A 55,034-nucleotide genomic window follows, 5' to 3' on the forward strand; every position below is an offset into this window, starting at 1 on the left:
CCCCCCCCCCCCCCCCCCCCCCCCCCCCCCCCCCCCCCCCCCCCCCCCCCCCCCCCCCCCCCCCCCCCCCCCCCCCCCCCCCCCCCCCCCCGCCGGGTGTCCGGTCAGCCGCGGGAGCGCGGCAGGCAGCACTTCTTGTACTTGTTTCCCGAACCGCACCAGCACGTCTCGTTGCGTTCCGGCGGCCACGGGATCTGGCTGGACCCGGTGCTCAGCTCCTGGGCGTACGCCGCCCGGATCTTCGGGTCGGTCGGGTCCCCGCCGCGCTGCGGGGCGAACCCGACCAGCCCGTCGATCGAGCCCCGGAGCACGGTCAGCCCGGTACGGCCACCACCGGCGAGCCGGGTCAGCTCCCGCTCCAGGCGGGCCCGGTGCTCGTCCCAGTCCCGGCCGTACGTCTCGCCCAGCACGGGCCAGTCCGACCGCAGCCGCTCGAAGTCGTCGCGGGGCCAGAACAGCAGGTCCGTCGCGGTGGGTTCGGTGACCGTCCGGCCGGCGTTGCTGGTCAACCCGCTCTCCAGCCGGTCGGCCAGGTTGTCGTTCTGGTCGTGCGGCAGCGCGAGGTCCCGGCGTACCCGGTGGCGCTGGTGCAGCAGGAAGAAGAGCACCCCGGCGGAGTCGGCGTCCTTCGGCTCCCTCGGCTGGTCGGCGGAGGCGGCCCGATCGGCCATGATCGTCTCCACCGCCGTGGTCAGCCACTGCTCGGCGGTGCTGGTGCGGCCGCCGGCGTCCAGCGCGGCACTGACGTACGCCGCGGCGTCACCCTCCTCGGTGAGCAGCGGGCGCAGGGCGGTGAGTTCGGCGATCGCCTCGTCGTCGCGGCCGACGCGGAACAGGATCCGGGCGCGCAGGGCTCGGGCGAAAGCGCCCGCGTTGTCCTCCTGCGTCCGGTACGCCTCGACGGCCCGGTCCGCGTACCGCAGCGCGGCGTCGAGCTTCGCCTTGCTCTCGGCGATCTCGGCGGCCAGGGTGAGCGCGTAGCCGCTGTCGGTCGGGTCGGCCAGCCGGCCCTGGTCGGCTGCCTCGGCCAGTTCGGCGGCGATGCCGAGCGGGTTCGCCGCGCCGAGCGCGGACTGGCGCAGCTCGGTCAGATCGGCGCTGGAGAGCACGTTTGTCGTTGACACGGTCTCACGTTACTGCGCGAGCCGGGGTGAACGTCGCCGCTGCGCTGTTGCACCCGTCTCACCCCGGCGGACCGGACCGGTTCCCCCGGCGGCCACCCGGCTTTCCCGGCCACAGATCGGCGGCACCCGGCTTTCCCGGCCACAGCACCGCGTCTGCCGGTCGGACCCGCCGACCTTCGGCTGGCGGGCGATTGGCGGGCGATGCGCCCCGGTTCAGCCGACCGGGAAGAGGATCACCGAGCGGGCGCCCTCGCCCCGGGCCATTCGGTCCAGCGCCGCCGGGGCGCCGTCGAGGGTGCCCCGATCGGTGATGAGCGGGCCGAGGTCGAGCGACCCGTCGAGCGCCGCGCCGGCCAGTTCGGGCAGGTCCCGGTCCGGGTCCGAGGAGCCGTAGACCGAGGACCGCAGCACCCGGGCGGAGTGGAAGATGTCCAGCGCGCCGAACTGCACCATGTCGTCCCGGCCGCCCATGCCGACCACGGTGACCTGTCCGCCCCGGCGGGTGGCCCGCCAGGCGAGCCGGATCGTCGTCGCCCGCCCGACGCACTCGAACGCGTGGTCGACGCCCCGGCCGCCGGTCCGCGCCCGTACGCCTGCGTTGGGGGTGTCGTCGGAGCGCAGGAAGTCGGTGGCCCCGGCGGCGAGGGCCAGGTCGCGTTTCGCCTCCGACAGGTCGACGGCGATCACCGGGTCGGTGCCGGCCGGGACGGTGCCGAGGACCTGCTCGGTGGTGGGGTTCTCGACCGGGATGGTGTCGGTGGCGGCGGGGCGGACCCACTGCCCGTCGAGATAGAGGTCGGTGCGGGTCAGGTCCATCGTGGGCCCCTCGGGTCGATGGAAACTAGCGCTGCAAGTTTTGACTCTAGTACGCGCCCGCCCCGGACGGGAGGGGTGGCAGCGGCCCGACCAACCGCTCGTAGGTGTGGGTGAGCCCCTCGATCAGGACATCCAGGCCCAGGGTGAACGCGCCCTCGTCGACACTGCGCTGATGCTCGGCGAGCCGGTGCGCCTGGGTCAGGTGGGGGTACTGCTCGGCGTAGAAGCCGGGGTCCTCGACGAATCCACGGGCGAACGAACCCAGCGCGGAGCCGGTGACGAAGTAGCGCATCAACGCGCCGATGTGGGTGGCCCGCGCCGGTGGCCAGCCCGCGTCGACCAGGCCGCCGTAGACCGCGTCGGCCATGGCGAGCGCGGCCGGCCGCCGCCCCGGTCCCCTCGCCAGGTGCGGCACGATGTGCGGGTGGGCGGCGAGGGCGGCCCGGTAGGACAGTCCCCACCGGCGCAGCGCCTCCCGCCAGTCGGCGCTGCCGAAGGACGAGACGTCGACCTGGGCGGTGATGCTGTCCGCCACCGCGTCCAGGATCTCGTCCTTGGTGGCGAAGTGGTTGTACAGCGAGGGTCCGCGTACGCCCAGTTCGGCGGCGAGCCGCCGGGTGGAGAAGGCGGCGAGCCCGTCGGCGTCGATCAGGGCGGCGGCGGTGTCGATGATCCGCTGCCGGCTCAGCAGCGCCTGTCGCGGCCGGGGCATGGCGTACCTCCCTTTTGTCCTCCCGGTGTCACCGGAGCTGCCCGTACTCCGGGCTCCGTTCGTCGAAACTCTGCCACACGAGGTATGGACGGGGGAAAACTTGCAGCGCTAGTTTAGAGCCATGGACCTCCAGCTATCCGTGGAGCAGACGGCGGTCCGCCGGCTCGCGGCGGAGTTCGTCGACCGCGAGGTACGGCCGCACGCCGCCGACTGGGACCGGCACGAGGCGGTCGCCCCGTCGATCGTGGGGCGACTCGGCGAGCTCGGCTTCCTCGGCCGGACCATCGCCGAGCAGGACGGCGGCTCCGCCGGTGACCATCTCTCCTACTGCCTGGTGCTGGAGGAACTGGGGCGCGGCGACTCCTCCGTACGCGGCATCGTCAGCGTCTCGCTCGGACTCGTGGCGAAGGCGATCGCCGCCCACGGCACCCCGACCCAGCGGGCGCAGTGGCTGCCCCGGCTCTGCGCCGGCGAGGCCCTGGGCTGCTTCGCGCTGACCGAGCCGGGCAGCGGCTCCGACGCGGGATCGCTGCGCACCCGGGCGGACCGTGACGGGGACGACTGGCTCATCACCGGAGCCAAGGTCTTCATCACCAACGGCACCACCGCCGACATCGCGCTGGTCTTCGCCCGTACCGGCGAACCCGGTCCACACGGCATCACCGCCTTCCTCGTCCCGACCGGTACCGCCGGCCTGGTCCGCCGTGAGATCCACGGCAAGCTCGGGCTGCGCGGGCAGGCGACGGCGGAGCTGACGTTCGACGCCGTACGGGTGCCGGCGCGGGCGATGCTCGGCGTCGAGGGCGCCGGTCTGCGCCTCGCCCTGTCCACCCTGGCCAAGGGGCGGATGTCGGTGGCCGCCGGTTGCGTCGGCATCGCCCGGGCCTGTCTGGAGGCCGCCATCGGGTACGCGACCGGCCGGGAACAGTTCGGTAAGCCGATCGCCGGGCACCAACTCGTGCAGCACCTGCTCGCCGAGATCGCGGTGGACACCGCCGCCGCCCGGCTGCTGGTCTGGCAGGTCGCCGACCTGATCGACCGCGACCGGCCGTACGCGACGGAGTCCTCCATGGCCAAGCTCTTCGCCAGCGAGGCGGCGGTACGCGCTGCCAACAACGCCGTCCAGGTCTTCGGCGGGTACGGCTACATCGACGAGTACCCGGTCGGCAAGTACCTGCGCGACGCCCGCGTCGCCACCCTCTACGAGGGCACCAGCCAGATCCAGCAACTGCTCATCGGACGTGCCCTCACCGGCGTCAGCGCCTTCTGACGAACGCCGATCCACCCGCTCGGAGGACACCATGGATTTCTCACTCAGCGACGAAGAGCGTGCGATACGCGACACCGCGCGGGACTTCATCACCCGCGAGGTCGTCCCGCTGGAGGCCGAGGTGCTGCGCCGGGAGCGGGCGCACCGGCCCGGTCTCGACCGTGGTGAGCTGCGCGAGTTGCAGCTCAGGGCGAAGAAGTTCGGCTTCTGGGGGCTGGCCACCCCCGAGGAGTACGGCGGCATGGACCTGCCCGCGGTCACCCAGTCGCTGATCTGGACCGAGATCGGACGCTCCTTCGTGCCGTTCCGGTTCGGCGGCGAGGCCGACAACATCCTCTTCCAGGCCGACGACGAGCAGAAGCGCGAGTATCTGGTGCCGACGATCGAGGGCGAGCGGCTCTCCTGCTTCGCCATCACCGAACCGGGCGCCGGCTCCGACGCGGCGAACATCAGGCTCAGTGCCCGCCGCGACGGCGACGACTGGATCCTCAACGGCGAGAAGACCTTCATCACCGGTGGCAACGAGGCGGACTTCGCCATCGTGGTCGCGGTGACCGATCCCGACCGGGGTGTACGCGACGGCGGCAGCACGGCGTTCCTGGTGGACCGGGCGATGGGGTGGCGTTCGGAGTTCATCCAGACGATGGGGGAGGGCGGCCCGGCCGCGCTGGTCTTCGACGACGTCCGGGTCCCCGCCCGCAACATCCTCGGCGCACCGGGCCAGGGCTTCGCCCTCGCCATGCAGTGGATCGTCAAGGGTCGCTACACCATCCCGTCGCACGCCGTCGGGATCGCCGAACGGGCACTGCGGATGGCGATCGAGTACGCCAACACCCGCCAGACCTTCGGCGCGCCGATCGGCGACAACCAGGCGATCCAGTGGATGATCGCCGACTCCGAGACCGAGCTGGAGGCGGCCCGCTGGCTGATCCTGCGCGCCGCGTGGACGGTTGACCGGGGGCTCGACCCCCGGCACGCGTCGTCGATGGCGAAGCTCTACGGCGCCGGCATGGTCAACCGGGTGGTCGACCGGGTCATGCAGATCCACGGCGGCATGGGTTACACCCGGGAGCTGCCGATCGAGCGCTGGTACCGGCAGGTGCGGCTCTACCGCATCTTCGAGGGCACCGACGAGATGCAGCGCCTGATCATCGCCCGCGACCTGCTGCGCGGCTACACCAGGTTGGGAGGGCACCTCGGATGAGGACGTTCACCTCGCCCGCCGAACTGGCCGGTGCGGTCGGCGAACCGATCGGTCCGGGCCGGTGGCACCGGGTCGACCAGGACCGGGTGGACCTGTTCGCCGACGCCACCGACGACCACCAGTGGATCCACGTGGACCCGCAGCGGGCCGCCGCCGGGCCGTTCGGTGGGACCGTCGCGCACGGCTACCTCACCCTGTCCCTGCTGCCCGCGCTGGTGAGCGGTCTGTACCGGGTCGACGGGGTGCGGATGGGCGTCAACTACGGCCTCAACCGGGTCCGGTTCCCCGCCCCGCTGCGGGTCGGTACGCCGATTCGGGCCACCGCGCTGATCGCCGGGGTGGAGTCCGTGGCGGGTGGGTTGCAGGTTGTCACCTCGGTAACCGTGGAGGGTGCCGGTGGTGGGAAGCCGGTCTGTGTCGCCGAGACGGTGTCCCGGCTCTACCCGGAGGAGGAGAGATGACCGCGCTGTCGTTGGCGATGGTGCTCGCCGAGGCGGCCCGCCGGCACCCGGACACGGTCGCCGTGGTCGACGGTGAGGTCCGGGTGACCTACGCCGAACTGTGGCTGGAGGCCCGGTCGGTCGCGGCTGGCCTGCGTGCGCTCGGCATCGGGGCGGGCGACACGGTGGCCCTGCTGGCGCCGAACGTGGTGGACTTTCCCCGGGCCTACTACGGGGCGCTGGCCGCCGGTGCCGTGCTGGTGCCGGTGCACCTGCTGCTCACCGCCGAGGAGATGGCCTACGTGCTCCGGGACAGCCGGGCCGACCTGCTCGTCTGCCACACCAGCCAACTGGCGATCGGTGCGGAGGCGGCCGAGCGGGCGGGTGTTCCGTTGGTCACCGTCGGCCCGGTGCCCGCCGGGATCGAGGTCCGTCGGCTGGAACAGGTCGGTGACCTGGTCGCGCCACTGCCGTCGTACGTCACCCGCGAGGCCGAGCAGACCGCCGTGGTCCTCTACACCAGCGGTACGACGGGTCAGCCCAAGGGCGCCCTGCTCACCCACCTGAACCTGGTCATGAACGCCACCGTGAACGTGTTCGACGCCAACGACGCGCGCAGCGCGGACGTGGTGCTCGGCTGCCTGCCGCTGTTCCACACCTTCGGGCAGACGGTGGCCATGAACGGGACCTTCCGGGTGGGCGGGACGCTGGTCCTGCTGGGCCGGTTCACCGGTGCCGCCGCGATCGAGGTGATGCTGCGTGAGGGGGTGAACGTCTTCCACGGCGTACCGACCATGTACATCGGACTGCTGGCCGCCGCGGCCGACGCGCCGAACCTGCCCCGGTTGCGGCTCTGCGTCTGCGGTGGCGCCTCGTTGCCGGTGGCGGTGCTGGAGCGGTTCAACACCACCTTCGCCACCACGGTCTTCGAGGGGTACGGCCTCTCCGAGACCTCCCCGACCGCGACCACCAACCAGCCGCACTTCGGCACCCGCGCCGGTACGGTCGGCCACCCGGTCCGGGGAGTCGAGGTGGAGATCGCCCGACCGGAGCCGGCGGACCGGATCGAGCTGCTGCCCACGGGTGAGATCGGCGAGATCGTCGTACGCGGACACAACGTCTTCGCCGGTTACCTGGGCCGGCCGGCGGCGACCGCCGAGGCGCTGGTCGACGGCTGGTTCCGCACCGGAGACCTCGGTACGAAGGACGACGCCGGTTTCGTCAGCATCGTGGACCGGAAGAAGGACCTGGTCATCCGGGGTGGGTTCAACGTGTACCCGCGCGAGGTCGAGGAGGTGATCGCGCGCCACCCGGCGGTGGCCCAGGTGGCCGTCATCGGGGTGCCGGATCGGGTGCACGGCGAGGAGATCTGCGCGATGGTGGTGTTGGATCCGACCGGGCCGGTCGCCCCGACCGAGTCGGAGCTGGTCGACTGGGCGCGGGAGCGGCTCGGCCGGCACAAGTATCCCCGTCTGGTCCGCATTCTCGGCGAGCTGCCGTTGGGGCCGAGCCACAAGGTGCTCAAGCGGGAGCTACGCCGGATGATGATCCCGGAGAGCGCCCCGGACTGACCACCGCGCCCCGGCCGGCGTCAGCCCCGGCTGGAGACCGGTGGGGTGTGTCAATCCCGGCGGGACCGAATCGGCGTGGCCGGCGCCGTTACGGGTAGTCGCCCGGCATGGCGACCACGATGAGCCTGGAAGAGAAGAAGCGGTTCGTGCGGCGGTTGGCCGGCAGTGGGCGGGGCTTCGCCGACCAGCTCGGTTTCCGGGTCACCAACAACCCGGCCGCGCTGTTCCAGTTGCTCTACCTCTCCGTCCTGCTCCGCCGGCCGGGCGATCCGCGTCGGGCGGCACGGGCGGCCTCGGCGTTGCGGGACCGGGGTGGGGACAGTGCGGCCCGGATGACCCGGTCGTCGCACCAGGACCGGGCCGCGGTGCTGCGTTCCTGCGGCCGCCGCGACGCGGAGGAACTCGCCGCCGGGCTCGGCGAGCTGGCCGCGACGGTGACCGAGCGGTATCGCGGTGACCTGCGGCGGCTGCGTGCGATGGTCGGGTACGACGCCGCCCGGGAACGCGATCAGCTCCGGCGGCTGCCCGCAGTGGACGACCAGGTGGTCGACCTGTTCTTCCGCGAGGTGCAGGCGTTGTGGCGGGAGGTTCCACCGTCGGCGGACCGCCGGGCGCTCACCGCGGCGCGCAGACTCGGTCTCGGCCGGTCCGCCGAGGATCTGGCCACTCTCGCCGGTACTCGGGAGGCGGAGCGGCTCGCCTGGTTGGTTGGCGCGCTGGCGCTGGTGGACGTCGATGACAAGTACCGGCAAATTACCTTTTAGTCCCCAATCGTCTGTTGCCTCGCCCACAATTATGGTGTTCCCCGTCGTTCGGTCGACCCCACCTCATAGGATGGGGCTGGCGGGGTTGTCCGACCGGTTCGGCTGGACCTCCGCCATCCGGTGGCCGCGTCCGGTTCGGACGCCGCTCGTCGCCGGAGTTTCGTCGGACGTGGTGCCCCGGTCATGCCTGTCGTGGCCGGCACCTCGTCCGGTGTCCGTTTAGACATGTTCTGTCGTGATCCATCCATGCTCCGTGTCGAATCCGACACCTCACCGCACCAGGCCGGCGATCAGGTTCACCGTGGACGCGATGATGACGGCGCCGAACAGGTACGACAGCAGTGCGTGCCGCAGCGCCGTACGCCTGATCTCCGGGCTGCTCAGCGGAGTGTCGGAAACCTGGAAGGTCATCCCGATGGTGAAGGCCAGGTAGGCGAAGTCGGTGTACCGGGGCGGCGACTGCTGGTTGAACCGGACGCCGCCGTCGGTTCCGGTGTAGTACAGCCGGGCGTAGCGGCTACCGAAGACGGTGTGGATGACCGCCCAGGAGAAGATCACGCTGACGATGCCGAGGGCGATGTGCAACTGCTCCGAGAAACCGTCCAGCGGCTGGGCCCGGATCAGCACCACCCCGATCGCCAGCAGGCTGGCCAGGCAGGCGAACAGGAGCAGCGAGTCACGCAGTCCCCGGTTGGTGTCCTCCCGCAGCGCGAAGCGGGCGGTCTCGGTCGGATCCAGCGGCCAGAGCCGGAAGCGCGCCCAGATCAGGTAGAACAACGAGGCCAGGTCCCAGCCGACGAGCGGCCCGAGCACCGCCGCGTCGTACAGTCCGACCGGGACGCCACCGATCGCCCCCACCACCGCCATGGTCAGCAGCAGCTTCGCGGACCGGATCGGTTCCTTCCGGGATCGGGAGCCGGTCAACGCCGGTACTCCACCGGGCCGGCGGGACGCACCGGTCAGCTCTGGCGCAGGTGCCGGGCGACCTGCTGGTGCTTGCGGTCCCGGGCCCGCGCCGCCAGGTCGGCGGGGGTCACCTCCGGGTTCGAATTGGTGCGCGCCGAGCGGGCCACCTCGTCGATGTTGCCGTAGTCCACCGGCGGCATCGCCCGCAGCGCGCGGAGCACGTCGTTCGGCGCCCCGGCCCGTTCGGCCTCGGCGACGATGGCGTCCCTGCTGGCGGGAAAGTCCTGTGCGGTGAGGTAGCGCAGCACCTCGGCGTTGGTCACCATGTCAATCCCGCTCCTCGCCGGTCGTCTGGTTCTCGCCGGAGCGGGTACCCGTCTTTTCCCGTTTCACGCACCCGACCTGACCACGGCCGGCATCCGTTTCACCGGCACCGGCCGGGGTACGCGCCCGGCACGCGTCGCCGGACCGCGGCGACGCCAGGGAGGAGTCGCGATGAACTACGACACGTTCGTCGACATGGTTGCGCAACGCGCGGGGGTGGACTCGGACACCGCCGTCGACCTGAGCCGGGGAACCCTGGAGATCCTGGCCGACCGGTTGACCGGCGGGGAGGCGATGGACCTGGCCGCCCAGTTGCCGCAGCCGTTGCAGGCGATGATGAGCGATCCGGCGGACTCGGCGGAACCGTTCGGGGCGCAGGAGTTCATCCGCCGGGCGGCGCAGCGCGCGGACGTCGACGAGACGACGGCGCGCACCGGGGTGCGGGCCGTCCTGACCACGGTGCGGGAGGCGGTCACCGGCGGCGAGTTCGACGACGTGATGAGTCAACTACCGCGCGAGTTCCGCGATCTGGTCGAGCCGGTGCTGATGCCGGGCGGTCGGGCGCGACGGCGATAGATCGGGGGAGCGGGAACATCGACTTTTGTCGAGATCGACAAAAGTTCGGCCGATTTCTACCGGGCAATAGACTGCCTCGCAGCAAAGCCGTAACCTCTACGCAACGTGCGTGCGGTGGTCGATGCCACGGGAGGAACGGACATGTCCCGCAAGACCGGCAAGCCTTCCTACACAAAGGCCCCGACGAGCAAGCGACCGAGTGTCGGCACCATGGTCTTCGCCATGCTGCTCCCGGTCGTGCTGGCCGGCTTCATCGGCGCCGGCATCGGCTACGCCGTGGCCAAGCCGAGCGGCACCGAGGCCACCGAGGCGGCGGTCAACAAGCTGCGTCAGGAGGAGGCGAAGCGGGACACCGAGCAGATCGCCAGCCTGACCGCGACCGCCCGGACCTCCCGCGACGAACTCGGGCCGCTGCTGTCCGAACTGGACGCGGCGGTCAAGACCGGCCAGCCGGCGCCCGCCGACAAGCTGGCGGCCTGGAAGCAGACCATGCAACGGGCGGTCGAGCGGCACGCCGAGAGCCCCTCCGGCAGCACCGCCACCAACGTGGCGCGCGGCGGTCTCCGGGCCGCCGTCGACGGCCTGGCCACCGCCCTGGACACCTACGCCCTGGTCGGTACGCTGCCCGCCACCGCCCAGCGGTCGGTGCTCGACCTGGCGGCACGCCAGCGTACGGCGGCCGGCACGGCCTGGTCGATCGCGGCGGCCCAACTGGACCAGATCAACATCGACGCCGGCCACGGGCACCAGCACGTCTACCTGACCACGGAACCCGGCACCGGCGCCTTCACCTCCGACGGGTCACCGGAGGGCACCACCAAGTAGCCTGCCGGGCACCGCCTGGCCGGCGGCCGGACGCAGCTTTATGATCACCTGCCGGGATCATGATCCGGAACGCCTGGAAAGGTGGTAGGAGTAGCTGATGGGTATTGTCTCGCCGGGTTTTCAGGGCCGGCCCAGGTCGTCGCAGCCGGCGTTGCCGCCGGGGCAGTACCTGACCGAGGATTTTCCGGTGTTGTCGGCGGGGCCGACGCCGAGGGTGGCGTTGGACTCGTGGGAGTTCGCGGTGACGACGGAGGGTGGTGTCGAGCATCGGTGGTCGTGGGCGGAGTTGTTGGCGTTGCCGCAGGAGACGCCGACGGTGGATATCCACTGTGTGACGCGGTGGTCGAAGTTGGGGACGAGTTGGCGGGGTGTTTCGGTGGACACCCTGTTGGCGGGGGTGGAGACGGCGGCGGACTACGCGTTGGTGCGTTCGTACGGGGGTTATACGACGAATCTGCCGTTGGAGGATCTGCTTGATGGTCGGGCGTGGGTGGTGCACGAGTTCGAGGGTGGTGGGTTGCCGGCGGAGCATGGTGGTCCGGCTCGGTTGTTGGTGCCGCACCTGTATTTCTGGAAGTCGGCGAAGTGGGTGCGGGGGATCCAGTTGTTGTTGACCGACGAGCCGGGGTTCTGGGAGACGGCCGGCTACCACGACTACGGTGACCCGTGGCGCGAGCAGCGGTACCAGGGCGACTGAACCGGGCGGCCAGCTGGCGGATCGCCGAGCTGGTCGACACCCGGAACGAGACCGACACGTCGCGCACGCTGGTGCTGGAGGTGCCGGACTGGCCCGGCCACCTGCCCGGTCAACACGTCGACGTACGCCTCACCGCCCCGGACGGCTACCGGGCCGAACGGTCGTACTCGATCGCCTCGGCCGTCGACGGGAACCGGGTGGAGCTGACCGTGCAGCGGGTGCCCGACGGGGAGGTGTCGCCGTACCTGGTCGATGTCCTGTCGGTCGGCGACCCGGTGGAGATCCGCGGACCGGTCGGCGGCTGGTTCGTCTGGCGTGCCACCCAGACCGAACCCGTGCTGCTGGTCGCCGGTGGCTCCGGGATCGTGCCGCTGATGGCGATGGTCCGGGCCCGGCGTGCCGCCGGCAGCCGGGTGCCGTTTCGCCTGATCTACTCGGTCCGCACCGACCGAGACGTCTACTTCGCCGAGGAACTGCGCCGTCGGGTCCGCGACGACGGTGGTCTGGACGTGTCGTACGTCTACACCAGACGGACACCGGACGGCTGGCCGGCACCGGCCGGCCGGATCGGGGTGGCCGACGTGAACAGCCATGGTTGGCCGCCGGAGCTGGAACCCGCCTGTTTCGTCTGCGGCCCGACCGGTTTCGTGGAGACGGTCGCCGACATCCTCGTTGCCCTGGGCCATGACCCTCGCCGGGTCAAGACCGAGCGCTTCGGCCCCACCGGAGGTTGAGATGGTCGATCCGCAGTACGCCGACGGCAACATGCTCGCCGGTCCGATGCGCGAACTCTTCGCGGTGGACCTCACCGCGGCGACCGGCCGGTGCGCGAACTGCGGGCTGACCGGACCACTCGCCGAGATGCGGGTGTACCGGCACGCGCCCGGCCTGGTTGCCCGATGTCCGGGCTGCGAGGAGGTCATCATGCGCCTGGTACGCACACCGACCAGCGCCTGGCTCGACCTGCGCGGCGCGGTCTTCGTCCAGGTTCCGATGCCACCGGAGTCGCCGGCGAGTTGGTGATCCGGCCGGTCGGCCGGTTCTCCGGTCCGCCGCTGTGCCACACCGGCCGGGCGGCGCGGATTCCGGGTGTCGTGCCTGTCCGGATTCCGCGCCGCCCGGCTGCGCTCAGCGCGCGGCGGCAGCCGTCGCGGGCTCGGCGGTGGTCGAGTCGTAGTAGGCGAGCACGCCCTGCGCACCGGCCAGCGCGGTGGACGCCGCCGGTGTGGTCGGTACGCCGAGCCGCACGACCGTACGCAGTTGGACGTCGACCGTCTCGGCCAGGTGCCGCCAGCGCAGCGGTCGCCCGGTGCGCGGGTCGACCACCGAACCGGAGTCCAGGTCCCGCCGGATTCTCGCCAGCGCCTCCCGCAGCGCCGGCACCGCCCGGTCGAGCGCGTCGGTTTCGCCCTCGGCGGCCGTGAGATCGCCGCTGCGCGCGAGCACCTGTTCGATCACCGTGACCAGGTCCGGGTGGTGGCCGGCGACCCAGCGTCGGGTCCGGTAGACGAGACCGAGGTCGGGCCAGCGCTTGCGGGCCGCCTGCCGGCTGTTGCCGGTGGAGTCGCCGAGGTCGGCCAGGCTGGCGCCGAGCCAGACCGCATCCGCCGCGTCCTCGGCGGCGCACTCGGTGATCAGGTCGTTGACCAGGGCCTCGGTCACCCGACCCGCGCGGATCCGGCGCAGGTACGCCGTCCGGTGGGACTGCTCGTCGTCGACGTCGCCCGGCTTGGGCCCGGATTCCGGCCCGCCCAGCGCCGGCTGGTCGGCGATGCGGTCGGTGATCCGGCGGACCAGATTCCGGGCCAGGTCACGTAGCTCGTGGTACTCCGACGCAGGCAGACGGTCGAGGGGGTCGAACGGTCGGGGGTCCGGGCTCATGGGGCCACCTCCGTGGGTCGGCTGTCCGGTGTGTCGCGGCTACGACCATAGCACTGTGAACCTGTGGTTTACAGGCGCCCACCGGGTCCGGCGCCGACCGCCGGGCGCCCGGCAACACGAACGCAAAATGCACGTCATCTTGCACGGTAGCCGTCCTGGATCTCCAGGGATTGACACCCGTCAGCGAAGACGTGAGAATTCCTGTGCGCTTCACCAATCCGCCGATGGCCGCCAAATGGCAGGGGAACTTGCCGGGACGCTGCCGGTGCGGTGCTACTCGACCGGGCTGGGCTGCCAGAAGGGCGATACGTCTGTGCCTGAAGGTTTCTTGCGTCTACCGTACCCGGCGCTGCTTCCTCGTCGTCGATCCGAGATACAGGAAGCGGCGAACCGTGCGCTGGGCGGTACGTTGTCCCACGCATTCGACCTCGATTCCGTACCGGAACCGCTCGTTGCGGAGAACGGCTCGGCCGAATGGGCCCCCCAGGATAGCGATCCGACGGCCGACCCCAATTCGGAGTTCGCCGAGCATGACCGCTATTTCCAGGTACGTCGGGTCCGGCGACAACCCGTGGAGACCTTCCTTCGCGGTCTCGTCCGTTCCTATTCACTGGTCCGACACAATGCGGTCCAGATGGGGGTGACGAATCTCGATTCCACCCAGTGGCGGAACCTCTTCGCCGGCCTGCACGGCATCCTGCGGTACGCTCGCGTGCCACTGGCCGGTGGCCCGCCGCCGATGCCGACCCGACCGGTGGTCGAGGAGTACCTGCCGCACCACCGCTGGCTGGTCGGGCACCAACTGTTCTTCGCCGTCGTGCAGGGCACGATCGTCGGGCTCAACTGCTTCGTGCACGCCGCCGAACGGGGCGACGAGCCGGACGCGCGGGCGGCGGTCGGGGTGGCCAGCGACTTCATGCGCAGCTCGGCGGCCGCGATCAGGTTCACCGCCGACTTCGGCCCGGTCGACTACGACAAGCTGGTCCGCCCGGCGATGGCGCCGCCCGCCGTACGGGCCGGATTCAGTGGCTTGCAAACACGCGACCACGCCTTCCTGATCGGCCTGTTCACCGAACTCCGGACCCTGCTCGCCCGGTTGGGGCCGGGTCGCACCGGCGAGGACTTCGAGGAGTTCGTGGACGCGACCATCGACGCGTACGACGCGCACCAGTTCATCTGCGCCCGGTTCGGCGGCGACGTGCTGCCCAGCCTGCGGATGGCGGCCAACTCGCAGGGCCGGACCACCCAGTCCGGAGCCGAGGCGTTGCGGCAGATCATGCGGGCCCGGCTGTTCACCCTCACCGGGGCCGACGGCCGGGGTGCGACCGCATGAGCGGACGTACCCGGGTGGGCATCGTCGGCGCGGGTCCGGCCGGCATGCTGGTCGCGGTCCTGCTGCAACAGGCCGGGATCGACTGCGTGGTGGTGGAGCGGCGGGACCGGGCCTACGTCGAACAGCGCGCCCGTGGCGCCACGGTCGAGCATCGCGTGGTCGAACTGCTGCGCCGGCACGACCTCGCCGCCGGGCTGCTGGCCACCGGCGCGGTCGAGGACCGGATCGAGTTCCGGATGGGCGGTCGGCCCTACCCGCTGGCCTACGACCCGGTGGCCGGTGGTCGGACACACTACATCTACCCGCAGCAGTTCCTGGTCCGGGACCTGATCGACGCCTTCCTGGCCGCCGGTGGCGACCTGCGGTTCGAGACGTCCGCGATCGCCATCGCCGACCTCGACGGCGACCGGCCCCGGATCCTGCTCGAACCCGACGGCGCCGAGCCGACCGAGCTGCGGTGCGAGGTCGTGGTCGGCAGCGACGGGGAGTACGGCGTCGCCCGCCGCGCCATCCCCCGGGCCGCGCTCACCGCCCACGAGTACCAGTACGACTACGCCTGGCTCGCCGTGCTCGCCGAGGCGGCCCCGTCCAGCGACTGTGTGATCAACGCGATCCACGAGTCGGGCTCCTGCGTGCACGTGCGGCGCACCCCGACGGTGAGTCGGTTCTACCTCCAGTGCCCGCGCGAGGACAGCCGGGCGGACTGGCCGGACGAGCGGATCTGGAAGGAGATCCGACTCCGGTTGACGCTGGACGGACCGTGGACCCTGAACGAGGGACCGATCCTCTCCACCAGCAGCGTACGGATGCGCAGCCTGGTCTGCGCCCCGCTGCGGTACGGCCCGCTCTTCCTGGCCGGCGACGCGGCCCACATCGTCCCGCCGGTCGGCGGCAAGGGCTTCAACATCGCCCTCGCCGACGCCGAGGAACTCGCGCTCGCCCTGGTGGAGCGGTTCACCGGCGGCACCGCCGCCCGGCTGGACGCCTACTCCGACACCCGGCTGGCCCGGATCTGGCGGGCGCAGGAGTTCGTCCACTGGATGATGGACCTGGTCAACACCCCCGGTCTGGGCACCAGGGAGGCGCCGTTCCTGCACCGGGTGCAACGGGCCCGGCTGGAACGGATCTTCGCCTCCCCGGCGTACGCCGCAGCCTTTCTTGAGGACTACATCGGGTGGGAGTGAGCCTCCGTGGCCGCCCCGGTCGGCCGGACCCGCACGATGTTCGTCGCCCGCCACTCGTCACCGGTGGCGACCGTCACCTCCTCGCCGGCATCCACCGCGATCGGGGTCGCCAACGGGCTGTAGGACTCCGTCGTCCACATCGGCACCCCGGCGTAGAGCAGCTCCTGGGTCCAGATCACCCCGGTGAGCCGGCCGGCGGTGGTGGCCCGCAGCAGTACCTGCGGGGGAAACCCGGTGAACGCGGGTGCGCCGTAGTCGAACGTGGCGAAGTCGTGGGCCCCGGTGAGCAGCCGCACGTCGGTGCGGGGGAACCGGATGGCGGCCATCGTGGTGGGGGAGCGCCAGGTGTGCGCCACCGCGTCGACCGGACGCATCCGGCGCAGCGCCAGCGCCTGCCGTACCGCGTCCGTCACCGGCTGGAAGTCCAGGCCGTAGGCGCCGCGCAGCACCCCGGCCGTCTCGTCCAGGTCGGCGAGCTCGGTGTGCAGGTCCCAGTCCCGCCGGTCACATCCGGTCGCCCGGTAGCGGACCGCGCCCGGCACCACCGTGGCGCCGTCGGCGCAGAGCCGGTCCCGCAGCTCGAACACCAACCGTGACCGGCCCTCGTCGATCAGCGGGTTGTTGGTGTGGATGAAGGCCAACAGCAGGTCGAAGCCTTTCGGCGGGTCGAACGACGACAGCTCCAGGTCCGCCAGGTCGGCCTCCATAAACGAAAGCCGCTCACCCAGTCCGTTGTGCTCCGCTATTGCCCGGGCCAGGTCCACGTGGTGCCGGTCGACCCCGACCACGGTGCCCGCACCGGCCGCCAACGCGATGAAGGAGAGAAGTCCGCTGCCGGTCCCGGCATCGAGTACGCGCATTCCCGGGCGGACCGCGTCGGTGACCGCCCGCTGCACGTTCTGGCCCCGGTCGAGGCTCAGCAGCAGGCGCAGGTGCAGGTCCGGCGTAAAGGGGATGTCAACCGGTTCGGGCACGCCGATGCTCCATTTCATCGAGAGTGGCAATCGTCCCGGTGCGAAGGGGGGAAATTGCCGGGGTAATGGTTGAGAAATTAGCAATCATGGATTCCGGTGTCAACCATTGATAGCGCCCCCGGGTATCCCGGTCGGGTGCTGATTCCGGCTATCGGAAATGCGTCGGTCGGCCAGTAGGAGGAAATTCGGATGCGCGTTCTGTTCACCGTTTCGCCGGGGCTCGGTCATCTGTTCCCGACCATCTCGCTGGCCTGGGCGCTGCGCGCGGCCGGCCACGAGGTGCTGGTCGCCACCGCGGCCGACGGGGTCGGTGCCGCGATCCGGGCCGGTCTGGCGGCCGTGTCGACCGCGCCGGCCACGGCGATCGACGCGATCTTCACCGGTACGGTCGGCGAACCGGACGGGCGGGCGCGTCGGATGCGGGAGCGGGGCCGGCAGATCGCCCGCTCCGGAGGGCGTACCAGCGATCTGCTGCTGCGGACCTTCGGGCAGGTGTCGGCGGCGATGGCGGACCGGACCGTACGGCTGGCCCGGTGGTGGCGACCCGACCTGGTGGTGCACTCCCGGCTGGAGGGAACCGGGCTGCTGGTGGCGCGGATGCTCGACGTGCCGGCGGTGGAGCACGGGTTCAACCTGCTGCGCGAGGACGACTTCGGCACCCGTTTCCTGCCGTACCTGGCGGAGGCGTTCGAGCGCCACCGGGTGCCGCTGGAACTGCCCCGGCGCGCGGTGATCCACGTCGCCCCGCCGGAGCTGATGTCGGGCACCGGCACCGGCTGGTCGATGCGGTACGTGCCGTACAACGCCGGAGGGCTGCTGCCGGACTGGCTGTGGGAGCCGCCGACCCGGCCCCGGGTGCTGGTCACGCTCGGCACGGTGGTGCCCCGGCTGGCCGGGGTCGGCGGGTTGAGCGGGCTGCTGGCGTCGGCCGCCGGGGTGGACGCCGAGTTCGTGCTGGCGCTGGGGGAGGACGCCGACCTGGACAGCCTGGGGCGGCTGCCGGCGAACGTACGACCGGTGGGCTGGACCCCGCTGCACCCGCTGCTGGCCAGTTGCGCCGCGGTGGTGCACCACGGCGGCTCGGGCACCACCATGACCGCGCTCAGCGCCGGGGTGCCGCAGCTGGTCCTGCCGCACGGTGCCGACCAGTTCGTCAACGCCGACCTGGTGGCCCGGCACGGCGTCGGCCGCCAGTCCGAGCCGGAGGACGTCGACTCCGAGGTGCTCGGCGCGGTGCTGCGGGACCGGTCGGTACGCGACGCGGCCGAGGCGACGGCGCGGCGGATGAGCGAGCTTCCCGCCCCGGTCGACCTGGTGGACCGGCTGGTGGGTCTGGCGCGCTGAGAGGTGACCCTACCGCCGCCGAACCGGACCGGGTACGCGGTCCGGTCGAGTGTGTCCTGCGGAACTTTCGGGCATCGGACCGGCCGCCTGCGGTGTTACTGGATGTAGCTTGGCTAGCTGAAGCATAGGAGCTTGCCTTTTCGAAGCTACTAACTGGCAGGAAGCGACCAAGGACAACAGTCACATGCCCGTACCCCTCGCAGAACTCGGCCCGGCGCCCGCGCGGCACGTCGTCGACGTCGCGCACCCACAGACCGACGCCGGCCCCGGCGTCGCGGTACGGCAACCCCGAACCGCCGCCGCCCCGGCGCGCCGGCCGATCGGCCGCTCCCGCGCCCTCGGGGCACTGCGGGAACTGCTCCTCGTCGCCGCGCTCTGGGCCGCGTACAGCCTGGGCCGACTGGTCGCCGACGGCCACGTACCCACCGCGATGGCCAACGCCCACCGGGTCTGGGACCTGGAACGGGCCCTGCACCTGCCGAACGAGGCGAGCCTGCAACACCTGCTGGCGCAGAGCGAGACGCTGTTGCGCACGGCGAACAGCTACTACGCGTACGTGCACTTCCCGGCCACCGTGGCCTTCCTGGTCTGGCTGTACCTGCGCCGCCCCGACCACTACCGCCGGGCCCGCAACACCCTCGCCGTCCTCACCGGCGCGGCCCTGGTCGTCCACCTGATCTTCCCGCTCGCCCCACCGAGGATGCTCGCCGACACCGGCCTGATCGACACCGCCGCCCGGTACGGCCCGTCGGTCTACGGCTCGCCCACCGCCGACGACCTCACCAACCAGTACGCCGCCATGCCCTCGCTGCACGTCGGCTGGGCGCTGCTGGTCGCCGCCGGAATCGTCGCCGCGACCCGCAGCCGCTGGCGGTGGCTCTGGCTGATCCATCCGGCGCTCACCCTCACCGTGGTGGTCGCCACCGCCAACCACTACTGGCTCGACGGCATCGTCGCCGCCACGATCCTGGCCCTCATCCCGTTCCTGCTGCCCGCACTGCGCCCCACCCCGGTCAGCCGGGACACCGGGGACCGGGGCGGCGGCAACCACCGTGGTCCCGCCGGCCGGCTCGGGTCGGGCGCGGTCGGCCGGCGGGGCCGCGACCGGCTCCGGCGTCGAGGCGCGGCCGGGCCGCACCCCGTACGGCACCGGGCCCGGATCGGTCGACCGACCGCCCGCCACCGGGGCCACCCCGGCGGCAACCGGACCCTGCGGCGGATCGGTGTCGCCCTGGCCGGCGGCGCGGTGATCCTGGCCGGACTCGCGATGCTGGTGCTGCCCGGCCCCGGCTGGCTGACCATCTTCGCCGGCCTGTCGCTGCTCGGCCGGGAGTTCCCCTGGGCCCGAAGACTGGCCGACCGGCCCCGGCGCGGCCTGGTCCGGCTGCGCGACCGGATCCGCCGGTCACGGCGGGCAGGCGGCGAAACCGGTGCGCTCGCCGTGACAACCGCCCAGACGAAGGAACCGTAGACCATGCCCAGCATCAGCAGCCGCCTCCTGACCGTCTCGCTGACCCTGGCCGGCGTGAAGCGCTGGCAGTTCGCCCCGAAACGCTTCATCGGCGCCTCGGCCCCACCCAGGGACCCGAACGGACACCGGCCACCGATCCTGCGCCACGCCACCGTGCACCGCCACGACATCGAGGACTGGCCGACGTACGTGGTCACCCCGGCCTCCGGCGGATCCGCCGGGCAGATCCTCTACCTGCACGGCGGCGCGTACGCGACCGAGATCACCGTCGGGCACTGGAACCTCGTCGCCCGCCTGGCCGAGCGGACCGACCGCACCGTGACCGTGCCGATCTACCCCCTGACCCCGGAGTACGGCCACCGGGACGTGTTCCCGACCCTGCACCGCCTCTACCGGCGGGTCGCCGCGCCCGGTAGCGCGGACCGGCTCGCGGTGATCGGCGACTCGGCCGGTGCCGGAATGGCGCTGGCCCTGGTCCAGTCGTTGCCGGCGGACGATCCCCGTCCCGGTGACCTGGTCCTGCTCTCACCCTGGCTCGACGCGACCATGACCAACCCGGACATCTCCGCGATCGCGCCGCGCGACCCGCTGCTCAAGCCCGCCCACCTGCGATCCCTGGGGCACCTGTACGCCCTGCCGGACCTGCCCTCGGTGGCCGAGGTCAGCCCGATCAACGGCCCGCTGCGCGACCTCGGTCGGGTGACCCTGTTCACCGGCACCCGCGACGTGCTCAACCCCGACGCCCGTCGGCTGCGACAACTCGCCGCCGACCAGGGCACCGAGATCGTCCTGCACGAGTACCCGGGCATGCTGCACGACTGGGTGCTCACCCCGATACCCGAGGCCAGACGGGCCATCGCCCAGATCGCCGAGACACTCGGGCCGGTCCGGCCGGTCGACTCCCCGCCGCCCCGGCTCGAACTGCGGCCGTGACCGGCGGGGGCGGCCGGGCTACTGGTCGCGGCTGCCCTCGCGGTCCCGGCGTACGGTCGCCTTGCGGCCCTTGATGGTGGTGCCGCGCAGCCGGCTGATCACCTCGTCGGCCGCCGCCTGCGGCACCTCGACCAGCGAGAACCGGTCGGCGATCTCGATCGACCCGATCTCCCGGCCGTTCACCCCGGTCTCCCCGGTGATCGCCCCGACCAGGTCCTGCGGCCGGATCCCGGACCGCCGCCCCACCCCGATGAACAGGCAGGTCATGTTGCCCTGGCGGGCCCGGCCGGCCCGGTGACCGTCCCGGCCGCCGCGGCCGTCCCGACTGTCCCGGGGACCCCGACCGTCCCGGTCGCCCCTGAGCGTGACCTGCGGGATCTCCTCGTCGTCGACCGGCACCCCGGACGCCTCGTGGGCCAGCTTCACCGCCGCCAGCGCCACCTCCATCACGTCGAACTCGTCGGTCAGCGTCTCCACGATCACCCGGAACTGCTCCAGGTCGTCCTCCAGCAGGCTCTCCTGTAGCGCCGCCCGGGTCAGCTCCAACCGTCGGGTACGCATGTCCGCGACCGTCGGCACCCGGTCGATCGAGATCCGCTGGCCGGTGACCCGCTCGATGGTCTTGAGCATCCGGTGCTCGCGCGGCTCCGCGAGAGTGATCGCCACCCCCTGCCGGCCGGCCCGGCCGACCCGCCCGATCCGGTGCACGTACGACTCCGGCGCCGACGGCACGTCGTAGTTGAACACGTGGGTCAGCTGCTCGATGTCCAGGCCCCGGGCGGCGACGTCGGTGGCGACCAGCAGGTCGGCGGTGCCGGTGCGCAGCCGCCCCATCACCCGGTCGCGCTGCTCCTGACTCATCCCGCCGTGCAGCGCCTCGGCCCGGTAACCGCGCCCGTTCATCGTCTCGGTGAGCCGGTCGACCTCCTCCCGGCTGCGGCAGAAGACGATCGCGGCGGTCGGCGACTCGGCGTCCAGCACCCGTCCCAGGGCTGCCGGCTTGTGCGCCCGCGCCACCACGTACGCGGTCTGCCGGACCAGCGGTGCGGTGCCGGTCGGGGTCGCCGCCCGGCCGATCTCGATCCGTACCGGGGTGCGCAGGTGCTGGCGGGCCATGCCGTCGATCCGGGACGGCATGGTGGCCGAGAAGAGCACCGTCTGCCGCTGCTCCGGGGTCTGCGCCAGGATCGCCTCGATGTCCTCGGCGAAGCCCATGTCGAGCATCTCGTCGGCCTCGTCGAGCACCACGGTGGCGAGCTGTCCGAGCCGCAGCGTGCCCCGCGCGATGTGGTCCAGCGCCCGGCCCGGCGTGGCGACGACCACGTCCACCCCGCCGTCGAGCACCCGCAACTGCCGGCCGATCGGCTGCCCGCCGTAGATCGGCAGCACCCGTACGCCGAGGTCCCGGCCGTAGCGGTGGACCGCCTCGGAGACCTGTACGGCCAGCTCTCGGGTGGGTACCAGGACCAGCGCCACCGGGTCGCCGGAGCGGCGGTCGGTCGGCATCCGGTTCAGCAGCGGAAGCGCGAACGCCGCCGTCTTCCCGGTCCCGGTGGCCGCCTGCCCGAGCAGGTCGCGCCCGGCCAGCAGGGGCGGGATCGTCTCCCGCTGGATCGCGGTCGGTTCCTCGTAGCCGAGGGCGCTCAGCGCGCCGAGCAGCTCGGCCCGCAACCCGAGGTCGGCGAAGGTGCCGGCCCCGTCGTCGTCGCCGAAACTGTCGACGGGGTTTGCCGGGTCGGGCTGTACGCTTTCGGAACTCATACCCACAAGCTTTTCATTACCCCTCTCGGCGTGTTTCGAGTACCGGTGTACCTGGCCGGCGCGGGGCTGTGCTTACCGCTGCCGGGTGGGCCCGGCGAACCGGGTGGCGGGGGTGTGATCCCGGCCCTCGCCGAGGCCGGGGTGCCCGGATCGCCGTCGGAGCCGGGCACACCGCGCTGATTGTCAGCTACCGGGCTGGGGGAAGGCGACCGGACTGCGGTGACCGTCCCGGTCCACCGCCCGGATACCGAAGAAGACGTTGTCCTTGGACAGGTCGATGGTCACCGTGGTCACGTCGCCGACCGCGATCACGTGGGTCCATTCCGGTTCGGTCGTCTCCCGCCAGAGCACCTCGTAGCCGGCCAGGTCCGGCTCGGTGCCGCGCTCCCAGCGCAGCTCGGTGTCGTTGGTCAGGTTCGTGGTCACGATGGTGGCCCGCTTCGGCGTACCGGGCGCCTGGGCCAGGGACCAGAGCACCGCGCCGTTCACCCGCGCCACCCGGGTGATGTAACCGAAGTCGCAGAACTCCGGCAGGTCACCGAACTGCTTGCCGTCCACCACTCGGACGTCCTGGTGCTGGTGGGCGAAGTCCTCGTTCGGCTCGGTGAACCGGCCCGCCGGCCAGCCCTCGCGGAGGAACGCGATGTGGTCGCTGCCGCGTAGGTAGCGGTCCCGGCGGTAGATCACCCGGATGCTCATCCCGGTGGTGCCGTTGTCCGCCACGTCGCTGACGAACCGGGCGAGCTGCCGCGACGGCGAGTCGTTCTCCCCACCCACCGACTGGCGGGTGCTCGCCTGTCCCGGTGTCTCCGAGGTCGGCACCCCCTCGGCGAACAGGCGTACCGACTTCGGGTCGCGGGTGCCGTCGTCGGCCCGGCTGCTGCCGACGATGTCGTTGCTGAACATGCCCTGGATGTCGGTCCCGGCCGCCTTGTACTGCTGGGCCAGGTAGGTCGACCCGTACAGGTTCTGTTCCTCACCGGCGACGGCGGCGAACACCACGGTCGCCTCGATCGGCCGGGTCGACATCACCCGGGCCAGTTCCATCAGCACCGCCACCCCGGAGGCGTCGTCGTCCGCGCCGGGGGAGTCGCTGGTGAAGTCCATGACGTCGGAGCACCGCGAGTCGTAGTGACCGGTGATCACGTACACCCGGTTCGGGGAGGTGGTGCCGCGCAGGGTGGCGACCACGTTGGTGATCCGGGTCGGCACCGGGATCCGGGACGCCGGCTGCTGGATGTACGACTGCATCTCGACCGTCAGGCGGCCACCGGAGCCGGCGACGTAGCTCTGCAACTGCTGGTGGATCCAGTCCCGGGCGGCGCCGATGCCCCGCTCCGGATCATCCTGGCTGGACAGCGTGTGCCGGGTGCCGAAGGCGGCCAGCCGTCGCACGGTCGCCTCGATCCGCCGCTGGTCGATCTCGTCCAGCAGCCGGCGCAGTTCCCGGTCGGGAGCCTGCGGGCGGGTCGGCCGGCCGGGGCCGTCGGTGCCGTGACCGGTGGCCGAGGCGGGCTCCGCGACCAGCGGCACCGCGACCGCGGCGGCCGCGGTCACGGTGGCGGCGGAGAGGAGGGTCCGGCGGGTCGGCTTCGTGGGCAGTGGGCCGCGGTACTCGTCAGATGACATGAGATCATCGTCATCAATCGACGTGATCAGTGTCAATGCCCTTGATCGCGGTGGGCGGGGCGTCCGAACCGGCCCCGTGGCCGAGGTTTGTCCCGCTTGTGCCCGGGAACGGCAGCGGACATGACCACACCGCGTGTCGTGATCGTCGGGGCCGGGTTCGCCGGGTACCACGCGGCGAAACGGCTCTCCCGGCTCTCCCGTGGCCGGGCCGACATCACCTTGATCAACTCGACCGACTACTTCCTGTACCTGCCCCTGCTGCCCGAGGTCGCGGCCGGCGTGCTGGAACCGACCCGGATCACCGTCCCGCTGACCGGCACGCTGCCCGGCGTACGGGTGGTCGTCGGCGAGGTGGACCGGGTCGACCTGCGCGGCCGGCGGGTCGGCTTCACCCCGCCCGAGGGCGACCACCGGGAGCTGCCCTACGACCGGCTCGTCCTCTCCGTCGGGAGCGTCAACAAGCTGCTGCCCATTCCGGGCGTGACCGAGCACGCGCACGGCTTCCGGGGCATGCCCGAGGCGGTGTTCCTGCACGACCACGTGGTCCGCCAGATCGAGCTCGCCGACGCCACCGACGACACCCGGGAGCGGGTCGCCCGCAGCACGTTCGTGGTGGTGGGTGCCGGCTACACCGGTACCGAGGTCGCCGCGCACGGACAGCTGTTCACCGACCGGCTCACCGCCCAGCGCCCCGGGTTCGACGTCCGCCCCCGGTGGATGCTGCTCGACGTCGCCGACCGGGTGCTGCCCGAACTGGCCGAGCGGATGTCGGTGACCGCGCAGCGGGTGCTCGACAGGCGGGGGGTCGACGTACGGATGGGCACCTCGGTCAAGGAGGCGACCGCGGACGGGGTACGGCTCAGCGACGGCGAGTACGTACCGACCCGTTCGCTGATCTGGTGCGTCGGCGTACGCCCGGATCCGCTCGTCGCCGACCTCGGGCTCGGCACCGAACGGGGCCGGCTGACCGTGGACGAGTTTCTCGGCGTACCCGGCTTCCCCGAGGTGTACGCCTGCGGCGACGCCGCCGCCGTGCCGGACCTGACCCGCCCCGGCCAGGTCACCCCGATGACCGCCCAGCACGCCGAACGGCAGGGCAAACTCGTCGCGCACAACATCGCCGCCTCGTACGGGCGGGGCCGACGGCGGGCGTACCGGCACCACGACCTGGGTTTCGTGGTGGACCTCGGGGGCCGGGACGCGGCCGCGAACCCGTTGCAGGTGCCGCTGTCCGGGCTGGTGGCCAAGGCGGTCACCCGGGGCTACCACCTGCTGGCGCTGCCGAGCAACCGGGCTCGGGTCGGGGTGGACTGGCTGCTCGACGCGATCCTGTCCCGCCCGGCGGTGCAACTCGGCCTGGTCCCGGCCAACGCCGTGCCGTTGGAGAGCGCCTCACCGGAACTGCCGACCCGGACCGGAAGCCGCTGACCGGGCCGGCTCAGACCGGGCCGGCCGCCCGGTTCGGGGTCGGGTCTGCGGTGTCGGTCAGCGGGCGGGCGTCGGCGACGAACCGGTCCAGTGTCGGGCCGTGCAGCACCCCGCCCGGTACCGGGTCCCGCGCGGCGCGGCTGCGCAGCCGGGCCACCGGCAGCCGGTCCGGTTGACGGGCGGCGGCGAGCACCACGTTTCCGTACCGTCGGCCGCGCAGCATCGCCCGGCTGGCGATGACCGCGACCTCGGCGAACTCGGCCCGCAGGGTCGCCGCCTGGACGCGGGAGAACGCCAGCAGCGGCAGGTCGGTCAGGTTCACCAGGTAGATCCCGTCCGGGCGGAGCACCCGGGCGGCCCGCGCCGCGAACTCGACACTGGCCACGTGCGCGGGCATCTGCGCGGCCTGGTAGACGTCGGTGAGCACCAGGTCGAACCAACCGTCGGGTTCGGCCTCCAGGCCGGCGCGGGCGTCGGCCACCCGTACCCGTAGGTCACCGGCGGGCGGCGGCAGCTCGCGCCGGACCAGCTCGACCAGGGCGGCGTCGCGTTCCACCACCACCTGGACCGAGTCCGGCCGGGTCGCCGCGACGTAACGCGGCAGGGTGAGCCCGCCGCCACCGAGGTGCAGCACCCGCAGCGGGGCACCGCCGGTCGCCGCCGCGTCGATGACCGAGGCCATCCGGCGTACGTAGTCGAAGTGCAGGTACGTCGGGTCGACCAGGTCGACGTAGGACTGCGGTACGCCGTCGACGAGCAGGATGCGGCCGTTCGGCCGAACCCGGTCGACCAGGAGTTCCGTCGTCGCCCGGTCCCCGGCCGGTGCGCGCGGTTCGGTCGTCACCGCGCCACGCTAACCGTCGCCGCCGTGGCCCTCGCCGGCGACGTCGATCTTTCCCTCGGACGGTGGGTTATCGGCAGGTTTCGAAATAGTTAGGAATCCATGACGGTCACCCCTTGATATCGATGCACATCGCATGGTTGGTTGGTCGGACCAACAGACGAATCAGGGGTCGCGATGTCCACTGCACCGCGCTCCGGTCAGGGCCGACCGGCGCACGCGCCCAGCGACCAACTGTCGCTGCGCCGCGCCAACCTGTCCCGGACGCTCGGACATCTGCGGATCCACGGCCCCCGCTCGCGTGCCGCCATCGCGGCCGGCACCGGCCTGCACAAGGCGACCGTGTCCAGCCTGGTCGACGAACTGCTGGCCCGGCGACTGGTCCGGGAGACCGGGCTGGAGTACTCCGGCACCGCCGGTCGACCGGGGCGGGCGGTCGCCCTCGACGGCGCCGGTGTCGGCGCCCTCGGGATCGCGGTCAACGTGGACTACCTCGGCGTACACGGCACCGACCTGGCCGGTCGGGTGCTGGTCGAGCGGCGGATCCCGTTCGACGCCACCCGGGGCGGCCCCGACCACTGCGTCACCGCGATCACCGAGGTCGTGCGGGACGCGCTGGACGACCTCGAACGGCTCGGAGCCAGTCCGGTCGGCGTCACCGTGGCGGTACCGGGGCTGGTCGACGTCGCGCGCGGCACGGTGGTGCTCGCACCCAACCTCGGCTGGCACGACCTCCCGCTCGCCGCCCGGCTGATCGCCGCCCTCCCACCCGGCCTGCGGGTGGTCGTCGACAACGACGCCAACCTCGCCGCGCTGGCCGAACACACCTACGGCGTGGCGGCCGGCAGCCGCGACCTGGTCTACCTGACCGGCGAGGTGGGCGTGGGCGGCGGCGTGATCTCAGACGGTCGGCTGTTGCGCGGCAACGACGGCTTCTCCGGCGAGGTCGGTCACCTGCCGGTCGACCCGGCCGGTCGCCGCTGCGGCTGCGGCCGGATCGGCTGCTGGGAGACGAAGGTCGGACTCGCCGAGCTGGTCCGCGCGATCACCCCCGACCGGGCGTACGGCCTGGATCCCGGCCCGCTGCGGATCCCCGAGGAACGGGTGGCCGAACTGCACCGGCGGCTGGCCGCCGGCGACCCGGTCGCGCTGGCCGCGGTGGTCGAGGTCGGTCGCTGGCTCGGCCTCGGCGGCGCGATCCTGGTCAACCTGGTCAACCCGCGGGTGCTCGTGCTCGGCGGGTACTTCGCCACGCTGGCCGACTGGCTGATCCCGGCCGCCCGCGCCGAACTCGACCGCCTGGCCGTGGCCGGACCGGCCGCACACTGCCGGTTCGTCGCCTCCGACCTCGGCTTCACCGCCCCCGCACGCGGCGCGGCCGGGGTGGTCGTCGACCGGGTGATTGCCGACCCGACCTCGGTGGGTAAACCCCGTACCGGCGTGGGCCGGGAAACACCCGCAGCAACTCCCTAGTCCGCACCACAGGCCCACCCCCGACGACCACCGCCGGCGGCCATCGGCAGCCGACCGGCCCGACCCCCACCACCCGCGATCCGGCGGTCAGCGCGGCGGCGCGCGCCCCGCCCGGTCGTACCCCACCCGGTCACCAACGTCCAGATCAGAAAGGCCGACCATGAAACTCCCGATCCGTCGCGCGCTGGCGGTCGCCGCCTCCGGCGTGCTGCTCGCCGGTACGGCGGTCGCCGCGACCGCCGGCCCCGCCCAGGCCGCCGACCCGGCGTACCAGGTTCTCGTCTTCTCCAAGACGGCCGGATTCCGGCACGACGCCATCCCCGTCGGCATCCAGGCGATCCGCGATCTCGGCGCGGCGAACAACTTCACCGTCACCGCCACCGAGGACGCCACCCAGTTCACCACGACCAACCTGGCTCGGTTCCGTACCGTGGTCTTCCTCAACACCACCGGTGACGTGCTCAACGGCACCCAGCAGACCGCCTTCGAGTCGTACGTCAACGGCGGCGGCGGTTACGTCGGCGTGCACTCGGCCGCCGACACCGAGTACGACTGGCCGTACTACGGCCAACTGGTCGGCGCCTGGTTCGCCTCCCACCCGGCGATCCAGCAGGCGAACGTGAACGTGGAGGACCGCACCCACGCCGCGACCGCGCACCTACCGGCGACCTGGACCCGCACCGACGAGTGGTACAACTACCGCGCCAACCCGCGCGCCCAGGTGAAGGTCCTGGCCAGCCTGATCGAGTCCAGCTACTCCGGCGGCAGCATGGGCGACCACCCGATCGCCTGGTGCCACCCGCAGGCGAGCGGACGCTCGTTCTACACCGGCTTCGGGCACACCCAGGCCTCGTACGCCGACGCCGCGTTCCGCGCGCACCTGCTCGGCGGCATCCGGTACGCGGCCGGCTGGGCCCCGGCCGCCTGCACACCCGGTGGCGGCGGTGGCGGCGGTTCGGTCACCGTTGAGGCGGAGGCGTTCACCTCGCAGTCCGGCGTGCAGCGGGTCGGCAAGGGCTCGGCCAGCGGTGGCGCGACCGTCGGCTACATCGAGAACGGCGACTGGACCGGTTACGCCTCGGTGAGCACCGCCGGACGTACCGGCTTCTCGGCCCGGGTCTCCTCGGCCGGTGCCGGCGGCACCCTCGAGGTCCGGTCCGGTTCGGCCACCGGAACCCTGCTCGGCTCGGTGGCGGTGCCGAACACCGGCGGCTGGGAAACCTTCCGTACCGTCACCACCACCCTGACCGGGTCGGCCACCGGGCCGCTGTTCCTGCGGTTCACCGGCGGTTCCGGCTCCCTGTTCGACGTCGACACGGTGACCCTCACCGGCGGTAGCTGACGGATCCGGCGTCGGTCGGGCGGGTGCGCACGCCCACCGACCGGCGCCGGCCGGGTCAACTCAGCCCGGCGCCAGCCTCGTCGATCGCGTCGTCCACCTGCCGGGCGAGGTCGACGTCGAGCGCCGTCACCGCACCCACCCGCGAGGTACGGACCACGATCACCGCGGTGGTGGGGCTCTCCCGCCCGATGCGCGGACCCCGACCGTTGCGCGGTCGCAGTGCCGCCAGCCGCCCCAGCACCCGATCGAGGTTCTCCGGCGGAAGTTCGATGGTCCGGGTCAGCGACCGCTGGTCGCCGGACCAGTAGGGCAGGTCCGCGAGGGCGGCGCTCAGCTCGTCGTCGGTGAGCGGGGCGGTGCGCCCGTGCGGGCTGACCACGCCACCCCCGGCCGGCGGTGGTCCGAGGAGGTCGCGCAGGTCGATCGGCAGGTCCAGCGACTCGACCAACTCGCGGTCCCGGTCGGCCAACGCGCTCAACGTCGCCTGGGCCTGGTAACGCGCCTGCTCAGGGGTCCGGCGGCTGATCCGGGCGACCTCGGCCAGGAAGCCACCCAGATCCCGGCGGCGCGCGGCGGTGCCCGACAGGCCGTTGTGCAACTCGTTCGGCACCGCGGCCAGCAACCGTTCCCGGTCGGCGTCACCCAGCGCCTCGGCGAGTGCCAGCACGGTTGCCTCCGCCGCACTGCGGGCCTGCTCGAAGTCGACCCCCGCGCGACGCCCCACATCGGTCACCAGGTCCCGGTACTGCATCACGGCGACCTCCGGCGAACCGGTCGGACTCTCCGGGTCCGGCAGTGGCCAGGCCGGCGGGGCTGCCGTGGGCACCGAAGCCGGTTCGAGCCCGGCCCGGTCCGCGGCCGGCTTACGGGGACCGGCCTCCGGCGGACCGTCGCGGCGGGCCTGGTCGAGGCTTTCGAGCTGCTTCGACGAGCCGAGCGTGAATCCGGCCCCGCTGGGCCGTTGCCCGCGCTGGCGTGCCTGTCGGGCGAGCGCGCGGCGTCGCTGGTTATCGCCCTCCATCTGCTTTCCGCTCATGTCCTGCGCCTTCCCGCCGTACCGAGGGCCGAAACGGAGCGTCGGCACGGGGCGGTCGCCGGTGCGTCGGGGTCATGCCGGCGGGGTGAGGGAGCTTCACCCGCCCCGCCCACACGATCGAGTTGGAACGCCAGACTTCCGAATTGCTCGCGGAAGGAAGGTCGTCATGAAGCGGATCATCGAGATCGTCCCCGCCCGTCCCGGATGGTATTCGCGCTGGCGTCTCGCCCCGGATGCCACGCGTTCGTACCCGGTCACGGTCTGGGCGCTGGTGGAGGATGCCGACGGGGCGGGCCGAGAGGTGATCGGTGTCGACTCCGTGGGGCAGTGGCCGGGTGCGGACGACAACGAACCCGGTGCCGACTTCGTCCGATATCTCTTCCAACCGCCGGACACCGGCCAACCCGACGACGCCGACCGCCCCCGCACCACCTCCGGCAGCGGCGTCCCCGCCACCCTCCTCCACCCCACCCCCTGACACCCACCCCACCCGGTCGTGGCCGCCTGTTGTAGAGAAAGAGTGGCTATTCCGGCTCGGATACCCACTCTTTCTCTACATGTGCCGAGGGGGTGGGAAGGCGAGGTCGAGGTCGTGTAGGTCGTCGGGGGTGAGGGTGAGGTGGGCGGCGGCGCGGTTTTCGCGTACGCGGTCGGGCGTGCTCGCCCGGGCAACGGTGCAGAGCATGTCCTGGCGCAACAGCCAGGCCAGGCCGATCTGGGCCGGGGTGGCCCCGTGGCGGCCGGCGACCCGCGCGAGTGCCGGATGACCGAGCATCCCGCCCCGCTCGAACGGCGCGTACGCCATCACCGGTACGCCCGCCTCGCGGCAGAGTGGGAGCAGGTCCGCCTCGATCCCGCGCCGGCCGAGGGCGTAGGCCACCTGGTTCGTCTCGACCGCCGTACCGCCCGCGATGGAGGTCAGCTCGACCAGGTCCGGCAGGTCGAAGTCGCTGACCCCCCAGTGCCGGATCAGGCCCTGGGTCATCAGCATGGTGAGGGCCGCCACCGTCTCGTCGAGCGGGCCCGCCTCCCGCCCGTGCAGCAGGTACAGGTCGATCCGGTCGGTCTCCAGCCGGCGCAGGCTCTGCTCGCAGGCGGTGAGGGTGTCGTTGCGGTCGTCGGACGGGGTCACCTTGCTGATCAGGAAGACCTCGTCCCGGCGGTTGCCGATCGCCTCGGCGACGAGTTCCTCGGTGCCGCCGTCGGCGTGGATCCCGGCGGCGTCGATCACCGTCAGGCCGAGATCGACACCGGTACGCAGTGCCTCGATCTCCTCGCCGCGCCGGTTCGGGTCCTCGGCCATTCCCCCGGTGCCCTGCCCGAGGGCCACGATCTCCTCGCCGGACGGGAGGGTGATCGTCGGGACTGCCTTGTCGGGCACTGGCGTTCTCCTCCTGATCGGAGCCGGACCTGCCACCCGTGGGGCGTTCCCGCGCACCGGGGACCAAAACCGGGTACGGGGGACGGCGGCATTCGTCCGTTCGACGCGTACCCTGTGGGTAAGGTATTCGTCCGGTGCTCCACCGGCGTCCCATTCGCACCTGTCAGATTTCCCTCCCCGCCCAGCCCGAGGCAGGTACGTATGCACGCCGACACATCGGTTCCGGTCCGCATCCTCGTCGTCGACGACGATCCCGGCGACGTCCTCATGATCGAGGAGGCGCTCGGTGACTCCGATGTGCACAAGGCGATCGACGTGGTCAGCGATGGCCAGGAGGCGATGGAGTTCCTGCGCCGGCAGGGGCGGCACGTCACGGCGGCCCGCCCCGACGTGATCCTGCTGGACCTGAACATGCCGCGGATGGACGGCCGCCAGGTGCTCAGCGCGGTCAAGGGCGACGACGACCTGCGGACGATCCCGGTGGTGGTGCTGACCACCTCGAACGCGGACACCGACATCATCGGCAGCTACACCCTGCAGGCGAACGCGTACGTGGCCAAGCCGATCGACCTGGACGAGTTCAACGACGCGGTGCGCCGGATCGACCAGTTCTTCGGCCGGGTCGCGGTTCTGCCCCGTCGGCACTGACCCGACCGGTTCGGCACCGCGGCGACGGCGTGGGTCGATCTGTTCCGGAGGTTTCGGGCCGGTCATTGTGGCAGGTCGGGCCGTTCGTGGCGGCGGTGACGGAGTCTTGCCGGCGACGCCGGTCGGATGATGAATAATTTTGTGGTTTTGCCCCGACGGGTCGCCCCGCTGGCGAGGATTCAGGTGGGAAGGAAGACACGCTGCCTGGGGGGCAAAGCATGGATTTCTCCATCGCGAAGATGGGCTATGACCAGGATCAGGTTGACTCGTGCCTGGCCGACCTGAGTGAGCGGTTGGCCCGGTTGGCCGCGCCGGCCGACGTCGCCGCCGGTCCCGGCGACGAGCTGATCCGGGTACGGCAGGAAGCAGCCCGGTTGCACGGCATGCTGACCGGGGGATCGGCGGGTGATCGTGGCCCGGCGCGGATGCGCGAACTGCTCGCCGTGGCGGAGCAGGAGGCGGCGCAGCTCCTGGCGCGGGCGCGCGGCGAGTTGACCGCGGCGCAGGAGGAGGCCCGTCAGCTTCGTGACCAGGTGTACGCCGAGGCGGTGCAGGCTCGCCGCGAGTTCGAGGCGGCGCTGCACGCCCGACGTCTGCGCGAGCAGCAGGTGGATCACATCCTGCGGGAGGTGACCGTGGTCAACGCCCCGGCGGATGGTGACGTGACCGTGGCCGACGCCCCGCTCGACGGTCAGGAGACCGGGTCGCCCGCCACCGCCGTACCGGCCACCAGGGCGATGGTGGCCGAGGAGCGGCCGGAGTCCGCGCCGCCGCCGGCCGAGACGCTGAACCGGGCCCAGGTGTGAACCACCGCGCGGGGCGGGTGGTTCCGGCGCCGGTGGCGCCGCCGGTGTTCAGACCAGCGCGCCGACGATCGTGGTGGCCCGCTCCTCGTGCTGGGCGTACGCGTCGGGGAACGCGGAGACCTGGACCGCCTGGGCCGCACCGCTGATGCTCATCTGCTGCCAACCGGGGATCTGCGACAGCGCCTCGAAGAACGCCTGTGCCGCGTACGCCGGACGCATCAGGTCGGCGACGGCACCCCACCCGCTGCTGGTGCGCTGCTGGAACAGGCCGACCGAGTCGTAGTCGTACCCGACGCCCTGGTTGGGGTAGTCCAGCGACTCCGGCAGTGCTGGGTTGGCCAGGTTGTACAGGTTGCTCTCCTGCATCGCGGTGGCGATGGCGACGATCAGGCCCTGGCGGGGGATGCCGAGCCTGATCCCGACCTTGACGATGGCCGCGGCGTTGTCCATCTGTGCCTGGTCGAGTCCGGCGACCGGCTTCGGCTTGGCCGGCTTGGTCGGTTTCGGTTTCGGCTTCGGGGGCTTGGGCGGTGCCTTGCTCGTGACCACGGCGCTGGGTGTCGGTGTGGCGACGGTCGGGGTGGGGGTGACGGCGACCCGCTCGGCTCGGCTCGCCGCCTGTTTCTCGGCCAGCGCGTCGCGGTCGGCCAGTGCGGCGGTGTCGACCAGCGCCGCGTGCAGGGGCTGCGTCGGGGTGGTGGCCGCGCGTGATTCGGTGAACGCGACGAATCCGAGGCAGCAGGTGATTCCGGTGACCAGGCTCAGCCGCACCGGGGTCGAGGTGAGCATGCTCCGGATCCTCGACGGGGGCGTCGCCGGTGCCCGGCCGATGGACCTCCGCAGCGGGTTCCGTCGGGCGGGGGACCGGTGCCGGCCTGTTGTCTGATTGTCCGATGGCGGCTCGGCCGAACGGATGGGTCCGGGGTTGCTGGTCGACTCGGGCTTCATCTCGTCGTTGGGATGCACCCGCCGAGGCTAGGTAATGCCGGTGCCCCGTGGGCCGTGCCCTGCCGTGGCGTACGCCACAGTTTTGCCTGGTCAGCCGGTCATCGGACCGCAGCCGAGGCAGGCCGGGCGCGAATGCCGCAAGACCGGCATATCCGTCGTGTCCGATCTGGTGATGCGACCGGACGCACCCGTGGACCACCGTCGGGGCGACGAGCCCCGGTGTCGCCGGGTCACCCGATCGGTGGAGGTGTGTAGGCCGTCCGGACCTGCCGCACCGACTCGAACGGGTGACGCAGGCCGCGCCCGGGGCCACCCGGGTCGGGCCCGGTACACGGTCAACCGGCGCCGCCCCCGGCCGCCACGAGGCCGCCGGCCGGCGAGCGCTCCGGCCGTGACCGGCGGATCGGCGTACGCAGTGCGCTGGTGACCACCACGAGGCAACCGCCGCCGGTCAACAGGAGCACCCACGCCGTGCCCCAGCGGGCCGTCGCCGCCGTGAGCAGCGCCGCGCCGAGCGGGCCGGCGGCGTAACTGGCGAAGAGCCGGCCGTTCGCCTGGGTGATCCGGGCCGGCGGCACCAGGCTCGGCACCGCGCTGACGTACCCGACCTGGAAGACCATCGCCACCGCGCCGCCCAGCGGCATCACCACGTACAGCAGCCAGAGCTGGGGCGAGAACGCCCACACCAGCGGGATCAGTCCGTAGGGCAGTGCGCGTGCGGCATCGCACCAGATCAGCAACGTACGCCGGTCGACCCGGTCGACCAGCGTTCCGGCGCCCGATCCCGGCGAGGATCGACGCCGCCCCGGCCACACCGGTGAGCAACCCCATCCAGGTGACCGAGCCGGTGGCGTGCAGCACCAGCAGCGGGATGGCGACGAACGAGAACGAGTGCCCGCCGACGGAGAGGGTCTGTACCAGCCAGAAGATGGTGAAGTCGCGGTCACGCCACAGCGACCGGTCCCGCTCCGGCGCGGCGCTCACCCGTCCGACCCCGCCGCCCGCTCCCGCGCGTACGCCTCGACGACCCATTCCTCCACCCGGTCGCGGGTCACGCCGAGGGCGGCGAGGACCCGTGCACCCGGCTCGTCCGGGTCCCGGAGCAGCCCGAGCAGCAGGTGTTCGGTGCCGACGTAGTTGTGTCCCAGGCGCAGCGCCTCCTGGAAGGTCAGGTCGCGTACCCGCCGGGCGCCGGGGGAGAGCACGGGTGGTTCGGGCCGGCCGGGCGCGGGCGGATCGAGGGTCGCCCTGGTCGCCGCCCCGACGGTTCCGGCCGGCACGCCCAGCCCCACCAGCGCCCGTACGGCCAGGCCGTCCGGTTCGTGCAGCAGCCCCAACAGCAGGTGCGCGCCGGTGATCTCCCCGTGTCCGGCGCGGTGGGCTTCGGCCTCCGCCTGCCGTACGACGTGCTGCGCCCGTTCCGTGAACCGGGCGAAGACACCGGGCGGCAGGAGTTCGCCGCTGTCGGCGCGGCCGACCACGAACCGTTTCTGTGCCGCCTGCTTGCTCACCCCCATCCGCCCGCCGATCTCGGTCCAGGACGCCCCGAAGCGGCGCGCTTCGTCGACGAAGTGACCGATCAGGTGGTCGCCGACCTCGTCGAGGTACTCGGCCACCACGGTCGCGTCGGCGAGTTGGCCCAGCACGGGACCGTCGGGGCGTCGGCTGACGACGTACGCGATCAGTTCGTCTAGTCGCGCGGGCGGTTCGCTCATTGGTCAACCGTAGGTTGACGCGGCCCTGTCGTCAACCACCGGTTGACGCTGGCGACCGGCTCACCCTTCGGTCGCCGGATCCCGGACGGTGGCCTCCGATACGATGCGGACGGTGACCGCGAGCGAGACGAACCCCGCCGAACCGGGCCCGGCCCAGCCGCTGCGACGGCGACGCGGCCGGTTCGTCGCGGCGGCGGCCGTCGTGCTGGCGGCCCTGATCGCCGGGCACCGGCTGATCCCGAACATCGCCGGCCTGGGCAGCCTGGTCGACAGCGGCCTGCCCTTCCTCGGCCTGGGCATCCCGGTGCTGGCGCTCGCCGCCCTGCTGCGCCGATCCCGGCTCGCCCTGCTCGCGCTGCTGCTGCCGATCCTGGTCTGGACCCTCATGTTCGGCACCGCCTGGCTGCCCTCCGGCGCCGGTGGGACGGTCGCGTTGCGGGTCGCCAGCCAGAACCTCCGGGTCGGCAACCCGGACCCGGTCGCGACGGTCACCGCACTGGCCACCACCGAGCCCGACCTGATCGGGTTGCAGGAGTTGGCCGGCACCATCGAGGGGTCGGGCGCCGGCGCGCTCCGGGACCGCTACCCGCACCGGGCCGCCGAATCCACCGTCGCCCTCTGGAGCCGGTTCCCGATCCGCGACAGCGCGGGCGTCGACACCGGAATGGGCTGGAACCGGGCCCTGCGGGCGGTGGTCGAGACACCGCAGGGCGACGTCGTGGTCTACGTCGTCCACCTCGGCTCCGCCCGCGCGGGGGACACCGCGACCCGCGACCACACCCTCGGCATGCTGGCCACCGCCCTGCGGCAGGATCCCGCCCAACGGCTGATCGTGCTGGGCGACTTCAACACGGCCAGCACGGACCGGGCCATCTCGCCCCTGACCGACCTGCTCGCCGACGCCCAGGCCGACGCGGGCCGGGGCCTGGGCTTCACCTGGCCGGCCGCGCTGCCGGTCACCCGGCCCGACCACGTCCTCTACCGGGGCCTCACCGCCGCCTCGGCGGGCGTGGTCCGGACCCCGGCCAGCGACCACCGCGCGGTCACCGCCGGTTTCCGCTGATCCCGCGTCTCGCGCCGGCAATCGGTCCTCGACGGCTACCCGTTCACCCGACCGGGCGGATCCCTCCCGTTCTGTCGGGCCGGGCGGATCAGCGCTCGCCGGAGGTCGCCGGGCTGACGGTGAACGTGTGCCGGCCACCGCCGTTGCCGGAGAACGGCCAGAGCCGGTCGGCGGAATCGGCCAGCCGGGCCAACTGCTGCCGGGTGAGCCCGACCGCGGCGATGCTCGCCCGTACGTCGGCTCGGTAGCACCCGTCGGGGTCGCGGCCCAGCCGCGCCTGTGCCCGTACCTGGACCGTGTGCGCCTCGTCGGTGACCGACGTCGCCGCCTCGACCGCGGCATGGTGCAGGCAGGCGGCAAAGGCGGCGGCCAGCAGCTCCTCCGGCGCCAGCCCGTTGCAGTACGGCGCGAGGGGGGAGGCGAGCGCGGTCGACAGCTTTCCGTCCCCGGTACGCAACCGTCCGCCCTCCGCTGTCGCCGTGGCCTCGCGGACCCACGAATCCGACATCGCGTACCCCCTGTCGCTCCTCGCCGGGCTACCCGGCCGACCCGCCGTAAAACACCCCGCGACCGTTCGGCCGGTCGGAATCGAACCGCCCGGCGGCCCCGGCCATCTCGACGGTGGCCCCGGCATCGGCCGATGACTATGGTGTGACGCATGCGTAGCGCCGCCGGCCGAGTCCTCGCCACCCTGGCCGTGATCCTGTCCGGGCTGACCCTGCCGCTGCTGTGGGCCCCGCCCGCCGGGGCCGCGCAGGCGACCCTGCGGCAGAGCGATCCGGCGGCGGACCAGACCGTCGCGCGGCTGCCCGAGGTGATCACGCTGGTGTTCGACGAGGCGCCGTCCTCGGCGAAGATCACCGTCACCGGGCCGGACGGGCGGGACGCCGTGTCGTCACCACCGAACATCCGGGGCGTCGGGGTACGCCAACCGGTCCGGCCGGGCGCCGCCGGTCGCTACACCGTCCGCTACGAGATGTCGCCGGTCACCGGCCCGGCGGCGGCCGGCACCTTCAGTTTCACCGTCACCGAGGCCGGTACGGCACCCGCGCCCGCCGGTGCCGTACCGCCGCCCGCTGCCGTACCGCCGCCCGCCGGCGACCCGACGACCCAGCCGGCGGCTCCCGCCACGACGACCGGCACCGCGCCGGTGCCCGCGACCAGCGGTGCCGCTCCGGGTGCCGTGTCCATCGTCCCCGGCACCGGTACGCCACCGCCCGCGGCCGAGGCCCGCGACGCCGACGGGACCTCCCGTCCGCTGCTGTTCGTGCTCGGCCTGCTGGGTGCCGCCGTCCTCGCCGGCGCGGTCGTGCTCGCCCTGCGGCTGCGCGCCCGCCGCGCCGGCTGACCCTCCGGCCGCTGACCGCCCCGGCCGTCTGCCGATCAGGCCCGGGCGGGTCCGTGCCGGCCCGTGTCGTGTCTCCCGGGGCGCTCCTGTGTGCCGGGATCCGCCGCCGACGTCAAGGGATCGTCAAGAAGGGTCGGCCCGCCGTAGCGGGACCGTCAGGACCGGTCACCGGGGGCGGCCGGCCGCGTTTCCATGGTTCGGTGCGGTCACTCACGGCCGCGATGAACCCGCGATTGAGGAGACGTTCGGTGATCGACGTCGTGTTCGTGCTGCTGACAGTAGGACTGTTCGCGGCCCTCGCCCTCGTGGTCCGGGCGGTGGAGCGGCTGTGAACGTGGTCAACCTCGTCGGTCTGATCGTGTCGGCCGCGCTGGCTGTCTTCCTGGTGGTTGCCCTCCTGTTCCCGGAGCGTTTCTAGATGAGTACGACAACCGCGGGCGTGATCTTCATCGTCGTGCTCGCCGCCGCGCTGGTCGCGGCGTACCGCCCGTTCGGCGACCACATGTACGAGGTGGTCGCCGGCACCAGGCACTCGCGGGTGGAGCGGGGCATCTACCGGCTGATCGGCGTCGACCGGCGGGGTGAGCAGTCCTGGGGCGTGTACGCCCGCAGCGTGCTCGCCTTCTCGCTGGTCTCGATCCTGTTCCTGTACGCGTTCCTGCGTCTGCAGGACAGGCTCTGGCTCTCCCTCGGCCTCGACCCGGTGACCAACCACGTCGCCTGGAACACCGCGGTCTCGTTCGTCACCAACACCAACTGGCAGGCGTACTCGGGTGAGTCGACCATGGGGCACCTGGTGCAGATGGCCGGCCTCGCGGTGCAGAACTTCGTCTCCGCCTCGGTGGGTGTCGCGGTGGCGGTTGCCCTGGTCCGCGGCTTCGCCCGGAGCCGGACCGACCGGCTGGGCAACTTCTGGGTCGACCTGACCCGGATCACGCTGCGGATCCTGCTCCCGATCGCGGTGGTCGGCACGGTCGTGTTCATCGCCGCCGGCATGGTGCAGAACCTGCACGGCGGCACCGACGTGACCACCCTGACCGGCGGCACGCAGACGATCACCGGCGGTCCGGTGGCCAGCCAGGAGGTGATCAAGGAACTCGGCACCAACGGCGGCGGCTTCTACAACACCAACAGCGCCCACCCGTTCGAGAACCCGACCACCTGGACCAACTGGCTCCAGCTCTTCCTGATCTTCCTGATCCCGTTCAGCCTGCCCCGCGTCTTCGGTCGCCTGGTCGGGCAGAACCGGCAGGGCTACGCGATCGTGGCGGTGATGGCGATCCTGGCCATCGCCAGCATCGCCCTGACCAACGCGTTCGAACTGGCCGGCGACGGCACGGTGCCGCACGCGGTCGGGGCCGCGATGGAGGGCAAGGACGTCCGCTTCGGGGTGTCGAACTCGGCCACCTTCGCGGCGGCGACCACGCTCACCTCGACCGGGGCGGTGAACTCGTTCCACGACTCGTACACCGCGCTCGGTGGCATGATGCCGATGGTCAACATGATGCTCGGCGAGGTCGCCCCCGGCGGTGTCGGCGCGGGCCTGTACGGCCTGCTGATCCTCGCCGTGGTCACGGTCTTCGTGGCCGGGCTGATGGTCGGCCGGACCCCGGAGTACCTGGGTAAGAAGATCGGCGCCCGCGAGATCAAGTTCGCCTCGCTCTACTTCCTGATCACACCGACCCTGGTGCTGGCCGGTACGGCGTTGGCGTTCGGCACCGGCAACAACGCCACCGCGCTCAACGTCGGCCCGCACGCCCTCTCCGAGGTCCTGTACGCGTTCACCTCGGCCAGCAACAACAACGGGTCGGCGTTCGGCGGGATCACCGTCAACACCGGTTGGTGGGACACCACGCTCGGGTTGGCGATGCTGCTCGGCCGTTTCCTGCCGATCATCTTCGTGCTCGGCCTGGCCGGGTCGTTGGCCCGGCAGAAACCCGTACCCGCCTCGGAGGGGACGCTGCCGACCCACCGCCCGCTCTTCGTCGGCATGGTCGTCGGCGTGACGGTGATCCTCGTGGCGCTGACCTTCCTGCCCGCGCTCGCGCTCGGCCCGCTGGCCGAGGGCCTGTGACCGACATGTTGAGGAAAGAGAAGATGACTACCACTGCGCTGGCCCCCGCCCCGTCGGGCGGGCCCGGCGATCCGAGCAGTCGGATCGGCGGTGGCCTGCTGGACCCGAAGCAGATGCTGCGCTCCCTGCCGGACGCGGCGCGCAAGCTCGACCCGCGCACGCTCTGGCGCAACCCGGTGATGCTGATCGTCGAGGTCGGCGCCGTGTTCACCACGGTGCTGGCGATCGCCGACCCGACCGTCTTCGCCTGGCTGATCACCGTCTGGCTCTGGCTGACCGTGCTCTTCGCCAACCTGGCCGAGGCGGTCGCCGAGGGGCGCGGCAAGGCGCAGGCGGCCACCCTGCGGCAGGCCAAGAAGGACACCGTCGCGACCCGGCTGACCGGCTGGTCGCCGCACGCCCCGGCCAGCCGGTACTCCGAGGTGGCGGTCGCCGCCACCGAACTGCGTCTCGGTGACATCGTGCTGGTCGACGCCGGGCAGATCATTCCCGGCGACGGCGACGTGGTCGAGGGGATCGCCAGCGTCGACGAGTCGGCCATCACCGGCGAGTCCGCGCCGGTGATCCGCGAGTCCGGCGGCGACCGCAGCGCGGTCACCGGCGGTACGAGGGTGCTCTCCGACCGGATCGTCGTCCGGATCACCCAGAAGCCGGGGCAGAGCTTCATCGACCGGATGATCGCTCTGGTCGAGGGGGCGAACCGGCAGAAGACGCCGAACGAGATCGCGCTCAACATCCTGCTCGCCGCGCTGACCGTCATCTTCCTGCTGTCGGTGGTCACCCTCCAGCCGTTGGCGATCTTCTCCAAGGCGTTCCAGGCCGCCGCGCCGGACACCGCCGCCGTCGATGCCCACGGGGTCACCGGCATCGTGCTGGTGTCACTGCTGGTCTGCCTCATCCCGACCACCATCGGCGCCCTGCTGTCGGCGATCGGCATCGCCGGCATGGACCGCCTGGTGCAGCGCAACGTGCTCGCGATGAGCGGCCGCGCGGTCGAGGCGGCCGGCGACGTCGACACGCTGCTGCTCGACAAGACCGGCACGATCACTCTCGGCAACCGGCAGGCCGCCGAGTTCCTGCCGGTCGAGGGGGTGTCGGCGGACGAGGTCGCGGACGCCGCCCAACTGTCCAGCCTGGCCGACGAGACCCCGGAGGGGCGGTCGGTGGTCGTCCTGGCGAAGAACCGGTACGGCCTGCGGGAGTGGGAGGCCGGCGTGGTGCCGCACGCCACCTTCGTACCGTTCACCGCGCAGACCCGGATGAGCGGCGTCGACCTCGGGGTCGAGGGCGGTGCCGACGGGGTGCGGCAGATCCGCAAGGGCGCCGCCGCGGCGGTCATGAAATGGGTACGCGACAACGGCGGCCACCCGACCGAGCAGGTCGGCGACATCGTCGACGGGATCAGTGGCACCGGCGGTACGCCGCTCGTCGTCGCCGAGCGCGTCGAGGGTCGGCCGGCCCGTGCCCTGGGGGTGATCCATCTCAAGGACGTGGTCAAGAGCGGGATGCGGGAGCGCTTCGACGAGATGCGTCGGATGGGCATCCGTACGGTGATGATCACGGGCGACAACCCGCGTACGGCGAAGGCGATCGCGGACGAGGCCGGGGTGGACAACTTCCTGGCCGAGGCGACGCCGGAGGACAAGCTCGCCCTGATCAGGAAGGAGCAGGAGGGTGGCCGGCTGGTCGCGATGACCGGTGACGGCACCAACGACGCCCCGGCGCTGGCCCAGGCGGACGTCGGCGTGGCGATGAACACCGGCACGTCGGCCGCGAAGGAGGCCGGCAACATGGTCGACCTCGACTCGGACCCGACCAAGCTGATCGAGATCGTCGAGATCGGCAAGCAGTTGCTGATCACCCGTGGCGCCCTGACCACGTTCTCCATCGCCAACGACATCGCGAAGTACTTCGCGATCATCCCGGCCATGTTCGCCGGCATCTACCCCAGCCTGGACACCCTCAACATCATGCGGCTGTCCAGCCCGAACTCGGCGATCCTGTCCGCGGTCATCTTCAACGCGATCGTCATCGTCGCCCTGGTGCCGCTGGCCCTGCGCGGCGTGCGGTACCGGCCGAGCAGCGCCTCGGCCCTGCTCGCCCGCAACCTGTGGCTGTACGGCCTCGGTGGGATCGTGGCCCCGTTCGTCGGCATCAAGATCATCGACCTCATCATCCAGTTCGTCCCGGGGATTTCGTGATGCGTCTACCTTCCTGGCTCGCCCAGCACCTCGCCGCGTTCCGCGCGGTGCTGGTCTTCACCGCCCTGCTCGGTCTGGCCTACCCACTGGCCATGGTCGCGGTCGGGCAGCTACCCGGGCTGAACAGCCGGGCCGAGGGCTCCCTGGTCCGGACCGCCGACGGCACCCCGGTCGGCAGCCGGCTGATCGGCCAGCTCTTCACCGACGCCGACGGCAACCCGGTCCCGCGCTACTTCCAGAGCCGCCCGTCGGCCGCCGGTGACGGCTACGACCCCACCTCGACCAGCGCCAGCAACCTCGGCCCGGAGAGCGTGGTCGACACCCTCGCCGCCAACCCGGACGACGCGACGCAGAGCCTGCTCACCCAGGTCTGCGAGCGCAGCCGGGCGATCGGCGAACTGGAGGGGGTCAGTGGCGCCCGGCCGTACTGCACCCCGGACGGGATCGGCGCCGTGCTGTCGGTGTTCCACCGCGACGGCCTCACCGGACCGGTGACCCGGGCGGTCAGCATCAACCAGGCCTGCCCGGCCACCCCGTTCGTCACCACCTACCAGGGGGTGGCGGTGGAGTGCGCCGAGATCGGCCAGGACTACAGCCACGGGATCGTCACCCCGATCCGGGGCACCGCCCCGGCCGAGCCGGCGGTGCCGGCCGACGCGGTCACCGCCAGCGGCAGCGGCCTCGACCCGAACATCAGCCAGGCGTACGCCCGGCTCCAGGCGCCGAGGGTGGCGCGGCAACGGGGCACCGACGTGGCGACCGTACGGGCGCTGGTGGACCGGTACACCACCGACCGGGCGCTGGGCTTCATGGGCGAGCCGGCGGTGAACGTACTGGAGCTCAACCTCGCCCTGGACCGACAGTTCCCCGGTAACAGCTGACCCCGACCCGGGGCGGCTCCGAGTAAGGATGCGGCAGGATCAACTGGTGGCACGTGGACAACTGCGCATCCATCTCGGGGCCGCCCCCGGCGTGGGCAAGACGTACGCGATGTTGGAGGAGGCGCACCGCCGCGCCGAGCGGGGCACCGACGTGGTGGTCGGATTCGCCGAGACCCACGGCCGCAAGCACACCGCGGCGATGATCGGTGACCTGGAGATCGTGCCGCGCGCGACGATCACCTACCGGGGTGCCGAGTTCACCGAGATGGACCTCGACGCGGTGCTCGCCCGGCGGCCCGAGATCGCGGTGGTGGACGAACTCGCCCACACCAACGTGCCCGGCTCCCGCAACGCCAAGCGCTGGCAGGACGTGCAGGAGCTGCTCGACGCCGGCATCGACGTGCTCTCCACGGTGAACATCCAGCACCTGGAGTCGCTCAACGACGTGGTGGAGCAGATCACCGGCATCACCCAGCGGGAGACCCTGCCCGACGACGTGGTCCGCTCCGCCGAGCAGGTCGAACTGGTCGACATGACCCCGGAGGCGCTGCGCCGACGGATGGCGCACGGCAACATCTACCGGGCCGACAAGATCGATGCCGCGCTCGGCAACTACTTCCGGGTCGGCAACCTCACCGCGCTGCGCGAACTCGCCCTGCTCTGGCTCGCCGACAAGGTCGACGACCAGCTCGACCGTTACCGGGCCGAGCACGACATCGGCGCCACATGGGAGGCGCGGGAGCGGGTAGTGGTGGCCCTGACCGGTGGACCCGAGGGGGAGACCCTGATCCGCCGGGCGGCCCGGGTCGCCGCCCGTACGCCGACCGGTGCCGACCTGCTCGCCGTACACGTCGGTCGCAGCGACGGGCTGACCGGCGTGGACCCGACCCAGTTGGCCCGGCAGCGGGTGCTGGTGGAGAGCCTCGGCGGCACGTACCACCAGGTGGTGGGCGGCGACATCGCCACCGCGTTGCTCGACTTCGCCCGTGGGGTGAACGCCAGTCAGATCGTGCTCGGCGCCAGCCGACGCGGCCGGCTGGCGCAGATCCTCTCCCGTGGCGTCGGGGTCACCACGGTGGCGCTGTCCGGGTCGATCGACGTCCACCTGGTGACCCACGAGCAGATCGGGCACGGCCGCCGCCCACCATCGGTGACCAGTGCGCTGTCCCGGCGCCGCCGGCTGACCGGGTTCGGGTTGGCCGCGATCGGCATCCCGGTGCTGACCGTGCTGCTCCGGCTGCTCGCCGACGACCTCTCCCTGGCCAGCGACATCCTGCTCTTCCTCGGCATGGTGATCGCCGTGGCCCTGGTCGGCGGGCTCTGGCCGGCACTGCTGGCCGCGGTGGTCGCCTCACTGGTGATCAACTACTTCTTCACCGCGCCGCTGCACGCGTTCACCATCGCGCAGCGGGAGAACCTACTCGCCCTGGTCGTGTTCCTACTCGTCGCGGCGGCGGTCAGCGCGGTGGTCGACCTGGCGGCGAGGCGTACCCGGGAGGCGGCGCGGGCCAGCGCTGACGCCCAGACGCTCGCCACGGTCGCCGGCAGCGTGTTGCGTGGCGCCCGACCGCTGACCGCCCTGCTGGAACAGCTCCGGGAGACCTTCGGGCTCACCTCGGTCACCCTGCTGGAGCGGGCCTCCGAGGTGGCGGACGGACCGGACCGCCAGCGCGACCCCAGGGCTTGGCGGGTCGCCGGCAGCGTCGGGCCGGCGCCGTGTCTCACCCCGGCCGGCGGGGACGTCGAGGTACGCGCCGCCGAGAACCTTTCCCTGGTGCTCTGCGGCCGGGTGCTCGCCGCGGCCGACCGGCGGGTGGTGGAGGCGTTCGCCGCCCAGGCCGCGCTCGCCCTGCGGCAGGAGCGGCTGGCCGAGGAGGCGGCGACCGCCCGGCCGCTGGCCGAGGCCGACCGGATGCGTACGGCACTGCTCGCCGCCGTCAGCCACGACCTGCGTACGCCGCTGGCGTCGGCGAAGGCGGCGGTGACCAGCCTGCGCAGCCACGAGGTCGAGTTCGACGAGTCCGACCGCGAGGAACTCCTCGCCACCGCCGACGAGTCGCTCGACCGGCTGACCCGGCTGGTGACGAACCTGCTGGACATGAGCCGGTTGCAGGCCGGCGTGCTCGGGTTGTCGCTGGCGCCGATCGGGCTGGAGGACGCGGTCCCGCCGGTGCTGGACGAGATGGGCGAGCCGGCCCGGCGGGTACGGGTGAGCCTCCCCGCCCACCTGCGGGCGGTGCTGGCCGACCCCGGCCTGCTGGAGCGGGTGCTGGTGAACCTGGTCGCGAACGCGCTGCGGTTCAGCCCGCCGGACCGGCCGCCGTCGGTCTCGGCCAGCGAACACGGCGGGCTGGTCGAGCTGCGGGTCACCGACCACGGTCCCGGCCTGCCGCACGACCAGTGGGAACGGGCCTTCCTGCCGTTCCAGCGGCACGGCGACCGGGACAACCACGCCGGGGTCGGGCTCGGGTTGGCGCTCTCTCGTGGCCTCGCCGAGGCGATGGGCGGCACACTTGTTCCCGAGGACACCCCCGGTGGGGGGCTGACCATGGTGCTCAGCCTGCCGGCGGCCGAAGGAGACAGCACATGAGCGGAGCAGCGGGGGTGCCGGCGTGACCAGGGTGCTGGTGGTCGACGACGAGCCACAGATCCTGCGGGCGTTGCGGATCAACCTGCGGGCCCGACGCTACGAGGTGGCGGTCGCCGCCGACGGGGCCGACGCGCTGCGGCTGGCCGCCAGCCAGCAGCCGGACCTGGTCGTGCTCGACCTCGGCCTGCCGGACATGGACGGGGTGGACGTGATCCGGGGCCTGCGCGGCTGGACCAACGTCCCGATCATCGTGCTCTCCGGCCGGGCCGGCAGTCAGGACAAGGTCCTCGCCCTCGACGCCGGTGCCGACGACTATGTCACCAAGCCGTTCGGGGTGGACGAACTGCTGGCCCGGGTACGGGCGGTGACCCGGCGTACGGCCGGTGCGGGGGAGGCGGTGTCCAGCGCCACCGTCGGTCGCCACACGGTCGACCTGGCGGCCCGGACGGTCCGCTCGGACGACGGACGGGAGGTGCGGCTCACCCCGACCGAGTGGCACCTGCTGGAGATCCTGGTCCGCAATCCGGGCCGACTGGTCAGCCAGCGCCAGTTGCTGCACGACGTGTGGGGGCCGCAGTACCAGTCCGAGACCAACTACCTGCGCCAGTACATGGCCCAGCTGCGCCGGAAGCTGGAGGACGACCCGGCCCGGCCGCGCCACCTGCTGACCGAACCGGGCATGGGTTACCGGTTCCAACCCGAATAGGCGGCGTCGGCGGCGGTGGACCGTGCGGCGGCGGGGCCGTGGGCTCAGTGCACCCGGGCGGCACCGCCCGCGTCGACCCGCGCGGTGATGTCGAGGTGTCTCGGGCGCAGCCCGGAGGTGGCGGCGAACCGGTCCACCGCCGCCTGCACCGATTCGCGCAACGTGGCCAGTGGGGCCTGCGGGGTCACGTACAGCTTGATCCTGATCTCCGGGGCGGGCGGGTCCCCGGTCAGCCAGACCGAGGCCCGGCGGATCTGCGGCTCGCGGACGAGATCGCGTTCGAGTCCGTCGGCCAGGGACGATCCCTGCACGATGGTGACGCCGGGACCGCTACCGTCGTACGACGCCCGGTCGCCGGTGACGGCCCGCAGGTCGTACTCGTCCATCGCCGGGTTGCCAGCCGGACGCAGTTGCCGGCGCAGCAGGGTCCAGCCGAGGTAGGCCAGCAGCAGTCCGAGGGCGATGGTGACGATCGGGCCCCACGGTGAGATGTCCCGGAACACCCCCCGGAACGCCGACCAGATCAGCGGCGCCCGTTCGTCAATTCCCGGCAGGTGGCCGAGGTTCGCCACCGCCGCCGCCGCGCCGAGGGCGGTCAGCAGCAGGCCGATCACCGTCCAGAGCAGCCGGTTGCCGGCGTGGCTCATGTCGTCCTCCGTTCGCGGGCGAGTTCGATGTCGAGCCGGTCGGCCGGTGGCGCGGCCAGCCGGTCGAGTTCCTGGCGGACCGCGTGCTCGACCTGCCCTCGGGCGGACGGGTCACCGACGGCCCGGATTCGGGACGACCACGAGTCGCCGTGCCGGCGTACCCGCGCCTGCGCGTCCCGTACGCCGGGTACCCGGTCGGCGGCGTCGGCGAGCCGGTGCTCCACCGACCGGCGGTGCAGGTGCCACCCGTCGGCGAGCGGTACGGCGAGCCGGTTCGGCGTCCACCGGCGCAGTTGGGTGAGCAGGATCAGCAGGCCCAGTACGCCGACCGCGATCGCGATCGCGAAGATCACCGGGTCGCCGACCGTGGTGGTGGTCAAAGTGTCGAACCAGCCCGTCCGGTCGATCAGCACCGACGGCAGGTCCAGGGCGACCGCCGCCGCCTCGGCCGCGAGCAGCAGGCCGCCGCCGAGCAGGATGACGGCCAGCAGCAGTGACGCCAGCCGGTTGACGATCCGCATGGATCACCTCCGGGGTAACGCGGCGAGTGACGCCAGGTCGACGTCGTCGACGACGACCTCTACCGGCCGGTCCGCGCCGGCCCGTTTCAGCACGTCCCGTACGGCCGCTCCGATCCGTTCACCGAGCGGTCCGATCGGTACCGCCTCGACGGTGACGTGCACCTCGACCAGGTCGTCGGCCAACCGGACCCCGGCGACCTTGCCACCGGCGTACAGGGTGGCCACCTCCACCGGCCCGCCGGTGGCAAGACCGGCCACCCCGTCGACCCCGAGGACGGCGTCGCGTACCGAGGTGGCCAGGGCGATTCGATTGGTACGGTCGCGTTGCTCGGTCATGAGGTCCGCGTACCCGAGCCGCCGCCGCTCGCGCTGCCGCCGCTCTGCTCGCCGTCGACGAACACGTCGTCCACGTTGATGTTCACCTCGATCACGTTCAGGCCGGTCATCGCCTGCACCCGATCGATCACGTTGCGGCGTACCGCGTCGGAGACGTCGACGATGCTCTGGCCGTACCAGGTGACGATGTCCAGGTCCACGGCCGCCTCGCGCTCGCCGACCTCGACTGATACGCCCTGGGTCGACGCCTCCGACCCGCCCGGTACGAGATTGCGCAGTTGTCCGACCCGGCGGGCCATGCCGGAGCCCATCGAGTGCACGCCGGGGATCTCCCGGGCGGCGAAACCGGAGATCTTCGCGACCACGCCCTCGGCGATCCGGGTCTTGCCGGAGTCGGTGGTGAGCTGGGCGCGTGCGGGTTGTCCGGTGCCGGGTTGGATGAGCTGGCTCGGGGATTTGATCTTCTCCCGGCCATCGGTCCGGGTGTCGGTGTCAGCCATCTGCTGCCTCCTGAACTCGTTCCTGGTCCGGGCGTGGCACGACATCCGGGTGCCAACCACGGTCGGGTCCACTGACGCCTCGGCGGCGGGGCGCGCTACGACGTGGGTGCGCTACGACGTGGGCGAACGGCGCCGGTTGGCGTTGGCCCGGTCGGCGAGTCCGGCCACCGACAGGTCGCCGTCGATCACCCGTACGGCGAGCCAGCCGACCAGGCCGGCGAGCACCGCTCCGGCCGCCGCGCCGAAACCGGCGACGGCCCACACCGCCGCGATGAGGAAGCCGATCACGAAACCGAACTGCTGGCGGGACATTGGTTACCTCCCCGGTGGCGGACGGACGGTTCGCCCGTTGCATACACCGGTGACGCCGTTCCGAACCCGGCCGACTCCGTCATTTGAGTGAGCCGGATCACAGGCATTTCCGGGATCGGCAGGTTTAGCGGCTCGCCGAGCCCGCGTTGCCGCCGGGCCGGCTCCCGCCCCCCGGTGCCGCCGCGCCCGACCGTCCCGCCGCGCGCCGACTGGCCACGATGTCGCCCATCGCCGCGACGAGGGCGATGAGGACAAAACCGAGCGCGATGAGCAGCGCGTCCCGGAACGCCCGTGCCCAGCCGTTGTGGGTGGAGGCGAGGGCGTTGAAGAACACCGTGCCGACGCCGGCGATCCCGGCCGCCGAGCCGATCCGCTGACCGGTCTGCAACATGCCCGCCGCCGCACCGCCGCGTTCCACCGGCACCTCGGCCAGGGTGAGGGTCTGGTTCGGGGTGATCACCAGTCCGCTGCCCAGACCGGCGACGAGCAGCGGGGCGGCGGTCGCGTACGGGGCGCCCCGGCCGGGCACGAAGTGCAGCGCCACCATGATGCCGATCAGCCCGATCGCGACCAGGGTCAGCCCGATCGCGACCAGCGGCCGGCCGAACCGGTTGACCAGCCGGCCGCCGAGGATCGCCGAGCTGGCCGAGCCGAGGGCGAACGGGGTCACCGCGAACCCGGCGGCGAGCGCGCTGTAGCGCAGCCCGTTCTGCAGGAACAGGGTGAAGATGAAGAACAGCGCGGTGAAGCCGGCGAAGTAGAGCAGCGCGATCAGGCTCCCCAGGCTGTACGACCGGTGCCCGAACAGGGCGAGGTCGAACAACGGCTCCCCCCGGCGCCGGTAGCGGCGTTCCCAGTAGACGAACCCGGTCAGCACCAGTCCCGCCGCGGGTATCAGCAGCCACTTCAGGAAGCCCTGCCACTGCCGCTCCTCGATCAGCGGCAGCAGCAGCAGCGTCACGCCGAAGCCGAGCAGCAGCACCGCGACCGGGTCGAGGCTCTTCTCCGGGCCGGGGTGGTGCGGTGGCAGCACCCGCCAGCCGAAGATGATGGTGGCGATGCCGACCGGTACGTTCACGAAGAAGACCAGCCGCCAGCCCTCGTGCGTACCCTCCAGCGCGATCAGCAGCCCGCCCAGCAGTGGCCCGATCGCGGTCGAGATGCCGATGACCGAGCCGAGCAGACCGAATGGGCGGCCCCGCTCCGACCCCTGGAACATCTGCTGGATCATGCCGACGACCTGTGGGTTGACGATGCCGGCGGCGGCACCCTGGATCAGTCGCGCGATGATCAGCCATTCCGGTGAGGTGGCCAGACCGGCCGCCGCGCTGGAGAGGGTGAACAGGGCCAAGCCGGCGATGAACACGTTGCGCCGGCCCCGGATGTCGCCGAACCGACCGGCCGCGACGAGGACCAGGCCGAAGGTGAGCGCGTACCCGGAGAGCACCCACTGCAGCTCGCTCGGTGACGCCTTCAGAGCCCGCTCGATCGACGGTACGGCGACGTTGACGATGCTCACGTCGAGCAGCGTCATGAACGCCGCGATCAGACCTACCGCCAGCGCGAGATTGCGCTGGCGGTCCGTCCCGCCCCGGCCGCTACGCGGCTTGATGCGCGCACCACCGGGGGCCGAAGTCGAGGCCGGCCAGCGGGGAGTCCTCCCGGTGCAGCAGGTTCTTCACCGAGAGGTTGTGCAGCGGGGCGGTCAACTGCTCCTCGGCCAGCCCGGATTCGTCGGCGATGGCCGCCGGGTAGGGCACCTGCCCCTTTGCCTCAAGGGCGGTGACCGCCGCGTACACCCGCTCCTCGACGTCCGATAGTTGTACTTGTCGCATGGAAAGCTCCTCCGCTCGACCACACTGTCGGGCACCTCACGACCGGGCGGATACCCCGCCCCCAGCCGATGATTCCCGACCGGCGGGGCGTACATGAGAGGTTTGCCGTCCTTGGCCGGCGGGCCCCCGGGGCCGGGCGGACCTTACCCGGACGGGCCGGAGCCCCGGCATGGTGCCGGGGCTCCGGGTGAACCTGCGACCGGGTGGGACGAAGGCGTCAGAGCGCCAGGGTCCAGGTGTTGATGTACCCGGTGTCGATGGTCGCCGCGTCCTGGACCCGCAGGCGCCAGGTGCCGTTGGCGGGCTCGGTGGAGAGGTTGACCGTGTAGGTCGTGTTGATGTTGTCGGTGCTGCCGCCGGTCCGGTTGTGCAGGACGTAGGCGCTGTTGTCCGGCGCGATCAGGGAGACGACCAGGTCACCCTGGTACGTGTGCACGATGTTGACCGCGACCGTGGCGTTGGTCCGGCCGTTGCGGGCACACCCGGAGATGGTGATCGTGCTCTCCACCGTGGTGTTGTCCGGGATCGCCACGTCGTTGCCGTTGGTCTGGGTGCAACCCGGTGCCCCGTTGATCGTCAGCGAGTACGTGGTCGCCTGGGTGGTGACCGGACCCGTGCCGGTGACGGTCACCGTGTAGGTGCCCGACGGGGTGGCGCTGGTGGTGGCGATGGTCAGGGTGGACGAGCCGCCCGAGGTGACCGTCGCCGGGCTGAACGTCGCGGTCGCCCCGCTGGGCAGGCCGCTCGCGCTCAGCGCCACCGACTGCGCGCTGCCGACGGTGGTGGCGGTGCTGACCGTGGCGGTCACCGACTGGCCCGGGTTGACCGTGCCGGCGGCCGGGGCCACCGCGATCGAGAAGTCCTGGGTCGGCGGGACCACGTTGCCGATGTAGAGCAGCTTGTTCGGCGAACCGGTACCCGGGCTGGTCACCACGCCGTTGGTGGCGTCGTTGACCAGCTTGTCCCGTACCTGCTGCGGTGTGTAGGAGGGGCTGGCCGAGAGCACCAGGGCGGCGGCGCCGACCACGTGCGGGGTGGCCATCGAGGTGCCGCTGATGGTGTTGGTCGCACTGTCGCCGGTGTTCCAGGCCGAGGTGATGGCGCTACCCGGGGCGAAGATGTCCAGGCAGGTGCCGATGTTGGAGTAGGTCGCCTTGGCGTCGTTCGACTCCGTCGCCCCGACCGTGATCCCGTTCGGGGTGCTGGCGGGGGAGACGTTGCAGGCGTTGGAGTTGTACTCGTTACCGGCCGCGAGACCGTAGACCACGCCGTCCGCGATCGACCGGGTCACCGCGTCGTTCACGCCCTGGTCGAAACCGCCGCCGAGGCTCATGTTGGCGACCGCCCGCTCACCCGGGTCGTGGTCCGCGGTCACCCAGTCGATGCCCTGGATGACACCGGCGTAGGTGCCGCTGCCGCCGTTGTCGAGCACCCGGACGCCGACCAGGGTCACGCCCTTGGCCACGCCGTACGCGGTTCCGCCGACGGTGCCGGCGACGTGCGTACCGTGCCCGTTGCCGTCGTCGGCGGAGCCGCCGTCGACCGCGTCGAAGCCGGTGACCGCGCGCCCGCCGAAGTCACTGTGCGAGAACCGGATGCCGGTGTCGATGATGTACGCCCGCACGCCCGCGCCGTTGTTCGGGTAGGTGTAGGAGTTGTTCAGCGGCAGGGCCCGCTGGTCGATCCGGTCCAGGCCCCAGGAGGGGGTCGGGGTCTGGGTGGCGGCGATGCGCACGGTGTGGTTCTGCTGGACGTACTTCACCGACGGGTCGGCGGCGAGCCGCTTGGCGGCGGCCTCGGACAGCTGCACCTCGAAGCCGCGCAGGGCGTGCTGGTAGGTGCGGGCGACGTTGCCGCCGTGTCGCTTGGCCAGGCTCTTGGCGGTGTCGGTGACCTCGGTCTGGGCGACCGAGGCGTCCTTGAACACCACGACGTACGAGCCGGCAACCGCCGTGGCGCCGCCGGCCCGCAGGATCTGCCCTTCGGCGGGTGCGGCGGCGACGGGACTGGCGAACGCGACCGCGGCGGTCGCGGCGGCCGTGACGGCTGCTCCGATGCGCCAGCGGCGCCCGGGTGACCCTGAGGTTGTCATCCCTCGTGCTCCCCTTCCGATGCTCGGTCGGTGGACTCGTGGTCCACCGATCGATGGTTCCGGGTAACTGATTGGGGGAAATGCTAGGGGGAATTCATCGAAATGTAGAGATGTATGATTTGTTTGCCGCGTCGCGTATTCTGAGCTGTTCCGGCCGCGTCGGTCATGCGCGTGTGTCGCCTATGCCGAGGTCAGGCTGCGTGTTTTGTCCTCAAGGGACGAACCTGAGTGGACTAGCTTAATGTCTCACGTTTCAGGGTGAGTAAATGCATTGTCGTGACACATCGGGCGCAGGATCCGAAACAGGGATCGGTGCAAACATAGGCCACCGGCAATCACCATGAAACATCAATGTGCCTCCGGTCGGCGCCGTGGGCCGTTCCTCTAGGCTGCTTCCGTGACCGCATGTGACGTCGCCGTCGTCGGCGCCGGCCCGGCCGGCCTCTCCGCCGCCCACGCCGCCGCTTCGGCCGGAGCCCGTACGATCGTGCTGGAGCGGGCCGAACACCCCCGCTACAAGACCTGCGGAGGCGGGCTGATCGGCACCTCGCTCGCCGCCCTCGGCGGACGGATCGAGGTCCCCGCCGACGACCGCGTGCACAGCGTGACGTTCACCCATGACGGCCGGCGCGAATTCAGCCGCGACCACGGCTCACCACTGGTGCTGATGGTGCGCCGCCCGGAGTTCGACGACCGGCTGCGCCGGGCCGCCGCCGACGCGGGCGCCGAGATCCGGGAACGGGTAGCGGTCCGCGCCATCGACCAGCAGCCGACCGGCGTACGGATCCGCCTCGCCGACGGCACCGAGGTCACCGCGGGGGTGGTGGTCGGCGCGGACGGATCCTCCGGCATCACCGCCCGGCACGTCGGCGTCGAGTACGACCAGGTCGACCTCGGGCTAGAGGTGGAACTGCCGGTCCCGGCGGCGCTGCGGGACCACTGGAAGGGCCGGCTCCTGCTCGACTGGGGCCCGATCCCCGGCTCGTACGCGTGGGTCTTCCCCAAGGGCGACGTGCTCACCGTCGGCGTCATCGCCGAACGCGGCCGGGGCGAGGCAACCCGGCGCTACCTGCGCGACTTCGTCGACCGGCTCGGCCTCGCCGGGATCGAACCGATCCACGACTCCGGACACCTGACCCGCTGCCGCACCGAAACCTCGCCACTGCGCCGGGACCGGGTGCTGGTCGCCGGTGACGCGGCCGGCCTGCTGGAACCGTGGACCCGCGAGGGGATCAGCTTCGCGCTGCGCTCCGGCGCGCTGGCCGGAGCCGCCGCCGCCAGCGGTGACCTCGACGGGTACGTCTCCGCCGTACACGAACAGCTCGGGCCGCCGATGGCCGCCGGCCGTCGGCTGCTCGGGGCGTTCACCCGACACCCCGGCTTCTTCCACGCCCTGGTTGCCACCCGACCCGGTTGGCGGATGTTCGCCCGGTTCTGCCAGGGCGAGGCGTCGTTCCAGCGCACCCTGACCCGGATGCCGGTGCGCGCGGCACTGGCCCTGCTCCGCTCCTGACCGGCGCCCGGACCGGGCGGGACGTCCGGGTTCGGCGGCGACTAGTTCAGCCGGGGCAGCATCGCCGCGACCCGGGTCAGCGGCTCGGCCAGCGCCGGGATCCGGTCCACCCGGTCCAGCCGACCCGGCAGGTGGGTCATCAGCTCGTCCCCGTGCAGGGTCCACGGCGGCACCGACCCGGACACGTGCGCGGCGACGAGGGCGGGGGTGAGCACCCACCGCACCGCCACCGGGTCGCCGACCACCCGGAAGGCCCGGTCGAAGTCCGGGTCGCCGGTCACCGCCGTACCGCCGCCGAGCACCGCGCGCCCGACCGCCGCCGCCGGGCCGCGCGGCGACACCTCGACCGACGGGTACGGGTGCCCCAGGTGCACCACCACGACCACGTACGGGTGGCTGTGGCTGGACGTCGTGCCGACGGTCCCGCCCATGCCGTCGGATCCGGTGCCGGTGTGGGTCTCGGTGTGGTCGTACTCGGCGACGCTCACCCGGTGACCGGCGACCACCCCGGACACGACAACCGTGACACCGGTCCGGTTGCCACCGGGCAGCCTCGCCGCCCAGTCCACCGTCGGCAGCGGCACGTACACCCAGCCGTTGCGGGCGGCCCAGCGCCGCAGCGTGTCCCGGTGTTGTCGTCCCCGCCGTTTGGACAGCACGACGAGGACGACCAGCAGGGCCAGCAGCGCGACCACGACCGCGCAGCCGACCCCGAGCAGGCCCACCCAGAGCCCGTCGGACTCGGCCGGGCTCATCGGCGCCCCGCCGCCGCGAACGACGGCGCCGCCGGGACCAGCGGGCCGAGCACCAGCACGACCGAGCCGCTCGCGATCGTCCCGACCACCGCGTCACCCCGGACCAGTTCGACCATGCCCACCACGAACAGCCCGGCGACCGCGAGCCCGGTCAGCCCGAACGTGCACCAGAGCAGCCACCGCGCACCGTCGGTCACCCCGGCGGCCAGGCGGAGGTTCGCGACCAGCACCGGTCCACAGCCCAGCACCCCGACCCCGAGCGCCACCGCGACCGGGACCAGCACCTCCGCCGGCTCGACGGCG

General features: G+C 72.0%; 56 protein-coding genes (1 of these 56 running past the window's edge). 30 read left to right on the plus strand and 26 right to left on the minus strand.

Annotated elements, in window-relative coordinates:
- Window positions 1-104: 104 nt before the first annotated feature.
- From ACZ6QQ_RS21610 to ACZ6QQ_RS21620, 3 genes are all read right to left on the minus strand, one after another.
- Window positions 105-1,124: an SEC-C metal-binding domain-containing protein gene (locus tag ACZ6QQ_RS21610; protein ID WP_465878433.1), complete on the minus strand. Its 1,020-nt coding sequence runs from the start codon at window positions 1,122-1,124 to the stop codon at window positions 105-107.
- Window positions 1,125-1,337: 213 nt separating this feature from the next.
- Window positions 1,338-1,940 (minus strand): zinc-binding dehydrogenase, encoded by a 603-nt coding sequence (locus ACZ6QQ_RS21615; protein WP_465878434.1) that lies wholly within the window; start codon window positions 1,938-1,940, stop codon window positions 1,338-1,340.
- A 46-nt stretch (window positions 1,941-1,986) separates the two neighbouring features.
- On the minus strand, window positions 1,987-2,652 hold the full coding sequence (locus ACZ6QQ_RS21620; protein WP_465878436.1) for a TetR/AcrR family transcriptional regulator: 666 nt from the start codon (window positions 2,650-2,652) through the stop codon (window positions 1,987-1,989).
- Between the two features lie 121 nt (window positions 2,653-2,773).
- Here ACZ6QQ_RS21620 and ACZ6QQ_RS21625 point away from each other — a divergent pair, with 121 nt between their 5' ends.
- The 5 genes from ACZ6QQ_RS21625 (at window position 2,774) to ACZ6QQ_RS21645 (ending at window position 7,901) form a co-directional block, all read left to right on the plus strand.
- Window positions 2,774-3,922, plus strand: a complete 1,149-nt coding sequence (locus tag ACZ6QQ_RS21625) for an acyl-CoA dehydrogenase family protein (RefSeq protein WP_465878439.1) — start codon at window positions 2,774-2,776, stop codon at window positions 3,920-3,922.
- A gap of 31 nt (window positions 3,923-3,953) precedes the next feature.
- Window positions 3,954-5,126, plus strand: coding sequence for an acyl-CoA dehydrogenase family protein (locus ACZ6QQ_RS21630; RefSeq protein WP_465878442.1), 1,173 nt, complete (start codon window positions 3,954-3,956; stop codon window positions 5,124-5,126).
- Window positions 5,123-5,587, plus strand: a complete 465-nt coding sequence (locus ACZ6QQ_RS21635; RefSeq protein ID WP_465878445.1) for a MaoC family dehydratase — start codon at window positions 5,123-5,125, stop codon at window positions 5,585-5,587. Before ACZ6QQ_RS21630 ends, ACZ6QQ_RS21635 begins: the two co-directional genes overlap by 4 nt.
- On the plus strand, window positions 5,584-7,137 hold the full coding sequence (locus tag ACZ6QQ_RS21640; protein WP_465878449.1) for a long-chain-fatty-acid--CoA ligase: 1,554 nt from the start codon (window positions 5,584-5,586) through the stop codon (window positions 7,135-7,137). The genes ACZ6QQ_RS21635 and ACZ6QQ_RS21640 overlap by 4 nt, the downstream gene beginning before the upstream one ends.
- Before the next feature lie 107 nt (window positions 7,138-7,244).
- Window positions 7,245-7,901 (plus strand): hypothetical protein, encoded by a 657-nt coding sequence (locus tag ACZ6QQ_RS21645; RefSeq protein WP_465878451.1) that lies wholly within the window; start codon window positions 7,245-7,247, stop codon window positions 7,899-7,901.
- A 270-nt stretch (window positions 7,902-8,171) separates the two neighbouring features.
- On the opposite strand, the gene ACZ6QQ_RS21650 is transcribed toward ACZ6QQ_RS21645, so the two are convergent.
- Together ACZ6QQ_RS21650 and ACZ6QQ_RS21655 are read right to left on the minus strand one after the other, a co-directional pair.
- Window positions 8,172-8,825 (minus strand): DUF1345 domain-containing protein, encoded by a 654-nt coding sequence (locus ACZ6QQ_RS21650; RefSeq protein WP_465878454.1) that lies wholly within the window; start codon window positions 8,823-8,825, stop codon window positions 8,172-8,174.
- A gap of 35 nt (window positions 8,826-8,860) precedes the next feature.
- Window positions 8,861-9,133, minus strand: a complete 273-nt coding sequence (locus ACZ6QQ_RS21655; RefSeq protein WP_465878457.1) for a DUF2795 domain-containing protein — start codon at window positions 9,131-9,133, stop codon at window positions 8,861-8,863.
- A gap of 169 nt (window positions 9,134-9,302) precedes the next feature.
- On the opposite strand from ACZ6QQ_RS21655, the gene ACZ6QQ_RS21660 reads away from it, so the two are divergent.
- From ACZ6QQ_RS21660 to ACZ6QQ_RS21680, 5 genes are all read left to right on the plus strand, one after another.
- Window positions 9,303-9,707 carry a DUF2267 domain-containing protein gene (locus ACZ6QQ_RS21660; protein ID WP_465878459.1) on the plus strand — a complete coding sequence of 135 codons (405 nt, stop codon included), beginning with the start codon at window positions 9,303-9,305 and terminating at the stop codon, window positions 9,705-9,707.
- 141 nt (window positions 9,708-9,848) lie between these two features.
- Entirely contained in the window at window positions 9,849-10,532 is a 684-nt protein-coding gene (locus ACZ6QQ_RS21665; protein WP_465878460.1) for a hypothetical protein, read from the plus strand.
- Between the two features lie 97 nt (window positions 10,533-10,629).
- The gene (locus ACZ6QQ_RS21670; protein ID WP_465878462.1) at window positions 10,630-11,229 is read left to right on the plus strand and encodes a sulfite oxidase-like oxidoreductase; all 600 of its coding nucleotides are present in this window, start codon (window positions 10,630-10,632) and stop codon (window positions 11,227-11,229) included.
- Window positions 11,226-11,963: a ferredoxin reductase gene (locus tag ACZ6QQ_RS21675; RefSeq protein ID WP_465878933.1), complete on the plus strand. Its 738-nt coding sequence runs from the start codon at window positions 11,226-11,228 to the stop codon at window positions 11,961-11,963. The genes ACZ6QQ_RS21670 and ACZ6QQ_RS21675 overlap by 4 nt, the downstream gene beginning before the upstream one ends.
- Window position 11,964: 1 nt before the next feature.
- The gene (locus ACZ6QQ_RS21680) at window positions 11,965-12,252 is read left to right on the plus strand and encodes a DUF6510 family protein (RefSeq protein ID WP_465878463.1); all 288 of its coding nucleotides are present in this window, start codon (window positions 11,965-11,967) and stop codon (window positions 12,250-12,252) included.
- Window positions 12,253-12,357: 105 nt separating this feature from the next.
- Here ACZ6QQ_RS21680 and ACZ6QQ_RS21685 read toward each other — a convergent pair whose 3' ends face one another.
- Window positions 12,358-13,110, minus strand: a complete 753-nt coding sequence (locus ACZ6QQ_RS21685; RefSeq protein WP_465878466.1) for a hypothetical protein — start codon at window positions 13,108-13,110, stop codon at window positions 12,358-12,360.
- A 634-nt stretch (window positions 13,111-13,744) separates the two neighbouring features.
- Here ACZ6QQ_RS21685 and ACZ6QQ_RS21690 point away from each other — a divergent pair.
- On the plus strand, window positions 13,745-14,443 hold the full coding sequence (locus ACZ6QQ_RS21690; protein ID WP_465878469.1) for a hypothetical protein: 699 nt from the start codon (window positions 13,745-13,747) through the stop codon (window positions 14,441-14,443).
- On the plus strand, window positions 14,440-15,627 hold the full coding sequence (locus ACZ6QQ_RS21695) for a 4-hydroxybenzoate 3-monooxygenase (protein WP_465878471.1): 1,188 nt from the start codon (window positions 14,440-14,442) through the stop codon (window positions 15,625-15,627). Before ACZ6QQ_RS21690 ends, ACZ6QQ_RS21695 begins: the two co-directional genes overlap by 4 nt.
- Here ACZ6QQ_RS21695 and ACZ6QQ_RS21700 read toward each other — a convergent pair.
- Entirely contained in the window at window positions 15,609-16,601 is a 993-nt protein-coding gene (locus ACZ6QQ_RS21700; RefSeq protein WP_465878472.1) for a methyltransferase domain-containing protein, read from the minus strand. The genes ACZ6QQ_RS21695 and ACZ6QQ_RS21700 overlap by 19 nt on opposite strands.
- Window positions 16,602-16,790: 189 nt before the next feature.
- Between ACZ6QQ_RS21700 and ACZ6QQ_RS21705 the strand changes: the two genes are divergently transcribed.
- From ACZ6QQ_RS21705 to ACZ6QQ_RS21715, 3 genes are all read left to right on the plus strand, one after another.
- Window positions 16,791-17,945: a nucleotide disphospho-sugar-binding domain-containing protein gene (locus ACZ6QQ_RS21705; protein ID WP_465878474.1), complete on the plus strand. Its 1,155-nt coding sequence runs from the start codon at window positions 16,791-16,793 to the stop codon at window positions 17,943-17,945.
- A 184-nt stretch (window positions 17,946-18,129) separates the two neighbouring features.
- Window positions 18,130-19,416 (plus strand): phosphatase PAP2 family protein, encoded by a 1,287-nt coding sequence (locus ACZ6QQ_RS21710; RefSeq protein ID WP_465878477.1) that lies wholly within the window; start codon window positions 18,130-18,132, stop codon window positions 19,414-19,416.
- Window positions 19,417-19,419: 3 nt separating this feature from the next.
- Window positions 19,420-20,349, plus strand: a complete 930-nt coding sequence (locus ACZ6QQ_RS21715) for an alpha/beta hydrolase (RefSeq protein ID WP_465878479.1) — start codon at window positions 19,420-19,422, stop codon at window positions 20,347-20,349.
- Window positions 20,350-20,367: 18 nt separating this feature from the next.
- Here ACZ6QQ_RS21715 and ACZ6QQ_RS21720 read toward each other — a convergent pair whose 3' ends face one another.
- Window positions 20,368-22,110, minus strand: a complete 1,743-nt coding sequence (locus ACZ6QQ_RS21720; protein WP_465878481.1) for a DEAD/DEAH box helicase — start codon at window positions 22,108-22,110, stop codon at window positions 20,368-20,370.
- A gap of 183 nt (window positions 22,111-22,293) precedes the next feature.
- Complete coding sequence (locus tag ACZ6QQ_RS21725; RefSeq protein WP_465878484.1) at window positions 22,294-23,739, minus strand: M28 family peptidase; 1,446 nt, start codon at window positions 23,737-23,739, stop codon at window positions 22,294-22,296.
- Between the two features lie 120 nt (window positions 23,740-23,859).
- Between ACZ6QQ_RS21725 and ACZ6QQ_RS21730 the strand changes: the two genes are divergently transcribed.
- Window positions 23,860-25,167 carry an NAD(P)/FAD-dependent oxidoreductase gene (locus ACZ6QQ_RS21730; RefSeq protein ID WP_465878486.1) on the plus strand — a complete coding sequence of 436 codons (1,308 nt, stop codon included), beginning with the start codon at window positions 23,860-23,862 and terminating at the stop codon, window positions 25,165-25,167.
- Window positions 25,168-25,177: 10 nt separating this feature from the next.
- Here ACZ6QQ_RS21730 and ACZ6QQ_RS21735 read toward each other — a convergent pair whose 3' ends face one another.
- Entirely contained in the window at window positions 25,178-26,011 is an 834-nt protein-coding gene (locus ACZ6QQ_RS21735; protein ID WP_465878489.1) for a spermidine synthase, read from the minus strand.
- Window positions 26,012-26,185: 174 nt separating this feature from the next.
- Here ACZ6QQ_RS21735 and ACZ6QQ_RS21740 point away from each other — a divergent pair, with 174 nt between their 5' ends.
- Both ACZ6QQ_RS21740 and ACZ6QQ_RS21745 read left to right on the plus strand, forming a co-directional pair.
- Complete coding sequence (locus ACZ6QQ_RS21740) at window positions 26,186-27,481, plus strand: ROK family protein (RefSeq protein ID WP_465878494.1); 1,296 nt, start codon at window positions 26,186-26,188, stop codon at window positions 27,479-27,481.
- A 160-nt stretch (window positions 27,482-27,641) separates the two neighbouring features.
- A complete protein-coding gene (locus ACZ6QQ_RS21745) occupies window positions 27,642-28,823 on the plus strand; it encodes a ThuA domain-containing protein (protein WP_465878497.1) in 1,182 nt (393 codons plus the stop codon).
- 55 nt (window positions 28,824-28,878) lie between these two features.
- On the opposite strand, the gene ACZ6QQ_RS21750 is transcribed toward ACZ6QQ_RS21745, so the two are convergent.
- The gene (locus ACZ6QQ_RS21750; protein ID WP_465878501.1) at window positions 28,879-29,859 is read right to left on the minus strand and encodes a DUF2267 domain-containing protein; all 981 of its coding nucleotides are present in this window, start codon (window positions 29,857-29,859) and stop codon (window positions 28,879-28,881) included.
- A gap of 166 nt (window positions 29,860-30,025) precedes the next feature.
- On the opposite strand from ACZ6QQ_RS21750, the gene ACZ6QQ_RS21755 reads away from it, so the two are divergent.
- On the plus strand, window positions 30,026-30,337 hold the full coding sequence (locus ACZ6QQ_RS21755) for a hypothetical protein (protein ID WP_465878504.1): 312 nt from the start codon (window positions 30,026-30,028) through the stop codon (window positions 30,335-30,337).
- Between the two features lie 75 nt (window positions 30,338-30,412).
- Here ACZ6QQ_RS21755 and ACZ6QQ_RS21760 read toward each other — a convergent pair whose 3' ends face one another.
- Window positions 30,413-31,240 (minus strand): aldo/keto reductase, encoded by an 828-nt coding sequence (locus ACZ6QQ_RS21760; protein ID WP_465878508.1) that lies wholly within the window; start codon window positions 31,238-31,240, stop codon window positions 30,413-30,415.
- Window positions 31,241-31,441: 201 nt separating this feature from the next.
- Here ACZ6QQ_RS21760 and ACZ6QQ_RS21765 point away from each other — a divergent pair, with 201 nt between their 5' ends.
- Together ACZ6QQ_RS21765 and ACZ6QQ_RS21770 are read left to right on the plus strand one after the other, a co-directional pair.
- A complete protein-coding gene (locus tag ACZ6QQ_RS21765; RefSeq protein WP_465878511.1) occupies window positions 31,442-31,888 on the plus strand; it encodes a response regulator in 447 nt (148 codons plus the stop codon).
- A 218-nt stretch (window positions 31,889-32,106) separates the two neighbouring features.
- A complete protein-coding gene (locus ACZ6QQ_RS21770; protein WP_465878514.1) occupies window positions 32,107-32,694 on the plus strand; it encodes an ATPase in 588 nt (195 codons plus the stop codon).
- Window positions 32,695-32,742: 48 nt separating this feature from the next.
- Here the strand turns inward: ACZ6QQ_RS21770 and ACZ6QQ_RS21775 are convergent, their stop codons facing one another.
- From ACZ6QQ_RS21775 to ACZ6QQ_RS21785, 3 genes are all read right to left on the minus strand, one after another.
- Window positions 32,743-33,660 (minus strand): hypothetical protein, encoded by a 918-nt coding sequence (locus ACZ6QQ_RS21775; RefSeq protein WP_465878515.1) that lies wholly within the window; start codon window positions 33,658-33,660, stop codon window positions 32,743-32,745.
- A 317-nt stretch (window positions 33,661-33,977) separates the two neighbouring features.
- On the minus strand, window positions 33,978-34,457 hold the full coding sequence (locus ACZ6QQ_RS21780; protein WP_465878516.1) for an MFS transporter: 480 nt from the start codon (window positions 34,455-34,457) through the stop codon (window positions 33,978-33,980).
- Between the two features lie 165 nt (window positions 34,458-34,622).
- Window positions 34,623-35,357 carry a Clp protease N-terminal domain-containing protein gene (locus ACZ6QQ_RS21785; protein WP_465878518.1) on the minus strand — a complete coding sequence of 245 codons (735 nt, stop codon included), beginning with the start codon at window positions 35,355-35,357 and terminating at the stop codon, window positions 34,623-34,625.
- 112 nt (window positions 35,358-35,469) lie between these two features.
- Here ACZ6QQ_RS21785 and ACZ6QQ_RS21790 point away from each other — a divergent pair, with 112 nt between their 5' ends.
- Entirely contained in the window at window positions 35,470-36,420 is a 951-nt protein-coding gene (locus tag ACZ6QQ_RS21790; protein ID WP_465878520.1) for an endonuclease/exonuclease/phosphatase family protein, read from the plus strand.
- 88 nt (window positions 36,421-36,508) lie between these two features.
- On the opposite strand, the gene ACZ6QQ_RS21795 is transcribed toward ACZ6QQ_RS21790, so the two are convergent.
- Window positions 36,509-36,928 (minus strand): OsmC family protein, encoded by a 420-nt coding sequence (locus ACZ6QQ_RS21795; RefSeq protein WP_465878522.1) that lies wholly within the window; start codon window positions 36,926-36,928, stop codon window positions 36,509-36,511.
- A gap of 150 nt (window positions 36,929-37,078) precedes the next feature.
- Here ACZ6QQ_RS21795 and ACZ6QQ_RS21800 point away from each other — a divergent pair, with 150 nt between their 5' ends.
- From ACZ6QQ_RS21800 to ACZ6QQ_RS21830, 7 genes are all read left to right on the plus strand, one after another.
- A complete protein-coding gene (locus tag ACZ6QQ_RS21800; RefSeq protein ID WP_465878524.1) occupies window positions 37,079-37,768 on the plus strand; it encodes a copper resistance CopC family protein in 690 nt (229 codons plus the stop codon).
- Between the two features lie 328 nt (window positions 37,769-38,096).
- On the plus strand, window positions 38,097-38,186 hold the full coding sequence (gene kdpF, locus ACZ6QQ_RS21805; protein WP_363595107.1) for a K(+)-transporting ATPase subunit F: 90 nt from the start codon (window positions 38,097-38,099) through the stop codon (window positions 38,184-38,186).
- Entirely contained in the window at window positions 38,187-39,842 is a 1,656-nt protein-coding gene (kdpA, locus tag ACZ6QQ_RS21810; protein ID WP_465878527.1) for a potassium-transporting ATPase subunit KdpA, read from the plus strand.
- Between the two features lie 23 nt (window positions 39,843-39,865).
- A complete protein-coding gene (gene kdpB, locus ACZ6QQ_RS21815) occupies window positions 39,866-42,043 on the plus strand; it encodes a potassium-transporting ATPase subunit KdpB (RefSeq protein ID WP_465878528.1) in 2,178 nt (725 codons plus the stop codon).
- Window positions 42,043-42,924 (plus strand): potassium-transporting ATPase subunit C, encoded by an 882-nt coding sequence (locus ACZ6QQ_RS21820; protein WP_465878530.1) that lies wholly within the window; start codon window positions 42,043-42,045, stop codon window positions 42,922-42,924. The genes kdpB and ACZ6QQ_RS21820 overlap by 1 nt, the downstream gene beginning before the upstream one ends.
- A gap of 46 nt (window positions 42,925-42,970) precedes the next feature.
- Window positions 42,971-45,514, plus strand: coding sequence for a sensor histidine kinase (locus ACZ6QQ_RS21825; RefSeq protein WP_465878531.1), 2,544 nt, complete (start codon window positions 42,971-42,973; stop codon window positions 45,512-45,514).
- Between the two features lie 22 nt (window positions 45,515-45,536).
- A complete protein-coding gene (locus ACZ6QQ_RS21830; RefSeq protein WP_465878533.1) occupies window positions 45,537-46,220 on the plus strand; it encodes a response regulator in 684 nt (227 codons plus the stop codon).
- 44 nt (window positions 46,221-46,264) lie between these two features.
- Here ACZ6QQ_RS21830 and ACZ6QQ_RS21835 read toward each other — a convergent pair whose 3' ends face one another.
- The 8 genes from ACZ6QQ_RS21835 to ACZ6QQ_RS21870 form a co-directional block, all read right to left on the minus strand.
- Window positions 46,265-46,867, minus strand: coding sequence for a hypothetical protein (locus tag ACZ6QQ_RS21835; protein ID WP_465878534.1), 603 nt, complete (start codon window positions 46,865-46,867; stop codon window positions 46,265-46,267).
- Entirely contained in the window at window positions 46,864-47,388 is a 525-nt protein-coding gene (locus ACZ6QQ_RS21840) for a hypothetical protein (RefSeq protein WP_465878535.1), read from the minus strand. The genes ACZ6QQ_RS21835 and ACZ6QQ_RS21840 overlap by 4 nt, the downstream gene beginning before the upstream one ends.
- A gap of 3 nt (window positions 47,389-47,391) precedes the next feature.
- Entirely contained in the window at window positions 47,392-47,724 is a 333-nt protein-coding gene (locus tag ACZ6QQ_RS21845) for a hypothetical protein (protein ID WP_465878536.1), read from the minus strand.
- Entirely contained in the window at window positions 47,721-48,224 is a 504-nt protein-coding gene (locus ACZ6QQ_RS21850) for an Asp23/Gls24 family envelope stress response protein (RefSeq protein WP_465878538.1), read from the minus strand. The genes ACZ6QQ_RS21845 and ACZ6QQ_RS21850 overlap by 4 nt, the downstream gene beginning before the upstream one ends.
- Window positions 48,225-48,335: 111 nt before the next feature.
- Window positions 48,336-48,536, minus strand: coding sequence for a hypothetical protein (locus ACZ6QQ_RS21855; RefSeq protein WP_465878540.1), 201 nt, complete (start codon window positions 48,534-48,536; stop codon window positions 48,336-48,338).
- A 124-nt stretch (window positions 48,537-48,660) separates the two neighbouring features.
- A complete protein-coding gene (locus ACZ6QQ_RS21860) occupies window positions 48,661-50,148 on the minus strand; it encodes an MFS transporter (protein ID WP_465878934.1) in 1,488 nt (495 codons plus the stop codon).
- A complete protein-coding gene (locus ACZ6QQ_RS21865) occupies window positions 50,135-50,371 on the minus strand; it encodes a hypothetical protein (protein WP_329110428.1) in 237 nt (78 codons plus the stop codon). The genes ACZ6QQ_RS21860 and ACZ6QQ_RS21865 overlap by 14 nt, the downstream gene beginning before the upstream one ends.
- A 217-nt stretch (window positions 50,372-50,588) precedes the next feature.
- Window positions 50,589-52,463 carry a S8 family peptidase gene (locus ACZ6QQ_RS21870; protein WP_465878542.1) on the minus strand — a complete coding sequence of 625 codons (1,875 nt, stop codon included), beginning with the start codon at window positions 52,461-52,463 and terminating at the stop codon, window positions 50,589-50,591.
- A 397-nt stretch (window positions 52,464-52,860) separates the two neighbouring features.
- Here ACZ6QQ_RS21870 and ACZ6QQ_RS21875 point away from each other — a divergent pair, with 397 nt between their 5' ends.
- Window positions 52,861-53,976 carry a geranylgeranyl reductase family protein gene (locus ACZ6QQ_RS21875; protein WP_465878544.1) on the plus strand — a complete coding sequence of 372 codons (1,116 nt, stop codon included), beginning with the start codon at window positions 52,861-52,863 and terminating at the stop codon, window positions 53,974-53,976.
- A 41-nt stretch (window positions 53,977-54,017) separates the two neighbouring features.
- Here the strand turns inward: ACZ6QQ_RS21875 and ACZ6QQ_RS21880 are convergent, their stop codons facing one another.
- Complete coding sequence (locus ACZ6QQ_RS21880; protein ID WP_465878545.1) at window positions 54,018-54,731, minus strand: hypothetical protein; 714 nt, start codon at window positions 54,729-54,731, stop codon at window positions 54,018-54,020.
- On the minus strand, window positions 54,728-55,034 hold the 3' portion of the coding sequence (locus ACZ6QQ_RS21885; RefSeq protein WP_465878548.1) for a hypothetical protein. Its footprint extends 116 nt past the window's final position; only the last 307 of its 423 coding nucleotides appear in the window; its start codon lies off the right edge, out of view — the gene reads right to left on this strand; the stop codon is at window positions 54,728-54,730. Before ACZ6QQ_RS21885 ends, ACZ6QQ_RS21880 begins: the two co-directional genes overlap by 4 nt.

The organism is Micromonospora sp. NPDC049529 (assembly GCF_055586685.1).

Bases quoted from the DNA above. Each gene is read 5' to 3' on its own strand.
- kdpA (WP_465878527.1), top strand. From the start codon at position 38,187: ATGAGTACGACAACCGCGGGCGTGATCTTCATCGTCGTGCTCGCCGCC.
- ACZ6QQ_RS21770 (WP_465878514.1), top strand. From the start codon at position 32,107: ATGGATTTCTCCATCGCGAAGATGGGCTATGACCAGGATCAGGTTGAC.
- ACZ6QQ_RS21745 (WP_465878497.1), top strand. From the start codon at position 27,642: ATGAAACTCCCGATCCGTCGCGCGCTGGCGGTCGCCGCCTCCGGCGTG.
- ACZ6QQ_RS21655 (WP_465878457.1), bottom strand. From the start codon at position 9,133: ATGGTGACCAACGCCGAGGTGCTGCGCTACCTCACCGCACAGGACTTT.
- ACZ6QQ_RS21750 (WP_465878501.1), bottom strand. From the start codon at position 29,859: ATGAGCGGAAAGCAGATGGAGGGCGATAACCAGCGACGCCGCGCGCTC.
- ACZ6QQ_RS21850 (WP_465878538.1), bottom strand. From the start codon at position 48,224: ATGGCTGACACCGACACCCGGACCGATGGCCGGGAGAAGATCAAATCC.
- ACZ6QQ_RS21640 (WP_465878449.1), top strand. From the start codon at position 5,584: ATGACCGCGCTGTCGTTGGCGATGGTGCTCGCCGAGGCGGCCCGCCGG.
- ACZ6QQ_RS21670 (WP_465878462.1), top strand. From the start codon at position 10,630: ATGGGTATTGTCTCGCCGGGTTTTCAGGGCCGGCCCAGGTCGTCGCAG.
- ACZ6QQ_RS21820 (WP_465878530.1), top strand. From the start codon at position 42,043: ATGCGTCTACCTTCCTGGCTCGCCCAGCACCTCGCCGCGTTCCGCGCG.
- ACZ6QQ_RS21660 (WP_465878459.1), top strand. From the start codon at position 9,303: ATGAACTACGACACGTTCGTCGACATGGTTGCGCAACGCGCGGGGGTG.
- ACZ6QQ_RS21845 (WP_465878536.1), bottom strand. From the start codon at position 47,724: ATGACCGAGCAACGCGACCGTACCAATCGAATCGCCCTGGCCACCTCG.
- kdpB (WP_465878528.1), top strand. From the start codon at position 39,866: ATGACTACCACTGCGCTGGCCCCCGCCCCGTCGGGCGGGCCCGGCGAT.
- ACZ6QQ_RS21635 (WP_465878445.1), top strand. From the start codon at position 5,123: ATGAGGACGTTCACCTCGCCCGCCGAACTGGCCGGTGCGGTCGGCGAA.
- ACZ6QQ_RS21695 (WP_465878471.1), top strand. From the start codon at position 14,440: ATGAGCGGACGTACCCGGGTGGGCATCGTCGGCGCGGGTCCGGCCGGC.
- ACZ6QQ_RS21840 (WP_465878535.1), bottom strand. From the start codon at position 47,388: ATGCGGATCGTCAACCGGCTGGCGTCACTGCTGCTGGCCGTCATCCTG.
- ACZ6QQ_RS21690 (WP_465878469.1), top strand. From the start codon at position 13,745: ATGGGGGTGACGAATCTCGATTCCACCCAGTGGCGGAACCTCTTCGCC.
- ACZ6QQ_RS21755 (WP_465878504.1), top strand. From the start codon at position 30,026: ATGAAGCGGATCATCGAGATCGTCCCCGCCCGTCCCGGATGGTATTCG.
- ACZ6QQ_RS21865 (WP_329110428.1), bottom strand. From the start codon at position 50,371: ATGCGACAAGTACAACTATCGGACGTCGAGGAGCGGGTGTACGCGGCG.
- ACZ6QQ_RS21720 (WP_465878481.1), bottom strand. From the start codon at position 22,110: ATGAGTTCCGAAAGCGTACAGCCCGACCCGGCAAACCCCGTCGACAGT.
- ACZ6QQ_RS21800 (WP_465878524.1), top strand. From the start codon at position 37,079: ATGCGTAGCGCCGCCGGCCGAGTCCTCGCCACCCTGGCCGTGATCCTG.
- ACZ6QQ_RS21835 (WP_465878534.1), bottom strand. From the start codon at position 46,867: ATGAGCCACGCCGGCAACCGGCTGCTCTGGACGGTGATCGGCCTGCTG.
- ACZ6QQ_RS21615 (WP_465878434.1), bottom strand. From the start codon at position 1,940: ATGGACCTGACCCGCACCGACCTCTATCTCGACGGGCAGTGGGTCCGC.
- ACZ6QQ_RS21730 (WP_465878486.1), top strand. From the start codon at position 23,860: ATGACCACACCGCGTGTCGTGATCGTCGGGGCCGGGTTCGCCGGGTAC.
- ACZ6QQ_RS21685 (WP_465878466.1), bottom strand. From the start codon at position 13,110: ATGAGCCCGGACCCCCGACCGTTCGACCCCCTCGACCGTCTGCCTGCG.
- ACZ6QQ_RS21645 (WP_465878451.1), top strand. From the start codon at position 7,245: ATGGCGACCACGATGAGCCTGGAAGAGAAGAAGCGGTTCGTGCGGCGG.
- ACZ6QQ_RS21765 (WP_465878511.1), top strand. From the start codon at position 31,442: ATGCACGCCGACACATCGGTTCCGGTCCGCATCCTCGTCGTCGACGAC.
- ACZ6QQ_RS21705 (WP_465878474.1), top strand. From the start codon at position 16,791: ATGCGCGTTCTGTTCACCGTTTCGCCGGGGCTCGGTCATCTGTTCCCG.
- ACZ6QQ_RS21625 (WP_465878439.1), top strand. From the start codon at position 2,774: ATGGACCTCCAGCTATCCGTGGAGCAGACGGCGGTCCGCCGGCTCGCG.
- ACZ6QQ_RS21630 (WP_465878442.1), top strand. From the start codon at position 3,954: ATGGATTTCTCACTCAGCGACGAAGAGCGTGCGATACGCGACACCGCG.
- ACZ6QQ_RS21725 (WP_465878484.1), bottom strand. From the start codon at position 23,739: ATGTCATCTGACGAGTACCGCGGCCCACTGCCCACGAAGCCGACCCGC.
- ACZ6QQ_RS21715 (WP_465878479.1), top strand. From the start codon at position 19,420: ATGCCCAGCATCAGCAGCCGCCTCCTGACCGTCTCGCTGACCCTGGCC.
- ACZ6QQ_RS21680 (WP_465878463.1), top strand. From the start codon at position 11,965: ATGGTCGATCCGCAGTACGCCGACGGCAACATGCTCGCCGGTCCGATG.
- ACZ6QQ_RS21795 (WP_465878522.1), bottom strand. From the start codon at position 36,928: ATGTCGGATTCGTGGGTCCGCGAGGCCACGGCGACAGCGGAGGGCGGA.
- ACZ6QQ_RS21785 (WP_465878518.1), bottom strand. From the start codon at position 35,357: ATGAGCGAACCGCCCGCGCGACTAGACGAACTGATCGCGTACGTCGTC.
- ACZ6QQ_RS21665 (WP_465878460.1), top strand. From the start codon at position 9,849: ATGTCCCGCAAGACCGGCAAGCCTTCCTACACAAAGGCCCCGACGAGC.
- ACZ6QQ_RS21855 (WP_465878540.1), bottom strand. From the start codon at position 48,536: ATGTCCCGCCAGCAGTTCGGTTTCGTGATCGGCTTCCTCATCGCGGCG.
- ACZ6QQ_RS21870 (WP_465878542.1), bottom strand. From the start codon at position 52,463: ATGACAACCTCAGGGTCACCCGGGCGCCGCTGGCGCATCGGAGCAGCC.
- ACZ6QQ_RS21880 (WP_465878545.1), bottom strand. From the start codon at position 54,731: ATGAGCCCGGCCGAGTCCGACGGGCTCTGGGTGGGCCTGCTCGGGGTC.
- ACZ6QQ_RS21740 (WP_465878494.1), top strand. From the start codon at position 26,186: ATGTCCACTGCACCGCGCTCCGGTCAGGGCCGACCGGCGCACGCGCCC.
- ACZ6QQ_RS21620 (WP_465878436.1), bottom strand. From the start codon at position 2,652: ATGCCCCGGCCGCGACAGGCGCTGCTGAGCCGGCAGCGGATCATCGAC.
- ACZ6QQ_RS21710 (WP_465878477.1), top strand. From the start codon at position 18,130: ATGCCCGTACCCCTCGCAGAACTCGGCCCGGCGCCCGCGCGGCACGTC.